This window comes from Sphingobacterium prati (genome assembly GCF_013167215.1).
GTDB classification, from domain to species: Bacteria; Bacteroidota; Bacteroidia; order Sphingobacteriales; family Sphingobacteriaceae; genus Sphingobacterium; species Sphingobacterium prati.
In genome coordinates this window covers 439,121-496,791 of record NZ_JABJWY010000038.1, presented here as the reverse complement: position 1 = coordinate 496,791, position 57,671 = coordinate 439,121, and the positions used below count along the sequence as shown (strand labels likewise).

Genomic DNA, 57,671 nt, shown 5'->3' with positions numbered 1-57,671 from the left:
ATTCATTTTGGTGTGAAACTCGCAGTTGATGATTCCATCACCGAGATCAATAATTGAAACACCCGTATTTTTCCAAATTGTTTTGCTTTCACGAATATGGTCCAGAACGATCATATCCTCTGTTCCAGGAATAGGTTTATAAGATTTGGTAGCGATATCATAATAATGACGGACACCATTTTCTATCTTATAGAACGATTCATGTCCTGAATCCAGCATTTCGTGGACCCAAAGTGCCACTTCACCATTCTGCCCCGGCAAACGTTTCTCTTCGGCTTTGATCTTAGCCAAGGTCTCACGCACCCCTAAAGCATCCCATACTTCAAATGGCCCGAGTTCCCAACCAAAACCAGCACGCATCGCATCATCAATACGGAAGAAATCATCTGTAATCTCAGGAACACGGCGTGAAACGTATTCAAACAAAGGATAGTGCATGGCACGGAAGAGCTCTGCGGCCTTGTCTGTTCCCTGTTCATAGACTTTCATCCGTTTACGGATATCTTCGACTGGCTTGGTCGCCTCCAAGGTTGTGGACTTAACTTTTTGTTGCGAGCCAAAGGTTAATGTTTTAAGATCCAAAGAAAGGATTTCAGAATTCCCATCAGTAGCTTTTACCTTTTCATAGAATCCTTTTTTTGTTTTTTCACCAAGCCATTTGTTTTCAACCATCTTACTGATAAAGGCCGGAAGCTGGAAGACACCTTTTGCCTCGTCTTCAGGTGCATTCTGCGTCAGGCCATTAGCGACATTAACCAACGTATCGAGACCTACAACATCCGCGGTACGGAAAGTAGCTGATTTTGGATGTCCCATTGCCGGGCCGGTAAATTTGTCCACCTCCTCAACGGTAAGACCTAAAGGTTCTACCAGATGAGTCACTGCAAGCATCGAGTAAACACCAATACGGTTACCGATAAAAGCAGGCGTGTCTTTACACAGGACAACTGTCTTACCAAGCATCTTATCACCAAAATGAAGGATAAAATCAACAACCTCCGGCTTAGTATGAGGTGTAGGAATTACTTCCAGCAATGGCAGATAGCGCGGCGGATTGAAAAAGTGTGTACCACAGAAATGATCTTTAAAATCTTCACTTCGACCCTCTGTCATGAGATGAATAGGAATACCAGAAGTATTGGAAGTAATCAATGTACCCGGTTTACGGAACTGTTCAACACGATCAAAAACAGACTTCTTAATATCTAAGCGCTCCACAACTACCTCAATAATCCAGTCTGCCTGCGCAATATCTTTGAGATTATCTTCAAAGTTGCCTGTTTTGATACGTTTTACAAATGATTTGCTGTAAATTGGAGATGGATTTGTCTTTAAGGCAGTCTCTAACGAACTATTGACAATCCGATCCCGAACCGTCTTATTCTCCAACGTTAGGCCTTTCGCTTGTTCTGCTGGCAACAGCTCACGAGGAACAATATCCAACAGCAAAACCTCGACACCAATGTTAGCAAAATGACAAGCAATTCGCGAACCCATAACACCCGAACCGAGAACTGCCACTTTTCTAATATTTCTGTTCATCATAACATATTTATCTTGTACATCCGTACATTTGGTTTAACTTCTACACGATTAATTCTTCCTTATAACTCGTAGCCAGCTCATTGAGCTTTGCCAAAGAAGCAATCAATTGATCACGTTCATTTTCCGAAAAATTATCAGCGAGATACTGATTAAAATTACGTACCACATCCTTGGCAATCCTTCTTTTCTCACGACCTAACTCCGTCAAATATACTTTCACAGAGCGTTTATCCGTTTCGCTCGTCTCGCGATAGATGAACCCCAAGGATTCCAAATTATTCAACACCCGGGACAAACTAGTTGTTTTAACCCCAGTCAAATTCGCAATCTGAGAAACAGGAGTACCTTCTTTGTGAATATTGATTAAAATATAACCTGCCGCCTGAGTGAAACCATACTGCGAAGCAATTTGATTATATTTATTGGCGATTGTCTGCCAGCCCGTTTTTAAAAAATAGTCGATTGTCTGATTTTGGTTCATAGCGTATTCACAAGCGATTTTATTATTATGCTTGCATAACAAATATAATAGTTAAGAATTAGAATAACAAGCTAGAAAATGTAATTTTTAATAATTAAGCCTTACTACAATCCCCTCCTTTGCTTTTCTTGCTTTCTTATGACCAAATCAAAATGTTGAAAACTTTTAGCGCCTGGAATACAGTCAAATAAATGAAATTACAAAACTTTTATTAACAGTTCATGTGTAATATTCAAAATTAATTGCGTTAAATTTGTCCTAAACAAATATCGACATCGTATGGCTTTAGTAAACATACCTCGCTTGGACTTGTTGCATTATACACAAGGAACCCAAGAACAACGAAATCAATTTATTCAAGATATTGGCAAAGCGTTTAATGAAACAGGCTTTGTAACGATTGCACATCATGGTTTATCGAAAGAATTAATTGAGGAATTATACCAGGTCGTTCCAGAATTCTTTGGTTTACCAACGGAGACCAAAGAAAAGTATGAATTCCCTGAGCTTGCAGGTCAACGTGGATACACCGCTAAGGGAAGAGAGAAAGCCAAAGATGCTAAGACACCAGATTTAAAAGAATTCTGGCAACGTGGTCAAACAATCGTTGGCGAAGAATACTCAAAAACTGACTTTCCCGATAATCCCGAAGTGAAAGAAATTCCTAGATTTAACAGTGTTACAGCTGAGGTTTATAAAAAACTAGAAGATACAGGTCGCGAACTGTTAAAAGCAATCGCTACCTACCTAGATCTCGAAGAGAACTATTTTGAGCAGTTTGTGATCAATGGTAATTCTATTTTGCGTGCAATTCACTATTTCCCGATTACGGATCCTGACGCGTTAGCTCCGGATGCTGTACGTGCCGGTGCTCATGAAGATATCAATTTGATTACGCTATTAATTGGTGCCAGTGCTGATGGACTGGAAGTATTGACAAAAGATGGTGAATGGTACCCGATCAAAGCAAAGGGCGAAGATATTGTCATCAACGTGGGTGATATGCTACAGCGTCTGACCAACAACAAACTGAAATCAACAACCCACCGTGTAGTCAATCCTCCGCGTGAAAAAATGGGTACTTCCCGTTTTTCGATCCCATTCTTCTTACATCCAAAATCTTCCATGAGTTTAGCTTCATTGGATTCATGTATTGATACAGCTCATCCAAAGGTCTACGAAGATTATACTGCCGGCCAGTACCTGGATGAAAGATTAAGGGAGATTGGCTTAAAAATGTAATACGAATGACTTCGTTTAAGCTTAAATAAAAACAGTCCGTTAGTTTATGAAAACTAACGGACTGTTTTTATTTAAGTCAAAACTAATTATTTCCACGAGCTATTCCAGAAGTCGTTAACGTGTATCTTATTGGTTCAATTAGAAGTTGTATCCAAATCCTACATTAAGATAGATATTATGCATACCAAAATCTATGGAGGTAAAATCTTTTTCCAAAATATTGTTAAAGCCATAAGTAAGGTCCGTCAATAGTTTGAAATGTCGATTCATTTTCCACTCCGTTCCAAGTTGTGCCCCCCAATGAAATTTTCGTATATTATCGGAGAAATCATAAGAAGCTTGACTACCTTCCTCAAACGTTATTTTTGTTCCTGTCGGTGTATTTTGTCTTAAATATCCATCGGATACATTCCCATCAAATGTATTGTCCAATAATGCCGAGAAATAAAGACCGCCGTATAAATTCCAATGATCCGACAATTTGTAAACAGCTAAGACAGGTAATGTGAGGTAGGTATTCTGTACATTAGTTTCTACTTTTCCGGTATAGTAACCTCTCACTTTTGAATTATCTTTCACAATTTCGGTCAGATAATTTTTCACACGGGCTTCGGTTTTCATCCCTTTTGCTTCAAAACGGATACCAGCGCGAATTCCCCACTGTTTGTTTTCCGGCAACCACTTTGTCGCATTTGCTTCAAGTCCGACCTGCAAGCCCGGATTGTAACTTTCAATTTTTCGTATCGTTTTAGGAAGCCCCAACGGACTACTACCACCGATACTGAATTGCGCTTGTACCGAGTAATCAATATCCGTATTAAAAAAATTCGGATTATGGTTTGACCTGCCACTTTGAGCCTGCGCATAACCCGTCGCTATCATGAAAACAGCTATTATATATCGTATTTTTTTCATTAAAATATTCCTTTGTTTTATGCTTATCAACAGAAGTCAGTCGCTTATTCTCTTGCGATTCACTTTCCCGCTACCAATACCCTTGTATTAAATTCACGTAGCTATCAATTTAAAACTGTTTCCATCAATCAGTCTATATTACTTTTCAAGTCTATAAACCCTGATTATTGGGCATCATTGACGACAAGCTCAACTTCATCAATAAGCAATGTACTACCCACCGCACCATTAAACTTATCTCCTTCTTTACTTGAACTAAAGACAATGGTATACATATATTCCTTATTGGGATCAAATGATTTACCATTGACAAAAGAAAATGGCAAGTTAAATGCTGTCCACTCATTGGTCTCTATCTGTTCTTTGGCTCCGACCCTTGCTATTGCGACAATACGCTTATCAACGAAACCATGGTCTCCTGATAAAAAGTCATCATTAGGAGGTAAAGCCTTTTCAAATAGTAGGGCATACCCATCCCAAGTATCTTTAGAGAGCGAAGATGGTTGATTGTTTACAACAAACTTTTCACCGGCTTTATACTTAAAAAAACCTTTTATAGCCAATGGTGCGGTTTTTTCCTCGTACAATGTTCCAAAGCGCGGGGATTTGATGGTAGGAAAAGTTGTTTGGAATGTACCTAGAAATAAATTACCTGCAGCTAATGGTGTACCAAAAATACCACCTAAGGAGCCTGTGCTCTTCGTGACAAGCCGCACACCATTACCAATATAGCCCGCGGTAATCTGTGATGTTGGATAAAAATTAGGAACCAATTGTTCCCCTTCCCCCACAAGCGTTGCCGCCAGAATATTATAGCCATCATTCGCAGTTGCCCAGCTGTATGTCTTCTGTCCAAGTTTTGTTAGCTCATAAAATTTATGATAATGTCCTTCTGGACTATCGGTATCGACCACTTCAGCATATTCAAACGCTGAATACAAATCTGCGCCTTCATCAATCACAAATGAGACAGTATAGGTTTTAGACCAAGCGCCATCCTCGGAAGTAACTGTATATTTCTGTGGTTCAGTGAAATCACGTTCTGTTCCACTTTTTGGCTCTATTGTCGCACCTGCTGTTAATACAAATTCAGGTGCCTGCACATAGCTTCCCGTAAAGCGTTTTAGCGAAAAAATAACGGTGTTATTATCAATTGAAGGTTTTCGCTTTAAAAATTGGTCACCCTGAACGATACTAGCCCCTTCAATATCCGCTTCGGCATTTAGCGCCTCCTCTTTTATGCAACTTCCCAAGCTGAAAAGGAGCATAAAACAAATTACCCAAGGGTAAATTCGTCTTTGTTCCATAAAAATAGTATTAGTGTAAATTAACCCAATGCTGGCAATTTTGCATTGAACTGAGCACAAAGCTACCGATCTAGCCTCCAAAAAAAGACATTTCGATCACCTTTTCTTTCTAGGCAACCAATTCTTTACATTGCAAAAGGCCGTTAAGCGTCTTTGATTTCCTGCTTGACTTTTGCCGGCAAACTCTCAACAATCAGATTATAACTATGTGTAATAAGTTCTTCCAATACCTTATCATCCAGCTCCCGATTTGCAATGACAGTATTCCAATGTTTTTTGTTCATGTGATAACCAGGCAATACCGTTTGATCATACCGCTCTCTGAGTTCAACAGCCTTCTCTGGATCACACTTCACATTGAATCGTAATTCATCAATCTGATCCAATCCCACTAATAGAAATATCTTGCCACCGACTTTAAAAACCAGTGTATCCGGACCAAAAGGAGTCTCCTCTGTAACATGCCCAATGGATAAACAATAATTTCTTAACTCTTCAATATTCATATTTCTCTAATTTAAGTCAGTTCGTTTATAGCCACCATTGATTATTATAAATTTGACAATAATCAATATAAATCTAACAAAAACAACAGCTTAGTTTGTACCTAAATTTGTAATAGATCACAAAACTAAGACAAAGGAGCTAAGATGCATAAGAAATAATATTAATTAATATATCAAATGAAAAAATCATATATCAAGATCGTGCTACTCACTTTAATATCGATAATCTCAATACAGTGCAAAAGTATGAACACGACAAGTCAAGAAAATATCGAGCAGGACAACATCGTTGAAGCCGTTGCCAGCAGCCAGATAGCTACAGTAGAAAAACTATTGGAAGCTGGAGCCGATGCCAATCAAAAAGGCAGCGATTCGAAACCACTGTTGTTAACAGCAACTGAAAGAAGAGATATAGCCATGGCAAAATTGCTCGTTCGGTATGGTGCCAACGTGAACCTTCAAGATAATAGCTTGAATAGCCCTTTTCTCTATGCTGGCGCGTCTGGCTACACGGATCTGGTCAAACTTTACCTTGATCATCATGCAGATTTCAAAATTTTCAACCGATACAATGGCACAGCACTCATTCCCGCCTGTGAACGCGGCCATGTAGAGACTGTAAGATTATTGGCCAATACAAAAGGATTTCCTATTGATCATATCAATAGATTGGGCTGGACAGCGTTATTAGAGGCAATTATACTGGGTGATGGCAGTCAAAAATACGTGGATATTATCCGGATACTACTCGATGCCAATAGTGATAAGAACATCGCGGATCATGAAGGTGTAACCCCAATAGAGCACGCAAAAAAGAGAGGATTTAATATGATTGTTGCATTATTGGAGGCAAAGGGCAAAAACACAACATAGTTCTACTGGCCAGCAATTCATCCGCAATAAACAAGGGAGAACCCAATCTTTCGAATCGAATTCTCCCTTTTTATTATAACGCATGCTGCGATGCACTGGTTTCAGTGTGCCAACGCTGACTATTTTCTATCGCTGTAAAAGTGCCTGAATCTCTTTTTGAATCTCAGTTCCTTTATCCGCGTTATACCACTTTTGAATCTCTTCTTTAATCTCCGAAAAATCTTTTCCTTGTTCTTTCAAGCTCAAAAATAAGTCTTGGCAATCTTTGGGTCGCGGGCCCCAGACAGCTAAATCAGCACCATCCTGATCTCGGATCACCAAAATCGGAATAGATTTCCCGCCATTTGTTAAATAAGAATCTATTAAAAATGGTGCGCTATCACGCAATTGGATATCTACAGTAATATTGGGGTTTTGGGCCGCCATCTTAGCTAACATCGGTACAGAATGTGCAGCGTCGCCACACCAAGGCTCAGTAATAATGATCCATTGTTGTCTTTCCGAAATCGTGTCAATAAATTGCACAAAAGCTTCATTTGGTTCAAAGCGTTTTAGCCAACGGCCCATCCTTGTCCAGTTCATTTTAGTATATTGATAGTATTCATCGTCCTGATAAGTTGGGTGATTTTCAGGATGATTCAAAATATCTTCGAATTGTTGCAAATAATTTTCAAACGTCATAACATCAATTTTGTGCAAAGGTAATTTTTAGATCCAACTTTGTCAAAATTCTATATACCAAAGATTTTACAATCACACGCGAGATTTCACACTTATTAACATTTAACTCAATTATCTTTGGCAGATATAACCAGTAAATGAAAAGATTAATTCAATTATTTCCATTATTTCTATTTTTTTTTACGATTAGCACGGCCTATTCCCAATCAAGTTTAAAAGGGAAAATTTTAGATAAAGCTGACAATAAGCCATTGACCAATGCCTCCGTGATCTTACTAAATAGGGACTCTGTCCTGCGCTATTACAACAGGGCCAACGAAGAAGGAAAGTTTCAGATCAAAAATATAAAACCGGGAAGTTATATCCTTTTAGCTACTTACCCCAAGTTTGAACTTTATAGCGATACCATCGACATCAACGATAAGGATGTTGATCTCAGTGATATCAAAATCAATTCGCAAAAAAATGTACTGGAAGAGGTTATCGTATCCCGCAGGTTACCGATCACAATCAAGGGCGACACGATAGAATATGATGCAGCGAGTTTTGAAACCGAAAAAAACGCCAAACTCGAAGATCTTTTGCGCCGATTGCCTGGTTTCACTGTTTCAGGTGATGGGAATATCTCCGCTCAGGGCAAGGCTGTTCAGAAAGTCTTTATTGATGGTGAAGAGTTTTTCGGTTATGACCCCAAAATTGCCATCCGCAATGTCCGGGCTGATGCCGTAGATAAAGTACAGCTGTATGAGAAAAAATCGGAAGAAGCTGAACTCTCGGGCATAGACGATGGTGTCCGTATTCAGACCGTTAATGTCGTTCTAAAAGAAAAGGCCAGAAAAGGTATTTTCGGAAGTGTAGAGGCCCTGGGAGGAACCAAAGAACTTTATGCCGGAAACTTGTTTGCCGCAAAATTCAACCAAACGGAGCGGATCGGCATAACCGCGAATCATAACAATATGGGCAGTTCCAATGGCCGTGAAGGATCGTTGCGGATGAACAATCAGATCACCGGGGAACCACTGAATACGTCTTTAGGCGCCAACTACGAAAACCAGTTCTTTAAAAAAGCATTAAAAGTTAACGCCAATTACAACTATAACAACAGCAGTAATAAAAATCGTTCAGAAGATTACAACAAAAATATCCTTCCTGACGAATCCGTATTAGAGCGAAAAAGCAAAAGTAACAACAAAAGCAGCGCAAGAAGTAACGGCGTCAGATCCAATCTATCCATGCGGCTGGATTCAACCCAAAATATGGAACTACAGACCAATGGCAATTGGTCAACTAATTTCAACCTGAATCATACTGAAAGTGCGACCAGTGATGGTACAGGAACTGCGGTCAGCTCCTTTAACGAGGATAATGAATCAAATACTTCGAGCAAAAGCAATAATTTCCGACTGAACTACCGGAAGCGGTTAAAAGCAGGGAGCTCGTTAAACCTGATGGTCGGCAATAACTTTAATGAATCCAGTTCGGAGAGCAAAGTAAATTCAAAGACCTATATATTTAAAAGCAATGACAGTACCATTATTGATCAAACCAGAATTGGCGAAAATAAAAGCAACAACTTTTCTTCCTCGCTGAATTTCAACAACCGGATCAATGACGCCATGAATTTAGCGCTGGGCTATAGCTTCAATCACTCCAAGAGCACAAATGAACAGCGCTCAAGAGATAATGCCACGGGTAAAGTGGACACCTTATATTCCAAAGATCAGATCGACAACAATACAAACCAGGGAATCAATGTCCATTTGTCTTATCGAAAGGATAAATTTGAGGTCAATCTCTCCAACCGCACATTCTATAAAAACCAAAAATTAAATGATAGCTTTCGGAATGTGGATCTTTCCCGAAATTTCTGGGATAACAATTTAAATTTTGATGCAAATTATCGGCTTTCAAATAGCAAAAATATCCGACTGGCCTATCAAAGTTCGAATATTATTCCTTCGTTTGATCAATTGCAACCACTACAGCCTCAAACGAATCCATTGTTTCAACAGATCGGTAACCCCAACCTCAAACGTGCTGTTAACAATAACATTTCCGCAAACTATAATGCGTTCAGCCTATTAAAAGGCACCAATATTAACATTAACGGAAACTTCTCTTTTGTCAATAACCCAATTGTTAACAAAATAACAGTGCTCGAAAATTCGGCCCAGATCAGTAGTTATGAAAATTTATCCGGCAAATCGAACTGGAATGGCGGATTGAATATCAATCATATGCAGCCAGTAGCCAACCGTCGGATTAATTTCAATAAGAGCGCAAATGTACGCTACAGCAATAGCTATAGCTTCACAAAATTTGAAAGTGAGCAGTCTCAGGGTGAGTTCCGTCTAAACAATTCGAAAAACACTTCGTTCAACCTCGGCTCAAGTTTGAATGAACAAGACTCAGAAGGCTTTGATTTTGATATCTCCCTGAATGCGGGTATCAACGCACAGCAAAACTCAATCAATACGCAGTATAACTCGACCAACTTTGAAGGCGGTGCTTCAGGATATATTAAATATTTTCTACCGAAGAAATTCAACATCATGACAAACATTTACTATAGTTATACCGGCCCCACCAAGCTCTACAAAAAATCAATTAATCAATTTTATACCAATTTAGAACTGGAGAAAAAGGTGTTAAAAGATGAAAGTCTGACCATCAGCCTAAAGGCTTTTGATCTTTTCAATACATTTAACAACACCCGTCGGAATGGCAGTGACACCAACTATTCGGAGTCTATCCAACAGGTATTAACACAGTATTTTCTAGTCGGTGTCAAATGGGATTTCAATAAATATTTAGGAAAAAGCAATGATTAAAACATATCTGATTCTCACTATACTTTGCCTCATGGGCTTATCTCTTCAGGCACAATATGCCTATTTTGGTAACCGGGGAACCATCAGCTTCGACAAAGTCACTTATACCAAAGCCCGGATGCGGCAAATATCCAATGACATGAGTTCAAAAATGATGGATCGCGGCATGGGTTTTATGGAACATTTGGATAAGATGCCCGACTCACACACAGATAAATTGAATTTATATTTCGATGAGAATGCGACAGTCCTTATGCCGGAGGAAAGCCCGGCTACAGCGAAGTCGAACGAGGGCGGTAAAATGCGGACAGCTACAATGAGCTCAGGTGCTGGAAGAGGCGGTAGAAATCAGGGTGGAAATCGCGGTAGTGGCGGAAACCCACGCGGTATGTTCAGAGGGAGTGCCAGCAAAAACGGCAAAGTACTTTTTCAGGATCTAAAAGCCATGACAGCTGATATCCAATTGGATATCGATGAGAAATATTTGCTCGCCGAAACCTTGGATAGCATCACCTGGCGTTTTACAGAAGAATTTCGTACGATTGCAGGAGTCAATTGCCGAAGGGTAAATGGAGCGACCAAAGACTCGCTGTATTTAATCGCTTATTACACAGAGGAAATACCAGTTTCTGGCGGGCCAGCCTTGAGCCACGGCCTCCCAGGAATGATATTGGGTTTGGTCATCCCCGAGATGCACATCCAATATTGGGCAACTCATATCGCCTACAGCAATCATCTTGTTCCTACAGAATGGCGGGACAAAAAATCAAAGCAGATGAAATTGGAGGAATTTTCAGCGCTATTTGGCAGATATATGCCACGGAATCGCCAAAACGAGTCAGCAAAAAAAAGGATCTTGGAGCAACTTGTCTATTGAAAATGTCAGTTTGGCAGTACCTAAGGACAAATTGATGACAAATAGTGATTTTTTTACAAAACATTCGGATTGGCATAAGGGTTGATAATAGAGTGTTAGAATTTATTAAGTAAAAAATTAAAATACAAGATATGTCTAAAATTATAGGAATTGACTTAGGTACTACAAACTCATGTGTTGCCGTAATGGAAGGTAACGAGCCTGTAGTAATTACGAACAACGAAGGTAAACGTACCACTCCTTCCATTGTAGCTTTTGTAGAAGGTGGCGAACGTAAAGTGGGTGACCCAGCTAAGCGTCAAGCAATTACTAATCCGCATAAAACGATTTATTCTATTAAACGTTTTATGGGGCTTTCATATGATGAGGCCGTAAAAGAAGCTGAACATGTACCTTATAACATCGTTAAGGGTGATAACAATACACCTCGCGTAGAAATTGACGATCGTAAATATACGCCACAGGAGATCTCTGCAATGATTCTTCAAAAAATGAAGAAAACAGCTGAGGATTTCTTAGGCCAAGAAGTAACTGAAGCTGTCATCACGGTGCCTGCATATTTTAACGATGCACAACGTCAAGCAACAAAAGAAGCTGGTGAAATCGCTGGTTTATCTGTTAAACGTATCATCAACGAACCTACAGCCGCAGCTTTAGCTTATGGTTTGGATAAAGCGCACAAAGACATGAAGATCGTTGTGTTTGACTGTGGTGGTGGTACACATGACGTTTCCGTATTGGAATTAGGTGATGGTGTATTCGAAGTTAAATCTACTGATGGTGACACACACTTAGGTGGTGATGACTTCGATAACGTAATCATCAACTGGTTGAATGAAGAATTCAAAAGCGAAAACAATGGCTTTGACTTGAAAAAGGACCCAATGGCATTGCAACGTTTGAAAGAAGCTGCTGAAAAAGCTAAAATTGAATTGTCAAGTGCAACCTCAACAGAGATCAACTTACCATACATCACGGCAGATGCTACTGGTCCAAAACACTTAGTTCGTAGCTTATCACGCGCTAAATTTGAGGCTTTAGCAGCTGACTTGATCAAGAGAACAATTGCTCCTTGTGAATCTGCATTGAAAAATGCTGGTTTCAGCAAATCAGATATCGACGAGATCATCTTAGTAGGTGGTTCTACGCGTATCCCTGCAATCGTTGACGCTGTAAAAGCATTCTTTGGAAAAGAACCTTCTAAAGGTGTTAACCCTGACGAAGTTGTTGCTTTAGGTGCGGCAATCCAAGGCGGTGTATTGACTGGTGAGGTAAAAGATGTCTTATTATTAGATGTAACTCCACTTTCATTGGGTATCGAAACAATGGGTGGTGTCATGACGAAATTGATCGAAGCGAATACAACGATTCCGACTAAAAAATCGGAAACATTCTCTACGGCTTCTGACAACCAACCATCAGTAGAAATCCACATCTTACAAGGTGAACGTCCAATGGCAGCTCAAAACCGTACAATCGGCCGCTTCCATTTGAACGATATTCCACCTGCACCTCGTGGAGTACCTCAAATTGAAGTTACCTTTGACATTGACGCCAACGGTATCATTAAAGTATCAGCAAAAGATAAAGCAACTGGTAAAGAGCAAAACATCCGTATTGAAGCATCTTCAGGTTTGTCTGATGACGAAATCAAACGCATGAAAGAAGAAGCTGAAGCAAATGCTGATGCTGATAAAAAAATGAAAGAAGAAGCTGACAAAGTAAATGCAGCTGATGCCTTAATCTTCTCAACTGAGAAACAATTGAAAGAATATGGCGACAAGATTTCAGCAGATAAGAAAGCTCCTATCGAAGCCGGCTTAACAAAATTAAAAGCGGCTTACGAAGCGAAAAACTTCGCTGATATCGATGCGGCTTCTGAAGAATTGCAAAACGCTTGGAATGCGGCTTCTGAAGAGATGTACGCGGCTTCGCAAGGTGGTGCACAACAACCTCAAGGAGATGCTGGTCAAGCACAAGGTGGAAGTCAAGGTGGTGATGACGTAACTGACGTAGATTACGAAGAAGTGAAATAATCACTCCTCCTTATAAACAAAAAAGCTCGGGGCATATACCCCGAGCTTTTTTGTTTATGGGAACATCTCCGCTAGAAAAGCGAAAGAGCTTTTTATCTATATTGCACAGAATTCAATAAGCCACAGCTATTTGCGATAATGGCTCAATATACCCTTGTCCAATGTTGCCCAAACTCCAGCTGGCATATCTGCCTTCTTCAATGCATTGTTTGTCCAAGTATTACAAGAGTAGAACATGCTATAAGACCCTTTTGCTTCATAAAAGGCATCTGCATCATCGTATTGCGCATCTGTTTCGACCAAGATCGGCTTCCCTTCACGCAGGTCCAAAGAATCATAGATATACTTCACCAGTGCACGATATTGCTCTTCATTTATTTTATATTCAAAACACAAATCGTCTTCTTCAATAGTGTTATAATAGGTCACATGCATAGCAGACTCTCCCAGTCCAAAAGCAGCCACAAAAGCCGTTGATGCCTTGAGGTCTTTCCACTCTGGCGTATCCAAGTAAAAGCCCTTATCGCCCCAACCTATACCCATATAGCGATAATTAGCCTTTTTTCCAACTGTATTAGCATACGGAAAGAGGACAGACCAATCCATCTCTTTCACAACGACCGGCAAAACAATGTCCGTATGTACACCATTGGATTTGACAAAGACTTGTATTGTTCGGTTTTCCGGAGCCTCTTTACGGGATGCGGAGAGTCTTGAAAGACTATATTCCGCAACAATATATAAAATGCAAAAGCTTATAATTCCTAAAATAATATATCCTAACACCTGAAGTATTTTTTTCATTTATATAATTTACTTTTTATCACAGTCGGACATAATGGTTAACTAATTGCTGCTGCCAATGCCTTCATTTCCTAGAACAGTACTGTTTCCATTGCTGTTATTTGTCACAATAAAAAACCTGTATTGTCAAACAATACAGGTTCAATATAAGCTATTTTCGTTAGCTCTTAAAATAACTTTTCAGGATAAATACCATCGACAACCAATTTAGAAATTGATTCCTGAACAATAGGCTTATCTTCTTTATAAGTTACGCCAAACCATTTTGATGAGGTCGGGATTACTTTAAAATCCGCCAATTTATGTTTCACCATATAATCCGGAACAGAAGGAATAAAAAATTCTGCTTTCAAATTTTCTTTATTTTCTTCAACAAAGGCAGGGAACATCGCTTGCGCAACTTCGAATATTTTTGGTGTAAAGCCCCAAAAATTCATCGAAACACGTGTCTGCGGATCTAAATCATATTCAACGCCATTTTCTTCATAAACAATTTTGCGATCATCGCCCTCACCTTTGTAATAGATGTTCGTACGTTCGGTAACACTTTCCATATGTCCAGAAGCACTGACTTCACAGACACCGCGTGATACATAGCCGTAATCAGACATTGTATTACCCACTTGGAAGCCCATCAATGACATCTGCTGGTCTGATACCTCAGTCGTTAAAAACTTTGCCATTTTGTCAAACGAATCTGAACCATAAAAATCGTCCGCATTAATGACACAAAATGGTTCATTTACTTTATCTTTAGCACTCATCACAGCATGTGCTGTCCCCCAAGGTTTCGTTCTTTCAATGACATGATTTACACCAAATTTCGTTAAATCAAAATCTTGAAAAGCGTAGTCTACTTCTATTTTACCTTCCAACTTTTTATCAAAAACTTCTTTCATTTTCTCCAGGAATTCTTCCCGGATAATGAATACAACTTTTCCAAATCCTGCACGAATGGCATCATAGATTGAATAGTCAATAATTGTCTCGCCGTGTGGGCCAAAACCATCTACTTGTTTTAAAGAACCATACCGGCTAGCCATTCCTGCTGCCAAAATCAAAAGGGTTGGTTTACTCATATTTAAATTGCGTTAATAGAACTTTCTTTTCGTCCCCAAACTTAGCTAAATTTGCCCTTAAAAGCAAATTTAGCTAAGTGCTGATCCGTTTCTAAAAATAGCGTATCGGAATGAAAAATATCAATAAATCGTATTATTTCTTTTTTAAAAATGCGTTCAATAATCCTGTTGCCAATTTACCCAAAAGCTTGACTCCTTCCCGTGCAAGTGTCGTGGTCGCGGTGCGCTGCGCGGCCTCCAATGGCGTTTGCCTTCTCGACGTCGGCCTATCGTTTTTCGCGGCTTCCTTCTCCGCCGCAGCACGCTCTTCTTCCTGTTGCACCACCTGCATTTTCTCATCGATCATCTCAGCAGCGGAACGATTTTCCTGTCTTTCCTGATACTTTGCCTTTAGGTCGGACTGATTAATAATCTGATTGACTGTCGCATCGTCTGCTGGCCCCATTATCGCGCGGGCAGGTACAAGATGGGTCGCTACAACCTCAGTAGGAATACCTTTATCATTCAATACAGTAATCAGGGCCTGACCAGTACCCAGTGAAGTTAACACCTGATCAATCTCATAGAAGTCTGATTTTGGATAAGTTCTTACTGTCTTTTTCAAATTTTCGGCATCATTGGGTGTAAAGGCTCGCAATGCATGTTGTACGCGGTTCCCCAATTGCGCTAATACAGATTCAGGAACATCTGTCGGAGATTGTGTACAGAAAAACACACCGATTCCTTTGGAACGAATAAGGCGGATAATCTGATCTACCTGTGTTAGAAAGGCTTTGGAAGCTCCATTAAAAAGAAGATGTGCCTCATCAAAGAAAAAAACCAATTTAGGTTTGTCCAAATCCCCTACTTCGGGCATATTTTTAAACAATTGGGCAAGTAAGCTCAATAAAAATGTAGAATAAAGGACTGGCTGATCTTGTACATCCGAAATGTTCAGTAAACTGATAATGCCTTTGCCGTCGATTTTCTGGAATAGATCGTTGATATCAAACTCCTTCTCACCAAAGATATGGGCTAGCCCCTGTTGTTCCAAAGCGACGATCTTACGTAAGATCGTTCCTGAACTTGCCGAGCTGATCTTACCATAATCATTTTTGATCTCCTCACTTCCAGGACCGTCAGAAAGATAGGTTAATAACTTTTTGGCATCCGCAAAGTCTATCAATGGCATTTGATGATCCTGTGCATACTTAAACATAGCGGCCAAAACACCGGTCTGCGTTTCGTTCAACTCTAAGATTCTCCCCAATAAGACAGGTCCAAAATCGTCTATTGTAATCCGCATTGGAATTCCTTTATTACCCGAAAGCGAATATAATTCGACAGGAAAACTTGCCGGCTCAAAGGGGATCCCAACCGCATTACCACGATCCAATAATGCCTGATTAGTAACACCTGGAACAGCCAGACCAGAAAGATCGCCTTTTACATCCAGCATAAATACGGGTACTGCGGCATCTGATAGTTGCTCGGCAATCAATTGCAGTGTCCGCGTTTTACCTGTTCCCGTCGCACCAGCAATCAATCCATGACGATTCATCATTTTAAGCGCTAGGTTGACTTTCGCCTCCGCTAAAATTTCCCCATTCAATATACCTGCTCCCAAATAGATAAAAGCACCCTTAGGGTTATAAGAAGTTTGAACCTTCTCGATAAATTGTTCTTTGTTTGCCATAGATAAGGCTTAATATTTATAATTCATAAACACTATTTGAAAACTTTCCAAAAAATAATCTTTTCGTCACAATTTCATGCCAAATTTCATTTTTTACGCACTTTTAATTTGAAATTAACATAGAATTGCTATTTTTACAACGTAAACGATAAGATTAAAGGTACTAAAAAATGTTAAATAAGAGATTTAGATTTGTGGCAGCATTCTTATGTGCGATCATCTTTTTCACAAAGATGGCCATCTCTATTTCGCCTATTTTCTCGAATAGTTTAGACCAAAATACTATTCTGCAAATTGTTTTACAAATTGAAATCGAGAACAATAACGGCGCGAGCACTGACACGCTTGAGACTGCCTCAAAATTTTTCAATACAAAGACAAACGAACCCATTGTATTCGAATCCATCATTGTTGAGAACCAAGGAAAACAAAAGAATTATCTAAAAAACGAGAAAAGCATTTTAGCTTTCCATCCTACGGTTCCAACGCCGCCTCCTAACTGTTAATACATACGTCCTCTTGGGATGTACTTCATTATCCCATACTGGAATCCAGTATGCGGCTTCTTATTGATTTTTTCCTGAAAATGCCAATGTGCAGAAGCATCGTGAGCCTTCAAATAAGTACTCATAAGCATTGCTGTAGGCAGATTCAAGAAGATTTATTATACAGATAAACACAAATTTTATGTTTGGAACTCGTACGTCGGCTTTTCTGAAACTTTCGAAAAGAGACTTAAAATATGATTTCCCTGCTAGTGTTGTGGTGTTTTTGGTGGCACTTCCATTATGTTTGGGAATTGCAATGGCCTCAGGTGCGCCATTGTTTGCAGGATTATTGACTGGTGTAATTGGTGGAATCGTTGTTGCTTCAATCAGTAAATCACCACTCAGTGTAAGTGGGCCGGCCGCAGGTCTCACAGTTATTGTTCTAGGCGCCATTCAGAGCCTAGGTGCTTACGAAACGTTTCTTCTTGCGGTTGTCATCGCAGGGGTGGTACAAGTGATTTTAGGCGTTCTCAAGGCGGGCATGATCGGAAATTATTTCCCTTCTGCCGTTATTGTCGGTATGTTGGCCGCTATCGGTATTACCATTATCATGAAACAAATTCCATTGGCTCTTGGACTGGTCGAATCGCACGCCTTTGAACTGGACAATGGCCATGGTATCGGTGCATATTTCGACACACTCGCGTCAGCGATCAACTTTGGTGCATTCATCATCTGTATGCTATCATTAGCGATCCTGATCTTTTGGCCAGCAATCCCTAAATTAAATAAGGTACCAGCGCCATTGGTTGTGGTTATCGTCGGCGTAGCTTTGGCCTACCTATTTAATGGAACTTCATTCCAGCTACTTGACAAACAGTTTGTCCTTGTACCTATTGTAGGATCGTTTGCCGAGTTTACTGGTCTATTTACTTTTCCAGATTTTACACAGATCGTCAATAAAGAGGTATGGATAGTCGCATTTACGATTGCCATTATTGCTAGTCTTGAGACTCTATTGAGTATTGAAGCTGTGGACAAGATAGATCCATATAAACGCAATACGCCAACTAACCGCGAACTGATTGCGCAGGGAATCGGAAATATGACAAGCGGACTTTTGGGTGGTTTACCACTCACCTCAGTTATTGTACGCTCATCAGCAAATGTCAACGCAGGCGGAAAGACAAGGCAATCTGCCATTATGCATGGCATGTGGTTGATCGTTGCCATATTGGCTATCCCTACTTTATTAAATATGATCCCTTTGGCATGCTTGGCAGCAATTCTACTGCATACGGGTTATAAACTAGCTAAACCAGCCTTATTTACATCCATGTATCGTAAAGGATTGGACCAATTTATCCCCTTCTTTGTCACTATTATTGCCGTGGTATTTACAGATCTATTAATGGGTGTTGGGATTGGCATCGTGGTGGCTACATGCTATATTTTACGGGCAAATATGAAAAATGCCTTTAAATATAACATCGAAAAAGATAACGAAGAGGATAAGGCAGTTATCACATTAGCAGAGGAAGTATCATTTCTGAATAAGGTTCCTATCCAACAAAAATTGTATAGTTTACCAAAATCCGTCAGTAAGATCCGTATCGATGGGTCCTTCAGCAAGTTTATCGACAAAGATGTGATTGAAGTCATTAAGGACTTTGAACAAAACGCCAAAAGTAAAGGCAAGGAAATCGAGCTTCTACAAGTCGTATATAAAAAATAAAGTTGTTTTAAGTAAACAATAAATTTAGAAATTTGTAACACAATAAAATTGAAAAAAAGCGCCTTTTGGCGGAAAAAGATATTAAAAAGTATATGGAAAATAAAGATTTAAAAGCAGGATTTGACAATATTATAAAAGGAAACCAAGAGTGGATGGACTTTGTTAAAAATGACACAACAGGCCGCTTTCAACAACTTGCAAAAGGTCAAAATCCCGAAATTCTTTGGATTGGTTGTGCAGACAGCCGTGTACCGGCCAATGAATTGACTGGTACAAAACCTGGGGAGGTCTTTGTACACCGTAACATCGCCAATATGGTTATCCATTCAGACATGAGCCTATTGAGTGTACTGGATTACGCAGTCAATGTATTAAAAGTAAAACAGGTTATCGTAGCCGGACATTATGGCTGTGGTGGTGTGGCAGCATCGTTAAGTCGCAATCAGTATGGTATTATTGATAACTGGCTGGGGCATATCAAGGATGTATACCGATTGCATAGCGACGAGATTGACGGCATTGAAGATGCCGAAAAGAAGACAGACCGTTTAGTTGAACTTAATGTCAAAGAACAAGTCTTTAATCTTTGTTCCACTTCCATAATCCAAAATGCTTGGAAAAATGGTCAGCCACTTGCTGTACATGGTATGGTAATCAATATCGGAACAGGCCAATTAATTGATCAAAATTGTACATTTACAAGCAATGAATCCCTTGGAAAGGTATTCGCTTACAAATAGTAGAATCGGTGAAAGGGACGAAAATTTCGTCCCTTTTTTATTTCAGGTCAGCGCTACCCCTGCTGGCACAATAGGAATGTAAATTCTTCGATCGGTTAGCTACTCATGCTATGCCGAATATCTATCATATCCTACCTAATATCTCGCTTCTAATATTTAACTTTGTACTATGAGTGAAGAAAAATCATTAAATTTTATCGAGGAAATTGTCGAAGAAGATCTTCGTACAGGAAAACATGGCGGACGTGTATTGACACGTTTTCCTCCTGAACCAAATGGTTACCTCCACATTGGTCACGCCAAATCCATCTGTTTGAATTTTGGATTGGCACAGCAGTATAACGGCCAGACTAATCTACGTTTTGATGACACTAATCCTGTCACTGAGGACACCGAGTATGTTGAAAGCATCAAAAAAGATATTCAATGGCTAGGATTCCAGTGGGCGGAAGAATTATATACTTCAGATTATTTTGAAACACTTTACGGCTACGCTGTTGAGCTCATAAAAAAAGGGCTCGCTTACGTGGACGATAGCACCGCCGAAGAAATTGCGGCGGCAAAAGGTACTCCGACAGAACCGGGGATTCCAACGCCTTACCGCGACCGGTCTATAACAGAAAATCTGGACTTATTCGCAGATATGCGGACAGGAAAATATAAAGATGGTGAGAAAGTACTCCGTGCAAAAATAGATTTGGCTAGTCCAAATATGCACCTACGCGATCCATTATTGTACCGCATCAAACATGCCCACCATCATCGGACGGGTAATCAATGGTGCATCTACCCAATGTATGATTTTGCTCATGGTCAATCTGATTCTATTGAGAAAATCACACATTCGATCTGTACACTTGAATTTATTCCACATCGTCCACTTTACGATTGGTGTATTGAAAAGCTGGAAATTTTCCCGTCCAAACAATATGAATTTGCACGCTTAAACATGACATATACGGTTATGAGTAAGCGCAAGTTACTTCAGCTGGTCAATGATAAGTTTGTTGAGAGCTGGGACGACCCTCGTATGCCTACAATCTCAGGTTTGAGAAGGAGGGGATACACTCCGGCGAGTATTCGTAACTTCTGCGATAAGATCGGCGTTCAAAAGCGTGAAAACATGATTGACGTTAGTCTGTTGGAGTTCTGTATCCGAGAGGATCTCAACAAAACTGCCTGGCGTAGAATGGCGGTCCTTGATCCGATCAAATTAGTGATCACAAACTATGCGGAAGGTCAAATTGAAGATCTGGTCGGTGAGAATAATCCCGAAGTTGAAGGCGGAGAAGGTACTCGTATCATCCCTTTTTCCAACGAATTGTGGATTGAACGTGAAGATTTTATGGAAGACGCCCCAAAAAAATTCTTCCGCCTGGGTCCTGGACTCTCAGTCCGCCTAAAACACGCCTATATCGTTACTTGCAACGACTTCATCAAAGATGAAAATGGAAAAATAACAGAAGTGCATTGTACCTATGTTCCTAATTCCAAATCAGGTGAAGATACATCGGGATTAAAAGTAAAAGGAACGATCCATTGGATTTCCGTTCCTCATGCCAAGGAAGCTGAGGTAAGATTATACGATAGACTGTTTAATGATGAAAATCCTGCAGCAGCTGAGAACTTCAAAGAATCGATCAACCCGGCAAGTTTACACGTGATAGAACGAGCCTATATCGAACCTGACTTGGCAAATGCCACTCCTGGTAAAGGATATCAATTTATACGTTTGGGTTATTTTACCTTAGACACACATTCGACTTCAGAACATCTGGTCTTTAACCGTACAGTTACGTTGAAAGATTCATGGGGAAAAGAAGTAAAGAAAAATGGTTAAGGAAACCATCATATAAAAGCAAAAGGTCGGAATAGTTTCTGACCTTTTGCTTTTTATATCGTAAAATAAAGACCCATTTTGGCTTTACCCTCCCTTTATAAACATAGACAAACAACATCGGTTTGTCCACATTCTGGGAAACAGCAAAATAATAAAGGTACATCTTTTCTACCACCCTATAAATCATTTCATTCAATTTTTAACCTGATTATCGTCATTTATCCAAAGCTGTAAAACAAATACTTTTACAGCAAACAAATACCCTTAACGATATGAAAAAGTTATTATTTTTTGCTCTTGCACTTACATTAGGTACCTTAAATTTACAGGCACAAACCAATCCCAACCAACGTTGGCAGGTCCGACTCAGAGGAGTAACCGTAGTACCTACGGAATCGGCCGATATCAGTACCATTGGTGGTGATATTGATATTAATACGAAATTTATTCCGGAACTGGACTTCACTTACTTTTTTACAAAGCATATTGCCGCTGAACTAATCTTAGGAACAACGAAGCACAAGGTGAATACCGTTGGATCCGACTTAAGCGCTATTGGTGGAAACAGCTCAACAAATGTAGATTTGGGCAGTGTATGGCTCCTGCCTCCGACCTTGACAGCACAATATCATTTTCTTCCAGAAGGTAATATCAAACCCTATGTGGGAGCAGGGATAAATTATACAATTTTCTATAGTGTAAATGAAGGTCCTACTGTCAAGAACGTAAAGTATGACAATGCATTTGGGTTTGCGACACAACTTGGTATTGATTTCAAACTGTCAGAAAAATACTTCCTGAATTTAGATGCGAAGTATATCCTCTTAAAGACGGATGTGAATGTGGATGCTTCCAATTTGGCCCCCAACTTATCAATACCGGCAAAAGTTGATATCAACCCCTTTCTTTTGGGGGTCGGGTTCGGCATGAAATTCTAGTTGTTTAGATCCCCCGTACAAAAAGGAGGCAACTTTTGTCACAAAAAAGGTGCCTCTAAGTATTACCCCCAAATTAATATTCACTATATTAACTCACTCCTCTAATAGCAGTTTCATAACACAAATTATTCTATACCATACCATTTCTGGTACTGTTTTCGAAGCCCTTCTAAACGTTCCAGCCGCTTGCCATCATTCGCCGCTAATAAAATAGTTTGGTAACGGTCAACAGAGTCCAGAGCCGTCTGTATATCGTTCCATTCAAAGCTCAGATATTTCTTATCTAGTACCAACTGATGTAAATATTCCATATTTTGAGCAACATAATTCAAATTTCGATCTACGACATCTCCTGCTAGCTGACTTTGCCCAGAGCGATATAGACTGTCAATGACATCCGCATAATTAATTGCATCAGACATTGCATAAACACGATTTGGCAATTGGTCATATGCTTTTCTCGCGACTTCCCCAGCTTGCTTAACTTTTCCATTTTCTAGCAGCAAACGGGCTGTCTTTCCAAAAATATCCCGGGCATACATACTGGAAAAGCGAAACGAGTCGGTATCTAAATAAGTTGCATCCTTGATATTTCCCCAATTATATTTACGCATAATATTATCATATAAGGCCTCAACGTTGACCAAAGCCGCTATCTCCCCAGCCGCTTGTTGTTCATTGGTGGAAGCGACTGGCATCAGCCTTGAAGCGAATCCTTCATTGACAAGATACTTATCCAATCCCAACTTAATATCACTAGGAAGCATATTCGAAAAATAAATGGGTCGATCCCAATGATTGTTTTCAAGAAGAGACAGCAAAGTCAGATCCGCACGTGTCAAATGATCCCCAGGTATTTCCCATTCCATCGTGGGGACAATTGCATGCTGAAAATAAGCCGGTACAGCCTTCTTTTTTAAGATTTCGTCTTTGTCAATGGTCAGTTTGACCTTCTTTGATGGAAAATAATTCTCCAGATTACCCGAGTTCAACTGCACTTTGTAATCTGGGTTATCGGAAGTAACAAACTGCAACAATTGCTGAACATCCACTGCTTCATTCAACTCCCTGTCTATAAATGGAATATAATCACGAATACCCTTTTTTGTTTTTTCGGCAGGGATAACAATCGGTAATCCTGCTGCCTGATAAGTTGGTTTCTTTGCCTGCTGCATATACCAGTCTCCGGTCAAGTAGCTCAATACAACAATCCGCACATCCGGACGGACACCTTCTACCTCCTGCAAATACCATAGTGGGAATGTATCATGATCGCCGTAGGTAAACAAAATGGCATTTGGGGCACAGGTTTCAAGATAATTACGAGCGATATCCCGCGCCAGGGATTTCTCCGAACGATTATGATCATCCCAGTTTTGATGCACCAGAATAATCGGTCCCCCCAACAGTGCGAAAGATAATCCTGTGGCCAAGGCATAACGGGAATGAAAAAAACGTTTAAAAAAACGCACCAATGCAATTGCACCTAGCCCAATCCAGATGGCAAAAGCATAAAACGATCCGGCATACGCATAATCACGTTCACGAGGTTGTAATGGTGTTTGGTTGAGATACACGACAATCGCTACACCCGTGAAAACAAATAACAACGTCAATACTAAGGTGTTTGGCTTACTTTTCTTGTATAACCAAACCGCCCCTGCTATCCCCAGTAATAAGGGCAAGAAAAAGTACGTATTTCGACTAGGATCATTTTTTTGGGAATCCGGAAGCTTATCTTGTCCCCCAAGACGCCAGTTATCCAAGGTTTTCATTCCGGAAATCCAGTTCCCCTCACTATATGTTCCATAACCTTGCTTATCGTTCTGTCTACCTACAAAATTCCACAGGAAGTAACGCGCATACATTTCGCCCAATTGAAAATGAAAGAAAAACTTAAAATTATCGGAAAACTGTGGTCTTTCACCCTCTTTCAACTTGAGATAACTTCTATAATAGGCTTGATGATTTGCATCCTGACTATAAATACGTGGGAAAAATGTTTCACGATCAAACTCATACTTATCAACCTGTGTAAACGAAGTATAATTGGATTCATCTTTCCGGTAACCGGTTTTACTTTCTATGTCCACAGCTTTGGAATCGAAATAAGGTCCTTTCACCAGAGGCTCCCGTGTATATTGTTCCCGTCCTAAATAGCCCAGAAAAGAAAATACATTATCGGGTGAATTATTATTTAAGGATGGATTTGCTTTTCCCCGAATCAATACCATGGTATAAGAGCTATAACCAAACAGAATAAAACAAAACATCAATAAGGCCGTATTTAACGTATACTTTCGGTTTCTATGCGAATAAAAGAGACCATATACGAGGGCAGCACCGACGAGCACGCATAAAAAGAGAATTCCCGAACCAAATCCCAATCCGAGCGAATTCACAAACAACAGATCTATTTTGGAAGCAAAACCCACCAACCATTGGATAACCCCCCAAAGAATCCCTGCCAAGACCAACAAGCCCAATAGAAATGCCGTTAGAATACCTTTTAGATTGATATGCGAAGTCCTTTTAAAATAGACCACCATGCCGATGGCTGGAATCGCTAGAAGATTCAATAGGTGGACACCGATCGAAAGCCCCATGACGAACGCAATAAAAATCAGCCAACGGTCACTCCCTCCCTGATCTGCACGTGCTTCCCACTTAAAAATTGCCCAGAAAACCACAGCCGTACAAAGCGAGGACATGGCATACACTTCGGACTCTACAGCAGAATACCAGAACGTATCACTGAAACTGAAAGCCATTGCCCCCACTGCACCTGCCGTGAACAGCTGTAAGTAGTAAGAAAAAGTAGGTTGCTGTGGCTTTTTTAAAATCTTCTTGGCTATAGCTGTTATTGTCCAAAACAAAAACGTCACAGTCAGACCGCTACAGACTGCCGAACCAATATTCATCCAATAAGCTATCTGACCTGTGTTTCCGAGAGCCAAGTTAGCGAAAACATTCTGGATAAGCAGGAATAAGGGAGCGCCAGGCTGATGGGCAACCTCAAGTTTGTAGGCACAGGCTATAAATTCACCACAGTCCCACCAGCTTACGGTCTTTTCGACAGTTGCGATGTAAACAAGGGTAGCAACGAGCCCACAGGCCAAACCAAATAGGGTATTTAATTTATTGTACGTCATAAGGCCAATTGGTCTATCTTTTAGTACTTTAAATTAAACAGTTATCTCGATTTAAATAGGTTAATTAACACAATTTAACATCATAATTGAACTAAAAATACTTTTTTTAAGCAGTTGCTTCTATATCGAAAAGAGAAATACAGTTTTTTAAAAGGGAAGTAATGTCATCCTACGACCGGCATATACACGACGGGCAACGATTGGATGGACAGGAATTCTTTCACATAGGTATGGCCGTATTACCACTATAGGTTCAAAAGAAGCGAGGGACTCTTCCCTCGCTCTATTTATATTGTTAGGCTAATTTTTCGACGATTTTTTTCGTTGGCCCAGGATTACTCATGGTATAAAAATGTAGTACCGGTGCTCCAAATCTGATTAGCTCCTTACATTGTTGAACAAGCCATTCTTCACCTACTTGCCGCACATCAGCATTGGTTTTACATGCTGCTACAGCGTCACTTAATTCCTCCGGAATATCCAAGTGGAAAATTCTTGGCAATGTGACCAACTGTTTTTTTGTCGTCAATGGCTTGAGACCTGGGATAATAGGGACATGGATTCCACTGTCCCGACATTTGGTCACAAATTCCTTATATTTCTCGACGTTAAAAAACATCTGAGTAACAATAAATTCTGCACCCATATCGACTTTCTGCTTCAGGTATTTGAAGTCGGTATTGAAATTAGGAGATTCAAAATGCTTCTCAGGATATCCGGCAACGCCGATACAAAAGTCGGTTTTTTCAGATGTAATAATATCTTCGTGAAGATACTTCCCCTTATTCATATCAGCAACCTGTTCCAATAAATCTGTTGCAAACGCATGCCCGCCATCAGTTGGGATAAAATCGGCATCTCCTTTGCGCGCATCGCCCCGTAAGACCAATACATTATCGATACCGAGGAAGTTTAAATCAATCAAAGCATTTTCAGTTTCCTCTTTTGTAAAGCCACCACATATCAGATGAGGGACCGCATCCACTTTATATTTATTCATGATAGCAGCACATATCGCCACTGTTCCTGGCCGCTTGCGATAGGATACGCGCTCTAACAGTCCGCTAGCATGTTCTTTATAGATGTAATCTTCACGATGATAGGTTACATCTATAAACGGTGGTTTAAATTCCATCAGTTCATCCATTGTTTTAAAAATACTTTGGATGCCTTGTCCCTTTGCAGGAGGCAATAACTCAAAAGAAAACAATGTTTTTCCTTTAGCATTCTGGATATGGTCGGTAATCTTCATTAAAAAACTGTTTTAAGTTTGGGTTGGCTTACATCGAAACGCACAAATCGAGGATATGTCTATCTGTATGTAACTTATCTTTCCCACATGGAGCAGGGTAGAATTTAGCACCTTGAACAATACAGGTTGCTAAGGCTTCATTGGGTCTAGTCCCTCGGCCTTTCTCTATAAGCGTTGCTAATATCGTTTTAAAAAACCAAACAACAAAAATATTTTTTCGAAAATCTATAAATTATAGCAATAGTTGTCTTTATTCCAGGTTACCATGCCAAATTATACCAAATCCAATAATGAGTTACGAAAATTCTTCATTTCGGTATTGGGCAAATGGGCAAAATTGAAGAGAGAAAAGTCTCCTTTCACTTGCACAAAATCTTTTTACCTGAATAATATCCAAGACGACTTTTCCTATTCTTTATAAAGATCGACCAGCCCTTCGGGTAACGCGACTTCAATAACCTCTTCTTCACCATCAATTCCTAAGATTAAATCATCCGATAATGGAAACATCAACTCTTTGCCGCCCATATCAACTGTAGCCACGAATTGCTGTGGAAATTCTTGTACATCAGTAATTTCCCCTAATTCACCATGATTTTCATCAATCACCAAAAAGCCGACTAAATCTGTATATCTAAAATCATCTGGATCCCGTTCTGGCATCTTATCATTGGCTAGATATACCTTTTTGCGGACAAGTACCTGTGCCTTGTCGATGTGATCGACATCTTCAAATGTCACATAGGCCGTACTATTTTTCTGTAGTTTTATAGCATCGATAAAATAAGGCACAAGTTTTTTGTTGACCTCCAAAAAAACGACATCCATATCCAGGCTTTCGTAATCTTCGAATTCGAAAAACAGCTGCATTTCGCCTTTAAGACCTCTCGTTTTGCTGATATAGCCTATATAAAAACTTTGATCGATAGTCATTTGGTAATATTGAGATATTAGTATTGAGATACTTTTCTTATCAGCTTCCGCTTAATACTCAGCATCTATTTAATTTTCAACTCTTTGCATGAAGGGATGATGGGATGGCCTGCTTCCGATTTTAGCGTAGACCAATCAGCTTCACATTTTAACACATAAATTGTTTTATTAAAAAAAGCCGGCTCAAGATTGAGTCGGCTTTCTCGAATACTTTATGAAAGAATTAACCTTCAGTTTCTTCTGATGCAGGAGCTTCAGTCTCTTCAGCAGCAGGTTCTTCTGCTACAGGAGCATTTTTAGCAGCTACAGCAGCAGCTTTTTCTTCTTTTTTCTTCGCTTCAGCAGCTAAAGCAGCTTTTTTCGCATCAGCTTGAGATTGAGCTAAACCATCTTTTTTACCAGAGATTCTAGCTTCTTGAGCGTCAGTCCAAGCAGTGAATTTAGCTTCAGCAGCAGCTTCGTCAAAAGCACCTTTTTTCACACCACCTTGTAAGTGTTTTTTGTAAAGAACACCTTTGTAAGAAAGGATAGCGCGAGCTGTGTCAGTAGGTTGAGCACCTTTATTCATCCAATCCAAAGCTTTTTCAAAATCCAAAACGATTGTTGCAGGATTTGTGTTTGGGTTGTAAGAACCAATACGTTCGATGAATTTACCATCACGTGGAGCGCGAGAATCCGCTACGACTACGTGGTAAAAAGGACGTCCTTTTTTACCATGTCTTTGCAATCTGATTTTAGTTGCCATTTTTTAATTTTATTTTATGTATTCAACATATCCCCCGAGCTTCATACTAGAGGGGATGCAAAGATAGTTATTTTTTTCTATTCATAAATATAATTTAATAAAACTTCGCTGAAAATGACATCTTTAACTCCTTCAAAATCCCCTTTAACAACGTAATTTATTGCCGTAGGTTTGCCACTAGCGTCCAAGGTAATTTTTACAGCTGTTTTCTTTGCCCAATCTGGCTGTATTTCTTGATTGCTCTTTCCCTGGACCAAATACACTCTTCAGACGATTCTGTTCATCCCAATGATAGCTTAAACGCACAATCTTCTCCCGTTCAATTCCGTTCCTTTTATCCTGGAGCGCAATACGCGAATAATCTACACGCCCATTTACACCGTAATGGAACTGTTGTTCATTCACTTTTGTTATCCGCCCTTGGGCATCATATTCAAGCAGATAACTAGTTTCGGCGCCATTTGAAGCTGATAAGGTTGAAATAATCTTCGGCATTTTTGCCAATTCACATTTTACTTTCTACCTTCATTCCATGAAATCTGTTGCGCCATTAAAAATACTGAAAGCTTCGGCCGGTTCGGGGAAGACATTTAGCCTAACACTGCACTATCTAACCTTATTGCTATCCAATGAAAATAGCTACAAGGAGATACTGGCCGTAACATTTACCAACAAGGCTACCGCCGAAATGAAAGAGCGCATACTATCAGTACTCCACGGTCTAGCTATTGGGGATTCCAGTCCAAAAATCGAAGATTTTAGAAAATTATTGCTGCAACAACAGCTCGATTGGACGTCCAATCTGATTCAAGAAAAATCACATCGTGTGTACCGTCGGATCTTACACGATTATAGCCATTTTACCATCAGTACAATTGATGGCTTTTCCCAAAAAGTCATCCGAGCATTCACTTATGAACTCAATTTGGATGCGGCTTACAAGATTGAAATGAATGTCAATAAAGTAAAAAATGATTTGACCGTCATGCTCAATCAGCTGCTGGACGAACGCCCTGATCTGCTTGACTGGATCATCGCCTATGCTGAGAAAAAAATAGCCAAAAATGAAAACTGGAACTATCGACAACAATTGATGGGCCTCGCCAACCTTATTTTCTCTGAAAATTTTCAGGAATTTGACAGTTATATTAATTCAGCCAATCCCAGAGAGGTATTTAATCTGCTGAATCAGGAGATCGAGCAAAAAATAAATGCCTTTACGGAAGCACTTTCCCTGACCATCGAAACTTTTAGTGAAGCATTCAAGAAGTTCAACATTGCCGAACATGAGCTCAAGGGAAAATCCCGCAACAAGATTATTTCCGCCAGCAAAACCAGCAAAAAGACGGACAAGTTAAGTTCTTCCGATATAGCCAAAATACTGGACAAATATGTACAATTAATAAACAATGAAGACGCATTTACCGACTGCGATAAGAATATACGCTATGATCTTCTTTCGGCACTAACGCCCATCCTTCTATCTTTTCAGACGCTACAGGAGAATCTACCAGCCTATATCGCTTATCAGGCGGTCCAAAACAACCTCTATTACTTACGTTTGCTCAAAGAAATGAGCGACTTGCTTACCCAATGGCGTAAGGAAAACGGTGCTCAGTTAATCTCCGATTCCCAGATCTTACTAAATAAACTCGGGATTGATGAGAATAGTGATCCGACATTCATCTGGGAAAAAATAGGCAATCGCTTCAATTATTTTTTATTCGACGAATTTCAGGACACTTCGCGGATACAATGGAAAAACTATAGCCCACTCCTGATCAATGCGCTGGCAGATGCCGAAGGAACACTAAGCGAACATTTGATTGTCGGGGATGTCAAGCAAAGCATATACCGTTGGCGGAACGGAGATTGGCGCATATTGCTCCAACAAGTCGAACAACAAATTGGCCATGCATTCCATCTGGATCAAACAGCTAAAACGACCTTTATCGAAAATGGAAGCCTTGACACTAATTATCGAAGTCTCCCAAATATCATCCAGCTAAATAACTATCTTTTTAGCAGTATCCCGGAACATTTACAAAGAGTTCTCAATGAAAAGGTAGATGAAAACTTAGATGAAGATGGAAAACGTTGGTGGACTGCTTCCGGCAATAATACGATGCTTATAAAAGCTTATGAGAACAGTCAACAGGAGGTCCCCGCACATAAAAAGGATAATCCCAATAAATTAGGCTCGATTGAGATTTCGTACATCCCAGTTTCAGATGGACGCTATCGAAGGAACCAGGTCATTGAGGAATCGCTCTTAAGGTTATGCGGAAAGATAGGCGAATGGTTTCGTACAGGCCGATATCATGCCAAACAAATCGGTATCCTTGTGCGTAGTAATGCGCAGGCTAAATTAGTCATCCAAAAACTAATGGATTTCAAAAAAGAGCAAAATCTTAGTTTTGAGGTTATCTCTGGAGATGCGCTATCATTGGCGAGCAACGATGCCGTACTCTTGCTAATAGAAACACTAAAAGCACTCGTATACAATTCGGATAAACATAACATCCATAAGGCAAAAATGGTCTATCTCTATCAGACCATACAGAAAAATATAGTTAGTCAAAATGCTTGGTTAAAATTTGCTTCGAACGACATTCATGCGCTGAAAGAATCTCTTCCCCAAGCTTTGATCGACTCCTGGGAGATCTGGCAGAAACAGCCATTAGTTCATTTGATCGAAAAACTCATCGAGATCTATGACTTCACAACAGAACACAACATTCATCTGCCTTACCTGCTGGCTTTCAAAGATATGATTTCGGCTTTTTCGACCAACGGTGAACGTGGAATAATTCAGTTCCTGGAATTTTGGGAAGAAGATGGCAATCGGGCTGTATTGCCCTCCAACGGCGAAATCAATGCGATTGAGGTAACGACAATTCATAAATCAAAGGGTCTTGCCTATGATGTTGTCATGCTCCCCTTCTGTTCATGGGATCTAGATGGCATGATCAATGGTGATTTCTGGATCGACACCTACGATACCCCGTTCGCCCAATTGGGAAAAATTCCCATAAAATATACAACGACAGTTGGAAAATCAGTATTCTTCAAACAATATTTTGAAGAAATGCTGTTCAATTACATGGATGCATTGAATACATTCTATGTGGCTACAACACGTGCTATCGAACACCTCTATATCACAGCTCCTTCATTTAAAGAGTCGATCGACAAAAAAACCGGCGAAATTACAGGCTATGGTGTCAAGAATGAATATATAAGTGATATACTTTATCAGGTCTTAGATTCTCCTGCTGCTCCATTTATACTTGAAAACACCCGCATCCAGATCGATCAGACCATCGAACGAAAAGATCAGCAAATCCAAACGGACAATATCATTTCGCTTAGCCATTACCCGATTTCTAAGGAGCTGGAGATGGCCTTAGAGAAGGCAAGCACACGCACGATCAACGATATTATGATGCTGGAAAAAGCAGCACAATATGGAATCTTGGCTCATGAAATCATGTCTCAGATCGCTAACGAAAAAGATATTGCCAGGTTAGTACATCAGCTGATTCACGAAGGCATACTTACAAAAGAAGAGGAGCCTTTCCTGATGCAGGAAATCAATCAGATCTGGAATCATCCTATCATCAATCAGTGGCTTACGGGGAAGTATAAAATCTGGAATGAAGCCAGTATCATTACTGCTAAAGGCGAAACCATCCGTCCCGATAAGGTATTTACCTCTCAAGAAGAGACAATTGTACTGGATTTCAAATTTACACAAACCGATTACATCGGGCATAAATATCAGGTCGACAATTACAAAAAAAACTTACAGAACCTAGGCTATAATAATGTTAGGGCCTACCTTTATTATGCCAAGTCAAATCAATTAATCGAAGTAAAATAAAGAATCACGATGCAGACAGCTTTTTTAAAATTAGTAGCAGCAGATATTCAACAACGTTTTGGTAACGATTTGAGTGAGATTGCCATCGTGTTTAACAATAAACGTCCGATTACATATCTCAAAAAACATCTTGCGGATGTCTATGGACAGGCAATCTGGTCACCCCAATTTTTCACTATACAGGAATTCTTTAAATTATCAACCAGCGATGCCGAGGCCAGCACTCTCGGGCAATTTTTTCAGCTCTTTCAGCTCCATAATGAACTTCTGGCCGCAGAGGGTAAGGATCCTGAAACGTTAGAAGAGTTTTACCCTGTTGCCGAGATTATATTAAGTGACTTCGGACAATTGGATTATGATCTGGTTCCCATCAATCAGATCTACATGGAACTTTATGATAACACCAAAATTGATATAGCTTTCCAGCATCTCACCCAAGAACAGCAAGGATTTATCCGCCAATTCTGGCAATCCTTTTCCATCGCTGGCCATAGCGGGGTCCAGGAGCGCTTTTTACAGTTATGGAAGAGACTTCCGATATTATACACGAGATTTAAAGAAACGCTTAAAGCCGCGGGCCAAACTAATTATCCAACGATTTATCGTGATCTGGTTGAAGGCAGAGCTACCTATCCAAATTTTACTTCATCCTTTCAACAAATTCTATTCGTAGGTTTCAATGCTTTAAATAGAGCAGAAGCTAAATTATTCCGACAGTGGCAGGAAGAAGGACGGGCTCTATTTTACTTCGATGCAGATGCCTATTACCTGGAGGACAACATGCAGGAAGCGGGGCTGTTTATCCGCCGCAATATTTTTCAGACTGGGCTTGTAAACGCGCTTGGCGATAGCCCTAATATTATCGGTAACAGGACATCAACGGTCAACCTATATGCGAGTACAGGAAAAATAAGCCAGACAAAATTACTTTACGACATTCTGGAAAGGCAGAATACGACAGATCAAACGTCAGCGATTTTATTAGCGGATGAGAACCTATTGGTTCCTTTGTTGCAAAGTCTTCCTGACGTTAACCCCAATATCACGACTGGATATCCCTTGACCCAATCCCCAATTTATGGCCTATTGGACCTGTGGATGGAGGTGCATTTGGAAATATCACAGTTAAAGAAACGCAAGCTATCCTACCAGACTATTGAGACCTTCATCAATCATCCCCTGACACAGGTCTCCCTAGAAGACAAACTGCAAATTCAGAAAGAGATTGCTGATAAACAATTATTTGAAATCGCATTAGAAGCGCTGCATTTCAAAAGTTCCCTGCCTCAATTTTTCGTTCCGATTGAGCATGCTGCTCAATTAATACCTTCGCTCATCATCATCGTTGAGGACTTATTGCACAGCATCTCCTCGCATGAACGTATCCGTCAGATTGACAACAATCTGCTGGTAGAAACCAAGAAAACACTCAACCAATTGTTACTGGGATTTGAGACCGTTGCTCCATTGAGCATCAGCTTTCAGATCGGATTGATCAAGAAAGCCATATCGCCGATCAATTCGGCGATAGAAGGAAATCCACTAGAAGGGATCCAGATTATGGGACTTTTGGAAAGTCGCTGTTTAAATTTTGATAACGTGTATATTCTTGGGGCAAACGAAGGCATCTTACCCAAAACATCCAATTCCCCAACCTTTATTCCCAATAGTCTCCGGAGAGCTTACGGACTTCCAATATTGGAAAATCAAGATGCACTATCCGCATACTTGTTTTATAGACATTTTCAATACAGTGAGGGGATTCATATTTTTTACAATGGACTGGTGGACGAAAGTTCGACAGGAGAAGAAAGTCGCTTCATCAAACAGCTGGAGTTTGAAAGCAAATTTATTTTTGAACGGAAAATTCAGCAACAAACAATCCAGTTTGCCGACAAAAGTACGGAAATTATTATCGAAAAGCAGGGCGAAGTCTGGACCAAGATGTATCAGGACTTTATTGTCGATCAAAAAAGAATATCAGCAACGGCACTGACGACTTATCTGCAATCTCCGTTGCAATTCTTCCTCAAACATATTGCAAATATCAAAGAGCCGCCCGCTATTTCACAGGAATTTGAAATGAACAAACTGGGAACGGTTATTCACAATGTTATGGAAAAGATTTTTCTGCCATTCAAAGGACAGCACAACTTTACACCAACAAATATCCTGCAGCAGCAATTCAATCAGATCGAATCCTACATTATCCGGGAAATAGGTTTTCAATATCAGGTGGAATTAAACTCCATGGGCGATTTAAATAGTCTCCAACGCATCATGTTGAAGATCGCCTGTGAATATGTCAAAATGTACCTTGAATATGATATAGCCAACTATAAAGCTTTTCGGATCATAGAGCTGGAAAACGATACCGATTATACGCTTCCATTTACCATTGAAATTAATGGTAAAGAAGAGCAAGTTACTTTATACGGCATTATTGACCGTGTTGACGAAGTCATCACGCACGACGATCGGATCATCAGTCGGATTGTCGATTATAAAACAGGAGGTGATTCTGTTATCTTTAAAGAAATGGATCAGGTTTTTGCACCCAATACAGAGAATAAAGCACTGATACAAACACTTTTCTATGCCTATGTATTTGAGCAAAAGACTGGACGAAAACAGCTGGAACCACATCTCTATGTTGCTCGTAAAATGCGTGAGGAAGGAACGCTGTTTAATGGAAAAGAAGGGATATTAACCGCGGACTTTTTGGCCTTCCAGAAAGAGAATTTTGTTAAATTTTTAAGGAATATACTGCGTGAAATTTTCAATCAAGAAGTTTCCTTTAGACATAATCCTGATGCAACCATTTATCCTAGTGACCCTTATACCCTGTTTTATAGAGAAGCTAGCAAATGGACGGAAAATGACGAGTCAGTATAAGGAAAGGCCTTCATCCCATTAGCTCAAGTGCTAAAAAAATAAGGGGACATTCATGGAATGTCCCCTTATTTTTAGCGTTTATTTTTTTTAATCGCATTATTCGCGCGTCGCTTGGCCGTATTTATCTTGTAATGAAACCAATGATTCTTAAAGATCTTGCGCATTGTATTATCAAAATGTCTTGTTATAAAAAGGTTACGTGCCCCCTTCAATTTTTCACTAATCGAATTCGCCAGCGCCCTTACTGAGATAGAATATCCTTCCGTCTCATATTGTATGTAGTGCCACCAGCCGGCAGGCATATAGAGTGTTTCCCCAGGGTGGATTACCGCTTCGTACCCCTCCAGATATTCTATTCCTGGAAATTCCTCTACGTTACTATACTTTGGATTAGCGATGCTATGGAAGTTGTACGGTAACTTATACATCAGATCAGATTGATCATTTGGAAAAAGCCAAATACGCTTAAGTCCCTGAAATTGTGAAATGAATACATGAGACATATCGATATCAAAATGATTCCGTGTACTTGAGCCTTCGCCACCAAAAAACATAAATGGTAACCACTGCAACACTTTCCCTCCTGTCACATCATTATAGATGACATCCTGCTTTAATTCAGGGCGTATCTTGAGCAGATTGAACAGAAATAACCGCAACTCGGTAGGTTCTTTGGTAATGAGATCCAAATATTCCGCAAATGTCATTTGCCCCACAGGAGCACTGGCAGCACGATCCATAGAATCTTCTTCTTTTCCATAGACATCGATCTTAATATCTCCGGCTATTTCCTTAAAGTAATCATAACTCCATTTCTTCCATGCAGGACTATCAGCACTAATAAAATCTGTTATAATCACCGGAAACCCAGGTTTCAGATATTTTTTCAAAAAGTCTTCTGATCGAATGCCCGAAATTTTATCAACTTGCTTTAACTTCACGACTGACTAATTTTGCTTAATTACAAACATAAAAAATATTTCTACCAAATTTTAAAAATAACGCTTATACCTTATTTTAATTAGAACAAATTACCCCAATACAATTTAATAGAAATATAATTAAAATCTAATGACAACTGTCACTTTCATTACATTTACCCTACAACAATCCGCCCCTTTATTAAAGAGCTTCATTTTTACAACTGGACAAAAATCATCTTTGGCACTTATGCAGTTATCCGCAAATGATATCCCTTCTTTCAAATCCTCATCACGTTTCGCTTACAATAATAGTATAAAAACTAGGAGAATCCTTTATTGCATTTGTATTATATGGTAAGCCTGTATAAACAACGATACACGAACAATATCCATAAAACACATCCAACAAAAAAAGGGTTAAAAACCCTTTATATTATTGACCTAAGATAGGTATTATTTATTCACTTTTTTAATGTATTCTTCTACCGCCATCGTCATGCTAGGTGCCTTTGGTGTAGGTGCAGGAATATCCAATATCAATCCATGCTCCAAAAGAGCCTGTTGTGTCGAAGCACCAAACGCGGCAATTCGGGTATTGTTTTGCTTAAAATCAGGGAAGTTATCATATAACGACTGGACACTGGACGGACTAAAAAACACGATGACATCATAAAATACATCCTTCAGATCGCTCAGGTCACTTACCACGGTTCTAAAAAGAACTGCGGGGGTAAACTTATAACCATTCTGCAGCAACCAATTCCTTGTTTCTTCATTGGCAACATCCGAGCAAGGAAAAAGGAAGTTTTCTGCCTTATGTTTTTTAAGCACTTCCTCTAAATCTTTAGCGGTTTGTTTACCAAAGAAAATTTTTCGTTTTCTGTATTGAATATATTTTTGAAGATAAAGAGCAATTGTCTCTGAAATACAGAAATATTTCATTTCCGCAGACACTTCAAATCGCATCTCCTCGCATATCCTAAAATAATGATCTACAGCATTTCTACTTGTAAATATTACCGCAGTGTGATCCGCTAAATTAACTTTATCCCTACGCACATCTTTGGCAGGAACTCCTTCTACGTGTATAAAACCTCGAAAGTCTAATTTTAACCCGTATTTTTTTGCTAAATCATAATAAGGGGACTTATCGTTTTCAGGTTTTGGTAAAGTCACCAGTACACTTTTTACCTTCTTTGCTCTTTCTACGTCTGAAGTTTGCATATTAACCAGTTTTAGCTCAATAATCTTAACAGTATTAATATTGGTGCTATTTCTAGGCAACAAAGGTACAAAATTAAATAGGAAATTGAAAATTTATACATTGACATAATATGAGCCGCTGTCTTGAGAAATCGATATAAGAATAACAACGCCGCTCCGATAATGGCCAAATGTAAAACGACACCAACAGTCGTTAACGGTACGAGGCTCAATATTAATAACACCGGGAGCATCAGAAATAATGTATTAAAATAAATCAGATATAACACGGTCACATATTCTTTGACAAGTTTCCTAATTTCAAAAACGAAAGACAGAAACCGGATAAAACCGATTTTAAAAGCAAATAGCCCACCAACCATTCCAACGGTTTTAATATAATTGGGGAAGGTAATAAAATAAAAGCGGTTTAATTCATATGCATAAAATAGGCTGACAAATAACGCCATTGCGCCTGAAAACAATATAAATAGGAAAATGAACGGCCAGGAGGTTAAGATCGTATCTTCCTTACTAACGGACAAAAGCACCCGGTCATCAAAATAGCCTTGAAAAACCAATTTGATATCGGACGGAAAAAAGACGCGAATTAAACCAACGCCAAATATTAAAAAGAGTACCGTAAATAATATCCAATTCTCTCGATGCGGCTTAGGACTGCCGTATTGCCGCTCCAAACCCGTATTACGCTGTTTTCCTTTAAAATATTGCTTTACATCATAGTCGTATATGTTGTGAAGAACTAATCCCTCCGCTTCTACTGTAGCAATACGATATTGTTTTTGAAGTTTGGGGTTCAACGATGCTAATACCTGCTGGTTTGGCGAGGGTACAGAATCGCTCAAAACATGTATACTATCAGATACGGACACGCTGTTTCGGGCAACCTGTCGCACTGTCCGGCGCTGTGCATTCAATTGTACTACCGAAAACACAAAGAGGATTACAAATACAATATAATATCTAAAGATGTTAACTTTCATTGAAATAAATTGTCCCTATCGGCCATCCAGAAATCACAAGCCGCTTGATTCGAAACTCTTTTTTATGGTCGTAAAGTTAGGATAAAAAGTTATATTGCATTCAAAAAATCTTATAGAACATGCCAAAAGAAATAATACGCTGCCAATGGTGCGGATCCGACGAACAGTATGTCGACTATCACGATAAAGAATGGGGGCGGCAGGTAAAAGATGATAAAACCTTATTCGAATTTTTGGTCCTGGAATCCGCACAAGCTGGTTTGAGTTGGATTACTATCCTCCGCCGAAGATCGGCCTATAAAGAAGCTTTTGCTAATTTTGACGTTGATCAAGTAGCCAACTATACAGCCGATGATGTAGCGCTGCTTTTAAAAGACTCCGCGATTATTAAACATCGGAATAAAATCGAATCGACCATTTCGAATGCGATACTATTTAAAAAAGTCCAATCTGAATATGGTAGTTTTTTCAATTACCTGTATACATTTTTGCCGGAGCAACAACCCATAATCAACCATTGGGCGAGTTTACAGTACGTTCCAGCAACAACCGCGATTTCTGATCAAATAGCAAAGGACATGAAAAAAAGAGGATTTAAATTTTTTGGTTCTACCATTTGCTACGCTTATATGCAAGCGGTAGGTATGGTCAATGACCATATTGAAACTTGCTCTTTTAAATATTAGTACAGATCAACAACTGCAAGGCCCACATCATGACGCTATGTAGGGCCTTGCCCATAGAACACGATCTGTCCCCATTACAAGCGCTCAACGATCTCGACACTTGAGTCATTTTTTAATAAAAACCCTAGTTAAGCCCTGAATTCACAGAAATTTCAAAACGAATAATCGATGTGCAGATCTAAACAGGGACATTCTTATAAATATCGGGAAGATTTCGGCATAGGCCATTATAATCCATTCCATAGCCTACCACAAACTCTTTGCTAATCTCAAAACCGACATACATCAGTTCTTCAAAATGATATTGTAATGCTTCAGGCTTTACCAGCAGGGCGCAAGCGATAACACTAGCCGGATTCAACCGCTTTACGGCATCCAAAGTGTGTTTCAACGAGTGACCGGAATCTACAATATCTTCCACAATAATGACATCACGTCCTTCCAGATCAATACCCAATCCCAAAAGTTCGTTTAATTCAGTTTGCCCTGTACCAATGTAGGAAGCTAATTTGATAAAGGACATCTCACAGGGAACGTCTATTTGTTTGAGCAAATCTGCCATAAACATAAAACATCCATTTAAAACACCTATAAAAACAGGCTGCTTATGCTCATAGCGCAGGCTGATATCTATGCCCATCAAGCGCACCCTTTTTTGAATCTGTTCATCTTCAAAAAGTGGTTCAAAAAGCAATCCGTCAATTTCTATCTTTTTCATCTATTTAATTATTTTCCATCCGTCAATTTCCGCTTTATGGCGCTCATACAGCCATCGGCAGTTTCGATCGTGATGAAGCTATCCGATTTACCAATTCTTTGTATGACCGAATAAAATCATCATGGTTGCATCTCACTATGTTATCGTCAAACCCCGTCTTTGTATTATTTCCGGGCACTTGCCATCCAGACCACGAACTAATCCAGGTCACTTCTGCTATTTTTTCGAACGCTGGGTCGTCTCGTCTTCCGTTTTTTCTTTTTCTTCTTTATTCCTACCGAGGATTTTATCGAATATAGATCTTTTATGCTTCTGCGGTTCTACCGTTTCCTCATCCTGTTTATCCGTATCAGACATTTTTTTAATGGTTTTGGGAACAGTCAACCCCTCGATATTATCAGTGGACGGGCTACCTTCCAGATCGTCGAACAGCAACGGATCATCGCCCATATCCAAGGTATCTATCGAATCCACAACAGCAGGTCTGGCTGCACGTAGATGCGGTTGCAATACCACTTCGTAAAAACCATAGGCGGATGTGGTTGAATCAACACCGATTTGGCCTGTCTTGGTCATAATATGGCCATAGATATTAAAATACCGCAGCATATTTCCTTTAAGATGCCCCGTCCAATCAAAAAAGTTCAGTCCTTTCTTCGGACGTGGTACGATACTCGATAAAAATATACTTTCCCCAAGCCCCAGTTGCGCCGGTGTTTTTCCAAAATAATAACGGGCAGCCTCTGTGATCCCATATACATTATTGCCCCATTCGATGACATTGAGATAAACCTCATACATGCGCTTTTTACTGACTTGCTGCGAACGCTCCATCAACCAGACTAATAAAATTTCCTCCAATTTGCGGACCACCGTTTTGTTTCTGTTCAGAAATACATTTTTCACCAATTGCATGGATATCGTACTTGCGCCTCGCTTGAAGCCTTTTTCTTTGATATTTGTAACGATGGAGAGCTTAAAAGCTTTCTCCTCAAAGCCTTTATGCTTAAAGAAAAATGGATCTTCGGTATTGATCAAACTAATCTGCATATAACGGGAGATCTGGTCTAATGGTGTAAAATTTGGATTTTGTGGTCCTACGACAATCTCGCGCATGGGCTTGCCATCCTCATAAGCGGTATAAGTAAAGGGTGTATTTAACATCCCAATATTAGCTTCACCCCATTTAACGACCTGCAGATCTTTATCATCCATTCTAGAAGAGAAAAGAAGCTTATCCGGCCTTTTTAACTCCAGAGCGAAATTTAAATCATATTGAATATGGCCTTCAACCTGAATGCCATCCAAACCAGGAAATAATCCAACCGGCATAGCATCAAAAAAATCCTGCGCTTTTATTTTATCGGTGTGCACAGCTAAGAAAATCTCCTTTTCAGGTTTATGAACATATTTTATGTAAGGGGAAAAAACAAAATCTTTTACTTGTACCGTACTTTCCTTACTTACTTCAATAGAAGAAGCTCCAATATTGAGTGCCCCCTGCATCGTCGCTTCCGGGAAAATAACATCTTTGCTGGAAATTCGCCAGTGGTTTACTTTCAGATTTTTAAATCCCCATTGTCCATGCAATTCCAACAATTCCTTATTGCGCCGATTGGCTTTATCCAATCGAAAGGATATGTCATCGAAGCTAACTGCCAGACCAAATTTACGCTGTAATAAAGGCAGATTTACTTCCTTTTTATCCGAAAAAAGACGTAGATCACATTCCTGATTGTCTGAATCTATTGTCCCTGTTAGGTTCCAAGCAGCCTCATGATCGTTCAACAAAAATTTGGATTCCATATCACCACCATCAATGACAGCCGAAGGAATAACAATACGCTGTGCCGTGCTGTCATCTTTGTAGGAAAGCTCAAGATTTTTCAGATCCAGATCGTTCGGGATCTTAAAAAATACATTTTTCAGCAAGCGATCCGCCAAGGCGGCTAAATTCTGTTTCGGATTATCATTCTCGATCGTATCCTTCTTTTGTTTCTTAAACAAAAAATCATAGTTGCTAATCGAATCTTTCTTGACCAGTGATACGGTAGCATTATCCAGAATAACCGCCCCGAGTTTTACGTCACCGAATAAAAGTGGCCAGAGTTTAACAGATACGGTCAAGTCATTAATTTGTGCAAGTGGTTCCCTATTTTTAGGTAGTAACTGTATATTTTTAAACTGCACTGCATTAATTCCCTGAAAAGCATAATATTGAATTTTTAAATCCATATCATACTTTTCCAGCAGTTTAGCTTTTGCCTTATTGATCGCTCCCATGAGCATTCCGTCTCTCTTTTGATAAGCATAAGTACCTAACGCGATTACCAAAATTAAGAAAACAGCCAAAGTAATATAAAGCCATCGCCACTTGCGGGACTTCAGAGATGTTATAAATCGATTGGACATAATTACAATTTCATGCAAATCCATGCATATCAATAGTCAAACTTAGATAAATTTGCCTTTATATACAATTCTAATTACACGCCCCGGTTGACGCACTTCCACCATAATACCAGTCACACTGCGTATCGATGGTGAGTCTCATTACTGGGTACAGCAGAAAACATCAAAAACAGGGTCGGCGACATGTTGTCCACTGCAATAGATTATTTTTTGATGTCATTCGGAGCCATAGGAATGTCCTAAATCCGCTATAAAAGAAAGATACATGATCTCCATTCTATTAAAAACAAACAAATGACAGGAAATTGGTCGGCAATGAGTAGTTTTGTATTCCATGATTTCAAATGAATACTAGATGGTTACCAAAGAACAAATATTAAATGCATTATCGTATGTTGAAGAGCCCGATCTAAAAAAGGATCTTGTAACATTGAATATGATTCAAAATATTCAGATCGAAGACCAAAAAATTGCTTTCGATGTTGTATTGACCACACCAGCCTGTCCACTAAAAGACCATATTGAGCATGCCTGTCGCAATGCTATAGCACATTTTATTGACAAAAATCTCGAAGTTCAGATCAACATGACTTCCAATGTGATCGGTAAACAAGGGGCTCAGGTTTCGGGGATTAAAAATATCATTCTGGTGTCTTCGGGTAAAGGTGGTGTCGGGAAATCTACCGTCGCAGCAAACCTGGCTTTGGCACTTCATGCCAAAGGTGCAAAAACAGGCCTTTTGGACGCCGATATTTACGGTCCCTCGCTACCAATTATGTTTGGATTAGAGGGCGCGAAACCTGGATCAGTTGAAATGCCGGATGGTCAGGTGAAAATTCAGCCTCTTGAAAAATTTGGTCTAAAATTACTTTCAATTGGTTTTTTTACGGATCCCAACCAACCCATTCCATGGCGTGGACCGATGACCACCTCTGCTATCAAACAGCTATTCAACGACGCCAATTGGGGCGAATTGGATTATCTCGTTGTTGACATGCCTCCAGGAACCGGAGATATCCATATCACAGTATCGCAAACTTTCCCAATAGCTGGGGCAGTCATCGTCACTACGCCGCAACATGTAGCCCTGGCGGATGCCGTCAAAGGAATTGGGATGTTTTTAATGGATAGTATCAATATCCCACTTTTAGGCGTTGTCGAAAATATGGCTTACTTCACTCCAGCAGAACTGCCAGACAACAAATATTATATCTTTGGCAAAGATGGAGGAAAACGTTTAGCTGAAGAATATCAGGTACCCTTCCTTGGCGAGATACCTTTACTAAAAGGTATTTCCGATGCTGGGGATAATGGTTTTCCCGTTGCAATAGATCAGGAAGACCCCGTAACAAAATCATTTCTAACGATTGCAGAGAAAGTTGCTCAGCAGCTTTCCATCATTCAAAGCAAGTCCTAAGCACTTCATTTGGAGGACGCAGGCAACATAGCGCTGCAGATGACTGTCTCCAAATAAAATGTTCATATCTCTAATAAAAAAGGCTTTCAGTTAATGAAAGCCTTTTTTATTAGAGATATGTGGCTCGTTACACGTCCAGTTCCAATAAAACTGGACAATGGTCCGAATGAACTGCATTCGATAAAATCTGTGAAGATTTGATCTGTGACGCTAACGGTTTTGATACCATATTATAATCGATACGCCAGCCCAGATTTCGGGCGCGGGCACCGGCACGATAACTCCACCAAGTATAGTTATGCGGTTCTGGGTTCAAGTGACGGAAAGAATCAATGTATCCCGAATGAATGAAATTTTCCATCCATTCGCGTTCTTCAGGCAAAAATCCGGAAGAGTTCGCATTTGATTTCGGATTATGAATATCAATTGCACGATGACAGATATTGTAATCTCCACAGACGACCAAATTCGGACGCTCTACCAGCAGCTTGTCACTATACAATTGAAAATCATCCAAAAAACGATATTTAAAGTCCTGTCTTACACCCCCTGTTGTTCCAGAGGGAAAATAAGTGCTCATCACCGAAACTTTATCAAAATCGGCCCGAATGATCCTTCCCTCAAAATCATAGTCTTCGTGACCACATCCATACTCGACATGTGCAGGCGTAATTTTGGTAAAAATAGCGACCCCACTATACCCCTTTTTTTGAGCTGGATACCAGTAATGTTCATATCCCATCTCTTCCAAGAGAACGATTTCCGGAATTTGATCTTGAGTAGCTTTAATCTCCTGAAGACAGATGACATCAGCATCCACATTTTTTAGCCAGCCCAACCAATCTTTCTTTAAAGCAGCTCGCAAACCGTTCACATTATAGGTTACTATTTTCATTGTATAGATATGAGTATTAAGATATTAGATCTGAGACGTTAACCCCTATAGCCTAAGATTTTACAACGTCTTGCTATTTTTTTATTTTTGACTGATCCAGTTCCTTCATACGCTGAGACGATAAATTTAAATCTTTCTGACAGCGAGATCCATTAATGGTAATTTTAATAATCTTTGGAAGAAAATAAATCACTTATCTTGGTAAAGAAGCCAGTCTGCGGCTGTAAACCTTTCAGCTCGCGCTCCAGATTAAGTGCCTCGCGTCTGGTCAGTAGATGCATAGTCATTTTCTGGTCCACTTCCGGTCGGTCATTCTTATCGGTTTTAACTGCCGCAATCTGGTCAATTACCTCTATTCCTTTTACTAATTCACCAAATACAGTATAATTCCAGTCCAAATGTGGAGCACCACCAATTGTGGTATAAGCCTGCCGCTGGGTTTCAGAAAATTTCTTTCCATTCATCCGTGTCTGTTCAAGACGATTGAGATCTTCAGGAGTAAATACCTTACCTTGAACAAGGTAAAACTGCGATCCTGAAGATGCCTTCGCTGGATTGTTGTCCCGAGCAGCACCGATAGCACCTTTCTTATGAAACAGTCCATCCTCTATTTCAGCAGGGATCGTATAGCCAGGTCCTCCATTACCTAATTGAGCCCCACCAACAGCATTCTTTGAGTCAGGGTCACCACCTTGAATCATAAAGTTTTGAATCACCCGATGAAAGAATGTGCCATCATAGTATTTCGTTTTTGCCAGCTTCACAAAATTGTCCCGATGTTTTGGTGTTTCATTATATAACCGCAGCACACAGGTTCCTTTATCTGTAATAATCTGAACATACTTATATTCCGGTCTGGCAGCAAATGCCATGACCTGCAAAAAGCAAAATATTGCTACTAAACAAACTTTTAAAAATCTCATGCGTTAGATGACGTTTAATTCTTCAAAATAATCAATAATCAAGGACTTCATGATAAGCTCTTGTTCCAATAACGTATAATTAGGAATAGGCTTGATCAATTCCCAATGTGGCCAGCCTTCTTCGTCCAATCCCTTTAGGCTATAAAAACCCATGGCACTGAATAGGCGGCATGTTGCAATATGCATCAATTCCTCTTTTTGCCGTTTCGAGAAGGTCTGCGGACCTTTCCCCAATTCCTGTACACCGATTAGGAATAAGCATACCTTGATGTCAGGCTTTTCCATATCAAATAAAGAAGCAATTTCGCCCTGTAGTATGCTCCACTTCTTATTTACTTCTGCTGCTTTCATTTTTTTCCTTTATACGAACTAAGACAACGGCTTGATAGACTAATTTCATTGTCTTGTGATAAAACATTATTCATCGCTATTTTTCACCCATGATTTATGCATAGTGACATGTTAAATTGTTTCCTATTCTCTCTCGGTGTTGTAAGCCAATGAAAATCAGGAATTACTCCATGATTTTGCTGTAAAATTATAAACATTTACGACGACAAAGATACTTTTTCGATCACCTCCGTACAGCGCTTGTCAATCATCTGAAATACCGGGTCGAACAAATTATCATCAAAATACGGATCAGGTACAACATCATTATCTAAAAATAATTGTACTTTCTCCAGATCATTTTTGTCTTCAGCCAGTGCGCACACATCTTCAAAATTCTGTCGATCCATTACAAAAATAAGGTCATATTCATTAAAAAAGGCAGGTCGAAAATGCCTTGCCCTTTGGCCGGAGATATCAACACCATACTTCTTTGCAATTGCAATTGCCCTTCGGTCGGGTGCCTCACCAATATGCCAATCACCTGTACCAGCAGATTCTACAACCCAGTTTAATTGTTTATCTTTTATTTTTTGCTTTAATATACCATGTGCCAATGGCGAACGACAGATATTTCCCAAACAAACCATTAAAATTTTCATCTAAATATTTTTTTTATGCTATGAAATAGAATACGAATATTAAACTTTCATGAGCCTATGTTTTTATAATAACTAAATCATAAACTATATTGCTGTTACATTACTAACAGGATCAGTTTATCATACTTTATTGCACAAAATAACTAAACTTAAACTATTAAAGAAACAATCCGGATGAAATCGTACTTTCCTGTGACGACCTCAACACCTTGATCATGTTTTGGCAACAGGGGTAAAATTCAATTTCATGGCTCTAAGGTATCAAACATAGGCATTTAAAATACGCTAGGCCCTTTCGCTTGGCCCTTAAATAAAAAAGGTGGCCTAACCTTACGGCTAGAACCACCTAAACTATATTAATCAACCAATTCTTAATTCAATTTTTAATATTCCACTGGGAAGCTTAGCTGAACAGCGCCTCCTTGTGGAGATACACCTTTTAAGCGAACGATATTGCGTTGCGTTGCTCCCAATGCAGATTCGATATCATCAACACTGTTCACGGCTTTTCCATTAACCTCAGTGATCACTAAACCCCTTTCGACACCAAAATAATCAAATATACCACCACGGTTTACCTGTGTCACCACGACGCCAGAGTTTACACCCAGTTCTTTCTTTTTCGCTGCAGAAGCAGGAATAAAGCTAGCACCCAATTTGTTATAAATTTCGGTTGCACTTTTTGACGCTTTTCCGCTGGCGCTAGATGCTGATTTCAAAGACTCTTCACCTTTCAATGTCAGTGTAACCTGTTTTTCTTTACCATCACGTTTGTAGGTAATATTCACTTTATCCCCTGGGCGTAGACGGCCGATCGTCTCACTTAATACAGGCGATCCTGTAATGGTCTTACCATTGATTTTAGTCAAGATATCACCTTTTTTGATCCCTGCAGCTGCCGCAGCTCCACCAGCTACCGCATCTTCCACATATAAACCATTGACATCGGTGATCCCTTTTTCTTTGGCCAGTTCTGAGGTTATCGGCACATAACTAACACCAATATAGCCGCGTTTTACATTACCAAATTCTACAAAATCATCTACAATCTTTTTCACTAAATTGACAGGAATAGCAAAACCATAACCTGCATACACACCTGTTGGTGACGCAATAGCAGAGTTGATACCGATTAATTCACCGGAGGCATTGGTTAATGCGCCACCGCTATTCCCTTTATTGATCACCGCATCAGTTTGGATAAAAGACTCGATGGCAGAGCTTGCAAGTGGTTGCTCTGTAACACCCCCAAAAGGATTGCCACGTTGTTGCTGTCCCTCTCTTAAGATACCAATATCGCGACCTGTTGCGCTGACAATACCAGCTGTTACGGTTGATTGAAGCCCAAGTGGATAACCAAAGGCCAATACCCATTCGCCTACGCTGACATTGTCCGAGTTACCCAACTTTACAACAGGAAGACCTTTTCCTGCTACTTTTAATAAAGCGATATCCGTATTTGGGTCACGACCGATCAACTTCGCTTCATAAGTGCGTTTGTCTGTTAGCACCACCTCGATCTTATCAGCATCCTCTACGACGTGGTTATTGGTAACAATATACCCATCGTCAGAGATAATGACCCCAGATCCTGACGCTTGCACAGGTTGCGCCTGCATCTGACGGCGTCCCCCACCCTGTGGCATACCGAAGAATTCCTCAAACATGTCGAATGGAGAACCTTGTGATTGTTGCGAACCCTTTCGACTATATGTTGTCTTAATATGTACGACACCTGGAGCTACCGCCGCAGATGCTTGTGTAAAATCAGGATTGCCTGTTGAAGACATGACTCCTGTAGGGTTATTGGCAAAATAAACTTTCTGTTTGTCCTCAAAAGACATACTATCAAGTTTCTTATTTTCAATAAGCTTGTAACCACCTAATGCTACTGCTCCACCGAAAACAGCTGTTAATAGCGTTAAACCGACCTTATTCATAAACTTATTTCTATTTTAAATTGTCTTAATATAAGCTGATAATTTTTGCTCTTAAAATTACCGATTTTATTCGGATATGTTCAAATGTAATACCATTTCGAGGCCTTCGGAAAATCCGACACGTTAAAAAATGTTAATTGCTAGACAAATGCAATAATTTTAACAAATCTTAACTTCCTGCCGTTTTTTTGTAACAAAAAAACGTATTTTTGTTACTTCAAATCAATAGAATGGCATCGAAAATAAGATTTTCAAAATATCAGGGAGCGGGCAATGATTTCATCCTAGTCGATAATCGCGACAATTCATTTGACCGGGCGGACGAAGCACTGGTGAAAAGCCTCTGTGACCGCAGGTTTGGGATAGGCGCGGATGGCCTCATGCTGCTTCAAAACAAAGAAAATTACGATTTTGAGATGATTTACTATAATGCTGATGGTCGAGAGGGGAGTATGTGTGGCAATGGCGGACGTTGTATTGTGGCCTTTGCACATGATTTAGGAATTATCACTGACAAGACTGACTTTCTGGCAGTAGACGGTACACACCATGCTTTCCTTTCCGCTGAACTTGTCAACCTGCAAATGATCGACGTCCATGAATTTGGACGGGATGGCGATGCTTACATCCTGCACACCGGGTCACCCCATTACGTTAGTTTCGTTACAAACCTTAAAGAAAAAAATGTTTTTCAGGATGGTTACTCAATTCGCAACAACGCTACCTATGCCAACGACGGCATCAATGTCAATTTTATAGAGAAAGAGGAAAATGGTTATTTCTTACGCACATTTGAGCGTGGTGTAGAAGACGAAACTTATGCCTGTGGTACTGGCGCTACTGCTGCAGCAATGGCCGTGGCCTTACAGATGAACCTTGAAGGTGATATCGTCATCCCAATTCGCGTATTAGGTGGACAATTGTACATCTCTTTTCATAAGAAAGAAAATAGCTTTACAAATGTTTTTCTCAAAGGCCCTGCTCAATTCGTTTTTGAGGGCAACTGCTAGTATTTGGAAAGACATAGTGCTATCGCCATTCAGTATAGTCTTGATACGAGGCCAATTTATTACCTAAAATATTACAGGCAGTTTCTGTAATCTATATTTTTTTAAATTTCATTCGGCAAATTACGTTTAATGGTATATTTTATTGTATATTAGATACCTTTATTTACAAGGTCCGCTATTTTTAATGCAACAGTCAAAGTCATTTCCAGTATATAAAATCGTTTATTCTATTTGTGAGCATCCTTATCTCGGCTATCTCATTGAGCCACATATGGTCAAACTCAATCCCAATGGGACTTACTCACTACGATATCAACGTATATTTAGCAATACCGTAGATGCCTATGCAGCAGAATTGGACGAGGTAGATTACAAGCTAATCCGATTGCTCGACGACATTGAACAGACCAACCTCATTAAGAAATATTATAAAAAAGCAATCAGGCCCGTAGACTTCTTCTCTAAAGTCTTTGACAAAAAACTCTATGATTTATTGCGGCCAAAGATTGATGAAAAGATGATTCAATGCTTTGAGGCGATAGGCGATAAACCACTGTTTATGATGAGTAAAGATGGTTATCCAGCAGACCAAGAAATTAAATTGGCAACGTCGGCGGCCTCTATCCTCTTCCATTTTCGCCGTAATGAGGAAGAGACACGTTACTTCCCAACAATAAAGTACGAAAATCAACGCTTGGAATTTATGTTTAAGAATGCCATTGTTTTGACTAACGCCCAAGCCTGGCTTCTTTTAAATAATACCTTATACTTTTTCGACCAAGCACTTGAAGGAAAAAAACTTAGCCCCTTTCTCAATAAGCGATACATTTCGGTCGGAAGAAGTACGGAAAAAAAATATTTTGAAACCTTCGTTTGCGGACTGATTGAACGCTACCATGTCTATGCAGAGGGTTTTGAAATCCAGACACATCAGCATCAGGCAATCCCCTTACTCCATTTAATCTACGTGGAAGATGGCCCTTCACAATTACAATTGCAATTCAATTATGGCCCCCATACGTTTACGGCAGGAGCTGAAAATAAAGTGACCGTCCGAATGGAATATAACGAGAAAGAGGACTTATATATCTTCCATCGGGTCAAACGCTCTTTACAATGGGAAGAACAGCAGCTGGAAAATCTAAAAGCGTTGGCTCTGGAAGATCTGGACCGCCAGCTTGGATTGCTTGCGCCAACTATGCAATCCGAAAAACGGATTTCGGTATTTGACTGGATAAATAATCATCAGGAGCAAATAAAAGCCCTTGGATTTCAAATCATACAAAACAGCGAACAAAAACGCTTTTTCATTGGACATACCTCCTTGGACATCGCCATAGATGAGGATAATGACTGGTTCGATATCAGTGCTATTGCGAAATTTGGCCCCTACGAAATTCCTTTTATTCAGTTAAGAAACCATATTCTAAACAATATCAAAGAATTTACTTTACCAAATGGTGAAATCGCCATGATCCCAGAGGAATGGTTTGCTCAATACAACCATTTATTCCAGTTCTCTGCCGATAGACATGAGCTTAAATTAAATAAGGTACATATCGGTCTACTCTTTGAGATCAGTGAACATACCAAATTGGTTTTCAACCGTAAATTACAAAATCTCGCTACTTTCGAAGAAATTGCTGATATCCCAGAACCTAAACATTTTAAAGGAAACCTGCGGCCTTATCAGAAAGCAGGATACAATTGGTTCAATTTTCTAAAACAATATAAATTTGGCGGCTGCCTTGCAGATGATATGGGACTGGGTAAGACCATTCAGACCTTAGCCTTATTACAACAGCAAAAAGAGCAAATTATCGATCCGCAGGAAGTACACACCTCACTCTTGGTATTGCCAACATCGCTTGTTTATAACTGGCAGAAAGAAGCACATCAATTTGCCCCCCAACTGAAGATCCATTTGCATACGGGAAACAATCGCATAAAAGATGTTTCACTGTTCACCAAATATGATCTCGTTATTACAACTTACGGCATTGCTCGCATTGATGAAGATATATTAAGTGGATTTTATTTTAATTACATCATTTTAGATGAAAGCCAAAACATCAAAAATCCAACATCAAAATCGTTCAAGGCCATAAAGAGTTTAAAGAGTAAAAATAAACTCGCCTTAAGTGGCACGCCCGTTGAAAACTCTGTTTCTGATCTTTGGGCACAAATGCATTTTACCAATCCAGGTTTGTTGGGAAGTTACACTTATTTTCAAAAAGAATTTGTACAGCCCATCGAAAAGAAAAAAGATGAAGAAAAAGCGCAACGTCTCCAGGCGATTGTCAAACCTTTCATTTTAAGGCGCACAAAAGATCAAGTCGCGACAGAGCTACCACCCAAAACAGAGCAGGTTCTTTATTGCGAAATGACTGATAAACAGTCAGAACTTTATGAAAAAGTGAAGTCGGAATATCGTAATGCGATTCTTGATGGCCAAATGGACAACAAACCGAAATCGACTCAGATTGCTTTGTTACAGGGACTGACCAAACTCCGTCAACTTGCCAATCACCCCAGAATGGTCGACGAGGATTTTATAGGTGATTCGGGGAAATTCGACGCTGTTATTGAAACACTTGAAATGGTCATGCAACGCGGAAACAAAGTCCTTATTTTTTCCCAGTTCGTCAAACAGCTTAATATCTTCAGACAATATTTTGATAAGAAAGGAACAAACTATGCCTACCTGGATGGTGGGACTAAAAATCGGGACGAAGCTGTCAGTCAGTTCCGTAAAAACAATAACACCAAATTGTTCTTAATATCGATCAAAGCTGGTGGTGTGGGACTCAACCTAATTGAAGCAGATTACGTTTTTATATTAGATCCATGGTGGAATCCTGCGGTAGAACAACAAGCTGTAGACCGTTCACATCGCATTGGACAAACGCGAAATGTATTTATCTATAAATTCATCAGCAAAGACACCGTCGAAGAGAAAATATTGGCACTGCAGAACAGGAAGAAATCTATTGCACAAACTCTTATTACAACTGAAGAAAGCTTTATAAAATCCCTTTCTCAGGAAGACCTACATGAACTTTTGGCGTAATTCAGTCCAATCAATTTTTGTATTCATTGATTTTCGACATATAAACCGAAGGCCGGATACCCGTAACACGTGTAAAGATATTACTGAAAGACGACAGTTCATTGTAACCAACCCGCATTGCAATTTCTAAAATGGAATAGGTATTTTCAGCCATCAGTTCCAAGGCCTTCGCAATGCGTATGGCTCTCAAAAAACGGATATAGCTAATACCCATATCCTCCTTAAAAAGCCGTGAAAGGGACCGGCTACTCATCCCAAACTGTGTTGCTACCTGCTCGATTGTAAAGGCCTGATCAATATTCGTATTTAAATACCTGGCAATACGCTGAAGCTTTTCGCTTTTCGGGTAAGGATGCTGCATCGGGAAAGCATCGATCGGCGGGCTCATCTCAGGGATAATAGCCATCATCGCACGTAATAAACAATATTTTGAATAGCTGTTCTTTTTATTAATTCGCCCTTCCCAATCCTGGGCAAATAAGAACATCTCCCGCATCAGGTCGTTGCTCAAAAATATATTGGGATTTAAAAGAACAGAGTGAGCCACTTTCTGTTCTTTAAAATAAAAGCTATACAGATGAATGCGGGAACTGGAACTTTCCAGATGATAAGTAGTATTTGCTGGAATCCACATGTAAAAACGCCCCGGCAAATACCAATGCTGCGTAGCGGTAAAGACATGGATAATTCCACCATCAGCATAAAGTAACCGTGCTTTCCGATGTATATATTCACGGGGATCAATCCGATCTACATATGTATGGCATACATAAAAGTCGTCCTGATCGTCATCGATAGCTGCTAGTTGTTCCAGTTCCATGATTTAAAATTACATTTTTTTCACAACATGGCGCAATTGAACAAAAATCCGTCCGACTATACAAAATTAAATCCCTCCTACAGCAGTATCTTTGTGCACAGTTTCATTCCTTGCTCACAGTTGTATCCTATGCAGCGCATCCGTGCGGCCTCAATTCAAGAACAATTTGCCATTCAATTTTGAAATTGCTGTTTGAAATATGGGACGGAAATCATCCAAACCGCACCGGTAGGCCAACTGGAGAGTAGCTGAAAAAGCAATAAAATATTCATAAAGACAAATGGGTAAAAAAGAAAATAAAGACAGAACACAAGGATTTAATAAAGTTTTAGTTGTATTCGCAGCGACCTTGCTGCTTGTCGGAATCGGGATTTTGGGTAAACATCTACTATTTACCAGCCAGCATATCACGACAAACGATGCACAAATTGATCAGTATGTGACACCAGTTGCAAGTCGAATATCCGGCTTTGTAAAGGAAGTTAGATTTGAAGAAAATCAATATGTACATCGTGGTGACACCTTATTGCTCATCGATGCCAGCGAGTATCAGACCAAAGTAGACATGGCTAACGCCGAACTTCGAAGTAGCCAACAGAATGCCGAAGTGGTTACCAAAAACGCAAATGTTACCGCCAATAGCATTTCTATCCAAAAGGCAAGATTAGAAGCAGCTAAAGTGACTGTATGGCAAACTGAACAGGATTACACAAGATTTAAAAATTTGTTTGAGGCAGATGCTGCAACCAAACAACAATACGATAACGCCAAGGCTGCATATGATATTTCTTTAGCGCAGCTCCATACCATACAGGAAGAATACAACGCTGCACAACTGAATACAAACAAAGAAAAAGCCAACGAGCTACCTGCCAGAGCCAATATCGATATTAAAAAAGCAGCAAAAAATAATGCTGAAATATTTCTTTCATACACTGTGGTGACTGCACCTTATGATGGTTTTGTCGGCAAAAGAAGTATCCAACCGGGACAATTTGTTAAAGAAGGACAAACGCTAGTTAACGTAGTCAGCGAAGAGAAATGGATTAACGCCAACTTTAGAGAGACACAATTGGAACACCTGATCGAAGGCACTGAGGTCAGCATCCAGGTAGATGCTTTTCCGAAATTACAGCTGAAAGGAAAAATTCATTCCTTTTCTCCGGCTTCAGGGTCCAAATTTTCGGTAATACCTCAAGACAATGCAACCGGAAATTTCGTTAAAATAGAGCAACGTATACCCATCAAAATTGTTTTTTCTCCAAAACAGGATTTAACAAAACTACGTGCAGGAATGAACGTTGTGGTTCATGCCGCCCACCAATCTTAAGCATTCATGAGTTCAAATACATCTTTATATTATAAGTGGGTACCCGAATGGATTAAACTTCCCTTGATGATCTTGGCCATGTTTCCTCATCTGATGTTGATGTCTTTATTTCATTCGAATACCACTTTTACCGCCTCTGCGTTAGGGATCGAAATAGAAGATATACAGTATTTTCTGTCGTTGACGTATGGTGCAATTGTTGTCGCACTTTTGATATTCCAACGGTTATTTGCCTTCTTTCGGGTAAGGACGTACATACTATTGACCTGTACAGTATCCATCCTCATTCTATTGGCCATTTCCCTGACCAGAGATCCATTCGTCATTGCTATCCTAAGAGTAATCGAGGGGGTCTTCTGTGTACTCGAAGGCGCCTGTTTTCTTCCCTTGTTGATGATGCAAATCAGGCATTCCAAAAGCCGGACCATTGCCTATTTCTTTTTATATACTTTTATGTTGACTGGCGGGACGATAACGACCTCACTTCTAAAAGAAAGTATTATGGATTACGGTTGGGAAGATATGATCCATGTTGTGCTCTATTGGCATTTGATGGTTATCGCAATCGCATTGACAATCCTAAATAACAACAGATTAAGCAAAAAATTCCCTCTTTATCAATTGGATCTAGCCAGCTGCCTCTTCCTCTTACTTTCGTTAAGCTGTGGTGCATATGTATTGATTTACGGTCGTAAATATTATTGGTTCGAACATAGCGCAATCACCATTAATTCGGCACTTTTTCTTATTTTCGGTGCACTCTTTGTCATCAAACAATATCTCGTAAAACGACCGCTATTTCATTTCGAAATTTTAAACTATAAGAATGTCATTCTTGGTGTTATTTTATTCTTCCTATTTTATATCATTCGCAGTAGCCTCAACAATGTATACACGGTCATGGCCAATGTTTGGAAGTGGCCCTGGCATTACATCGTCGACATCCAATATATTAATGTGCTAGGTACCGTCTTGGGAGTTGCTAGCTCAGGAATACTCCTATTGCGGGATGTATCACCGAAATACATTTTCGGCCTGGGCTTTCTGTTATTGACTATATCCTGCTTTTTGTTTGTTCCTACCTTTTATCCCGACAGCAGTATTGGGGTAATAGACTTACCGTTATTTATCCAGGGAATTGGGCAAGGCTGGCTCTTTACTCCACTTGTTATTTATATTCTAACGGGTGTTGCACCACATCATTCAGGCAATGCAGGTTTAATGGGCACTACCGTTAGATTCTGGAGCACAAATGTTGGTTTCGCTCTGTTTCAGAACATCAGCTATTCTTTAAATCAAAAACACTTTATACAACTCCAGCAAAACTTAAATACAAGCAATCCAATCGTGATCTCCTACTGGAATTCATTATTAGGAAAACACTTAGGCACATCCAGCGACCAGCTGGCATCTAATCTGGCTAATAAAGGTTTTCAGGCTACAATAAGTCAGCAAGCATCCTTGATCAGTAATATGGAAATCTTTGCCTATCTAGGCATATTGGGGACAGCAATTACCTTGATCATTTTTCTATTTGCCCCCGCAAAAGCATTCTTCATGCGGTTAAGAATGCCATACCTTTAAAAATAAAAAAAGCTGTTGCATTTTGACAACAGCTTTTTTATGATATTTCTTTCAGTATTTAAGCCTCAAATTCTTGAAGTGCCTTTTTTACACGCGCAATAACTTCTTCTTGGCCGAGTAATTCAACAATTTGAAATACATCAGGACCAAATTTACCGCCTACTAGCATAATGCGGAATGGCATCATCAATTCGCCCATCTTCATACCTGAGTTTTGAATTGCCTCCTTAAAGAATGCCTCCAGTTCAGATGCTTTCCAATCCGCAAAGCCTTCAAATGATGTGATGATATTTTCAAAAAATGCTGTTTTCTCTGCAGACCATTTTGCTTTCACGGCATTCAGATCGTATTCAACAGGCCGCGCAAAAAAGAAAGAAGCCTGGCTCCAGAAATCTTCAACAAACGTCAACCGTTCTTTGACAGCTGCCAATACACGGTTTATATAACCTTCTGCTGCTTCTATTTGATGATGAGACAGCACCTCCTTGATCTGAGGCAATAAAGAATCGCTCGAAGAACGTTTAATCCATTCATGATTGAACCATTTCGCCTTCTCAAAATCAAATTTTGCGCCGGCTTTGCTAATGCGATCGACACTGAATTTCTGAATTAACTCCTCCAAAGAGAATAGCTCCTGTTCTGTACCATCATTCCAGCCCAAAACGCCAAGCATATTGATAAATGCCTCAGGTAAGAACCCCATTTCACGAAACCCTTTTGTTGTATCACCTGTCTTGGCATCCGTCCAGTTCATTGCATAAACAGGGAATCCTAAACGGTCACCATCACGCTTGCTTAATTTTCCATTCCCATCGGGCTTGAGAATTAAAGGGAGATGTGCCCATTGTGGCATGCTATCAGCCCAGCCCAAGTATTCCCACAATAAGATATGAATTGGTGCCGAGGGCAACCACTCTTCACCACGAAAGACGTGGGATATCTCCATCGCTTTATCATCCACAACAACCGCTAGATGATAAGTAGGCATTCCATCGGCTTTAAGCAACACCTTATCATCGACCAGATTGGTATCAAAAGCGACCTTCCCACGGATCATATCGGAGAATAACACCGTTTCCTCTGTCGGGATCTTTATTCGGATGGTATGCGGTGTTCCCGCATCCAGTAATTGTTGGGTTTCAGACTCACTCAGGCTCAAAGAATTACGCAATTGCAGTCTATTTTCATGGCTATAACGAAAGTTTGGTTGCAATTTACGCTGCTCGTCCAATTCCTCCGCTGTGTCGAATGCATAATAGGCATATCCATTTTCAATCAATTGTTCTGCATA

The 57,671-nt window shown here is 39.8% G+C and carries 44 protein-coding genes and 1 riboswitch (2 of these 45 running past the window's edge); of the genes, 18 read left to right on the top strand and 26 right to left on the bottom strand.

The window, feature by feature from the left end:
• Positions 1–1,545: the 5' portion of a 3-hydroxyacyl-CoA dehydrogenase/enoyl-CoA hydratase family protein gene (locus HPC41_RS21545; protein WP_172396151.1), read on the bottom strand. Its footprint begins 885 nt before the window's first position; 1,545 of the gene's 2,430 nt are visible here — the first part of the coding sequence; the start codon lies at positions 1,543–1,545; its stop codon lies off the left edge, out of view.
• A 40-nt stretch (positions 1,546–1,585) separates the two neighbouring features.
• On the bottom strand, positions 1,586–2,026 hold the full coding sequence (locus HPC41_RS21540; RefSeq protein WP_172396150.1) for a MarR family winged helix-turn-helix transcriptional regulator: 441 nt from the start codon (positions 2,024–2,026) through the stop codon (positions 1,586–1,588).
• A gap of 279 nt (positions 2,027–2,305) precedes the next feature.
• Here HPC41_RS21540 and HPC41_RS21535 point away from each other — a divergent pair, with 279 nt between their 5' ends.
• The gene (locus HPC41_RS21535) at positions 2,306–3,268 is read left to right on the top strand and encodes an isopenicillin N synthase family dioxygenase (RefSeq protein ID WP_172396149.1); all 963 of its coding nucleotides are present in this window, start codon (positions 2,306–2,308) and stop codon (positions 3,266–3,268) included.
• Positions 3,269–3,406: 138 nt separating this feature from the next.
• Here the strand turns inward: HPC41_RS21535 and HPC41_RS21530 are convergent, their stop codons facing one another.
• From HPC41_RS21530 to HPC41_RS21520, 3 genes are all read right to left on the bottom strand, one after another.
• The gene (locus HPC41_RS21530) at positions 3,407–4,183 is read right to left on the bottom strand and encodes a porin family protein (protein ID WP_172396148.1); all 777 of its coding nucleotides are present in this window, start codon (positions 4,181–4,183) and stop codon (positions 3,407–3,409) included.
• A gap of 164 nt (positions 4,184–4,347) precedes the next feature.
• Positions 4,348–5,490 carry a PCMD domain-containing protein gene (locus HPC41_RS21525; RefSeq protein ID WP_172396147.1) on the bottom strand — a complete coding sequence of 381 codons (1,143 nt, stop codon included), beginning with the start codon at positions 5,488–5,490 and terminating at the stop codon, positions 4,348–4,350.
• Between the two features lie 143 nt (positions 5,491–5,633).
• Positions 5,634–5,996, bottom strand: a complete 363-nt coding sequence (locus tag HPC41_RS21520) for an MmcQ/YjbR family DNA-binding protein (RefSeq protein ID WP_172396146.1) — start codon at positions 5,994–5,996, stop codon at positions 5,634–5,636.
• Between the two features lie 246 nt (positions 5,997–6,242).
• On the opposite strand from HPC41_RS21520, the gene HPC41_RS21515 reads away from it, so the two are divergent.
• The gene (locus HPC41_RS21515; protein WP_172396145.1) at positions 6,243–6,869 is read left to right on the top strand and encodes an ankyrin repeat domain-containing protein; all 627 of its coding nucleotides are present in this window, start codon (positions 6,243–6,245) and stop codon (positions 6,867–6,869) included.
• A gap of 126 nt (positions 6,870–6,995) precedes the next feature.
• On the opposite strand, the gene HPC41_RS21510 is transcribed toward HPC41_RS21515, so the two are convergent.
• Complete coding sequence (locus HPC41_RS21510; RefSeq protein ID WP_172396144.1) at positions 6,996–7,550, bottom strand: thioredoxin family protein; 555 nt, start codon at positions 7,548–7,550, stop codon at positions 6,996–6,998.
• Between the two features lie 137 nt (positions 7,551–7,687).
• On the opposite strand from HPC41_RS21510, the gene HPC41_RS21505 reads away from it, so the two are divergent.
• From HPC41_RS21505 to dnaK, 3 genes are all read left to right on the top strand, one after another.
• Entirely contained in the window at positions 7,688–10,381 is a 2,694-nt protein-coding gene (locus tag HPC41_RS21505) for a TonB-dependent receptor (RefSeq protein WP_172396143.1), read from the top strand.
• 31 nt (positions 10,382–10,412) lie between these two features.
• Positions 10,413–11,258, top strand: a complete 846-nt coding sequence (locus HPC41_RS21500) for a GLPGLI family protein (RefSeq protein WP_216660847.1) — start codon at positions 10,413–10,415, stop codon at positions 11,256–11,258.
• A 131-nt stretch (positions 11,259–11,389) separates the two neighbouring features.
• A complete protein-coding gene (gene dnaK / locus HPC41_RS21495) occupies positions 11,390–13,294 on the top strand; it encodes a molecular chaperone DnaK (RefSeq protein WP_172396141.1) in 1,905 nt (634 codons plus the stop codon).
• A 126-nt stretch (positions 13,295–13,420) separates the two neighbouring features.
• On the opposite strand, the gene HPC41_RS21490 is transcribed toward dnaK, so the two are convergent.
• The 3 genes from HPC41_RS21490 to HPC41_RS21480 form a co-directional block, all read right to left on the bottom strand.
• Positions 13,421–14,098, bottom strand: coding sequence for a TIGR02117 family protein (locus tag HPC41_RS21490; protein WP_172396140.1), 678 nt, complete (start codon positions 14,096–14,098; stop codon positions 13,421–13,423).
• A gap of 167 nt (positions 14,099–14,265) precedes the next feature.
• Positions 14,266–15,177: a sugar phosphate nucleotidyltransferase gene (locus tag HPC41_RS21485; protein WP_172396139.1), complete on the bottom strand. Its 912-nt coding sequence runs from the start codon at positions 15,175–15,177 to the stop codon at positions 14,266–14,268.
• 133 nt (positions 15,178–15,310) lie between these two features.
• Complete coding sequence (locus HPC41_RS21480; RefSeq protein ID WP_172396138.1) at positions 15,311–16,852, bottom strand: helicase HerA-like domain-containing protein; 1,542 nt, start codon at positions 16,850–16,852, stop codon at positions 15,311–15,313.
• A gap of 170 nt (positions 16,853–17,022) precedes the next feature.
• Between HPC41_RS21480 and HPC41_RS21475 the strand changes: the two genes are divergently transcribed.
• The 5 genes from HPC41_RS21475 to HPC41_RS21455 all read left to right on the top strand — a co-directional run bounded on the left by HPC41_RS21475 (position 17,023) and on the right by HPC41_RS21455 (position 22,593).
• Positions 17,023–17,358 (top strand): hypothetical protein, encoded by a 336-nt coding sequence (locus HPC41_RS21475; protein WP_246250939.1) that lies wholly within the window; start codon positions 17,023–17,025, stop codon positions 17,356–17,358.
• Positions 17,359–17,539: 181 nt separating this feature from the next.
• Entirely contained in the window at positions 17,540–19,075 is a 1,536-nt protein-coding gene (locus HPC41_RS21470) for a SulP family inorganic anion transporter (RefSeq protein WP_172396137.1), read from the top strand.
• A 92-nt stretch (positions 19,076–19,167) separates the two neighbouring features.
• A complete protein-coding gene (locus HPC41_RS21465) occupies positions 19,168–19,815 on the top strand; it encodes a carbonic anhydrase (RefSeq protein ID WP_172396136.1) in 648 nt (215 codons plus the stop codon).
• Between the two features lie 169 nt (positions 19,816–19,984).
• Positions 19,985–21,655: a glutamine--tRNA ligase/YqeY domain fusion protein gene (locus tag HPC41_RS21460; protein WP_172396135.1), complete on the top strand. Its 1,671-nt coding sequence runs from the start codon at positions 19,985–19,987 to the stop codon at positions 21,653–21,655.
• Positions 21,656–21,927: 272 nt separating this feature from the next.
• Complete coding sequence (locus HPC41_RS21455) at positions 21,928–22,593, top strand: OmpW/AlkL family protein (RefSeq protein WP_172396134.1); 666 nt, start codon at positions 21,928–21,930, stop codon at positions 22,591–22,593.
• Positions 22,594–22,718: 125 nt separating this feature from the next.
• Here HPC41_RS21455 and HPC41_RS21450 read toward each other — a convergent pair whose 3' ends face one another.
• The 5 genes from HPC41_RS21450 to HPC41_RS21430 all read right to left on the bottom strand — a co-directional run bounded on the left by HPC41_RS21450 (position 22,719) and on the right by HPC41_RS21430 (position 29,170).
• Positions 22,719–25,745 (bottom strand): glycosyltransferase family 117 protein, encoded by a 3,027-nt coding sequence (locus HPC41_RS21450; RefSeq protein ID WP_172396133.1) that lies wholly within the window; start codon positions 25,743–25,745, stop codon positions 22,719–22,721.
• A 295-nt stretch (positions 25,746–26,040) separates the two neighbouring features.
• Positions 26,041–26,997 carry a methylenetetrahydrofolate reductase gene (locus HPC41_RS21445; RefSeq protein WP_172396132.1) on the bottom strand — a complete coding sequence of 319 codons (957 nt, stop codon included), beginning with the start codon at positions 26,995–26,997 and terminating at the stop codon, positions 26,041–26,043.
• 71 nt (positions 26,998–27,068) lie between these two features.
• Positions 27,069–27,171: riboswitch (SAM riboswitch) on the bottom strand.
• 234 nt (positions 27,172–27,405) lie between these two features.
• The gene (rimM, locus tag HPC41_RS21440; RefSeq protein ID WP_172396131.1) at positions 27,406–27,930 is read right to left on the bottom strand and encodes a ribosome maturation factor RimM; all 525 of its coding nucleotides are present in this window, start codon (positions 27,928–27,930) and stop codon (positions 27,406–27,408) included.
• Between the two features lie 223 nt (positions 27,931–28,153).
• Positions 28,154–28,675, bottom strand: a complete 522-nt coding sequence (locus HPC41_RS21435; protein WP_172396130.1) for a 30S ribosomal protein S16 — start codon at positions 28,673–28,675, stop codon at positions 28,154–28,156.
• A 177-nt stretch (positions 28,676–28,852) separates the two neighbouring features.
• Positions 28,853–29,170 carry a hypothetical protein gene (locus tag HPC41_RS21430; protein WP_172396129.1) on the bottom strand — a complete coding sequence of 106 codons (318 nt, stop codon included), beginning with the start codon at positions 29,168–29,170 and terminating at the stop codon, positions 28,853–28,855.
• Between the two features lie 37 nt (positions 29,171–29,207).
• Here HPC41_RS21430 and HPC41_RS21425 point away from each other — a divergent pair, with 37 nt between their 5' ends.
• The gene (locus HPC41_RS21425) at positions 29,208–32,558 is read left to right on the top strand and encodes a UvrD-helicase domain-containing protein (RefSeq protein ID WP_172396128.1); all 3,351 of its coding nucleotides are present in this window, start codon (positions 29,208–29,210) and stop codon (positions 32,556–32,558) included.
• A 9-nt stretch (positions 32,559–32,567) separates the two neighbouring features.
• A complete protein-coding gene (locus tag HPC41_RS21420; protein WP_172396127.1) occupies positions 32,568–35,453 on the top strand; it encodes a PD-(D/E)XK nuclease family protein in 2,886 nt (961 codons plus the stop codon).
• A gap of 71 nt (positions 35,454–35,524) precedes the next feature.
• On the opposite strand, the gene HPC41_RS21415 is transcribed toward HPC41_RS21420, so the two are convergent.
• From HPC41_RS21415 to HPC41_RS21405, 3 genes are all read right to left on the bottom strand, one after another.
• Entirely contained in the window at positions 35,525–36,394 is an 870-nt protein-coding gene (locus tag HPC41_RS21415; RefSeq protein ID WP_172396126.1) for a cupin-like domain-containing protein, read from the bottom strand.
• Positions 36,395–36,829: 435 nt separating this feature from the next.
• Positions 36,830–37,600 carry a uroporphyrinogen-III synthase gene (locus tag HPC41_RS21410; protein WP_172396125.1) on the bottom strand — a complete coding sequence of 257 codons (771 nt, stop codon included), beginning with the start codon at positions 37,598–37,600 and terminating at the stop codon, positions 36,830–36,832.
• 11 nt (positions 37,601–37,611) lie between these two features.
• Complete coding sequence (locus HPC41_RS21405; protein WP_172396124.1) at positions 37,612–38,583, bottom strand: DUF4271 domain-containing protein; 972 nt, start codon at positions 38,581–38,583, stop codon at positions 37,612–37,614.
• A gap of 119 nt (positions 38,584–38,702) precedes the next feature.
• On the opposite strand from HPC41_RS21405, the gene HPC41_RS21400 reads away from it, so the two are divergent.
• Entirely contained in the window at positions 38,703–39,269 is a 567-nt protein-coding gene (locus tag HPC41_RS21400; protein ID WP_172396123.1) for a DNA-3-methyladenine glycosylase I, read from the top strand.
• Positions 39,270–39,447: 178 nt separating this feature from the next.
• On the opposite strand, the gene HPC41_RS21395 is transcribed toward HPC41_RS21400, so the two are convergent.
• Together HPC41_RS21395 and HPC41_RS21390 are read right to left on the bottom strand one after the other, a co-directional pair.
• Positions 39,448–39,987, bottom strand: coding sequence for a phosphoribosyltransferase (locus HPC41_RS21395; RefSeq protein ID WP_172396122.1), 540 nt, complete (start codon positions 39,985–39,987; stop codon positions 39,448–39,450).
• 216 nt (positions 39,988–40,203) lie between these two features.
• A complete protein-coding gene (locus tag HPC41_RS21390; RefSeq protein ID WP_172396121.1) occupies positions 40,204–42,399 on the bottom strand; it encodes a transglycosylase domain-containing protein in 2,196 nt (731 codons plus the stop codon).
• Between the two features lie 355 nt (positions 42,400–42,754).
• On the opposite strand from HPC41_RS21390, the gene HPC41_RS21385 reads away from it, so the two are divergent.
• Positions 42,755–43,816 carry an Mrp/NBP35 family ATP-binding protein gene (locus HPC41_RS21385; protein ID WP_172396120.1) on the top strand — a complete coding sequence of 354 codons (1,062 nt, stop codon included), beginning with the start codon at positions 42,755–42,757 and terminating at the stop codon, positions 43,814–43,816.
• A 127-nt stretch (positions 43,817–43,943) separates the two neighbouring features.
• Here the strand turns inward: HPC41_RS21385 and HPC41_RS21380 are convergent, their stop codons facing one another.
• The 5 genes from HPC41_RS21380 to HPC41_RS21360 form a co-directional block, all read right to left on the bottom strand.
• The gene (locus tag HPC41_RS21380) at positions 43,944–44,711 is read right to left on the bottom strand and encodes an exodeoxyribonuclease III (protein WP_172396119.1); all 768 of its coding nucleotides are present in this window, start codon (positions 44,709–44,711) and stop codon (positions 43,944–43,946) included.
• A gap of 164 nt (positions 44,712–44,875) precedes the next feature.
• Positions 44,876–45,634: a peptidylprolyl isomerase gene (locus HPC41_RS21375; RefSeq protein ID WP_172396118.1), complete on the bottom strand. Its 759-nt coding sequence runs from the start codon at positions 45,632–45,634 to the stop codon at positions 44,876–44,878.
• Positions 45,635–45,637: 3 nt separating this feature from the next.
• Positions 45,638–45,985 carry a hypothetical protein gene (locus tag HPC41_RS21370; RefSeq protein WP_172396117.1) on the bottom strand — a complete coding sequence of 116 codons (348 nt, stop codon included), beginning with the start codon at positions 45,983–45,985 and terminating at the stop codon, positions 45,638–45,640.
• A gap of 197 nt (positions 45,986–46,182) precedes the next feature.
• Positions 46,183–46,626 carry a low molecular weight protein-tyrosine-phosphatase gene (locus tag HPC41_RS21365; RefSeq protein ID WP_172396116.1) on the bottom strand — a complete coding sequence of 148 codons (444 nt, stop codon included), beginning with the start codon at positions 46,624–46,626 and terminating at the stop codon, positions 46,183–46,185.
• A gap of 383 nt (positions 46,627–47,009) precedes the next feature.
• Entirely contained in the window at positions 47,010–48,566 is a 1,557-nt protein-coding gene (locus HPC41_RS21360; protein ID WP_172396115.1) for a Do family serine endopeptidase, read from the bottom strand.
• A gap of 230 nt (positions 48,567–48,796) precedes the next feature.
• Here HPC41_RS21360 and dapF point away from each other — a divergent pair, with 230 nt between their 5' ends.
• Both dapF and HPC41_RS21350 read left to right on the top strand, forming a co-directional pair.
• Entirely contained in the window at positions 48,797–49,576 is a 780-nt protein-coding gene (dapF, locus tag HPC41_RS21355; RefSeq protein ID WP_172396114.1) for a diaminopimelate epimerase, read from the top strand.
• A 184-nt stretch (positions 49,577–49,760) separates the two neighbouring features.
• The gene (locus HPC41_RS21350; RefSeq protein ID WP_172396113.1) at positions 49,761–52,646 is read left to right on the top strand and encodes a DEAD/DEAH box helicase; all 2,886 of its coding nucleotides are present in this window, start codon (positions 49,761–49,763) and stop codon (positions 52,644–52,646) included.
• Positions 52,647–52,656: 10 nt separating this feature from the next.
• Here HPC41_RS21350 and HPC41_RS21345 read toward each other — a convergent pair whose 3' ends face one another.
• Positions 52,657–53,466, bottom strand: a complete 810-nt coding sequence (locus HPC41_RS21345; protein ID WP_172396112.1) for a helix-turn-helix domain-containing protein — start codon at positions 53,464–53,466, stop codon at positions 52,657–52,659.
• 280 nt (positions 53,467–53,746) lie between these two features.
• Between HPC41_RS21345 and HPC41_RS21340 the strand changes: the two genes are divergently transcribed.
• Both HPC41_RS21340 and HPC41_RS21335 read left to right on the top strand, forming a co-directional pair.
• Positions 53,747–54,796 (top strand): HlyD family secretion protein, encoded by a 1,050-nt coding sequence (locus tag HPC41_RS21340; protein WP_172396111.1) that lies wholly within the window; start codon positions 53,747–53,749, stop codon positions 54,794–54,796.
• 6 nt (positions 54,797–54,802) lie between these two features.
• Complete coding sequence (locus HPC41_RS21335) at positions 54,803–56,380, top strand: MFS transporter (protein WP_172396110.1); 1,578 nt, start codon at positions 54,803–54,805, stop codon at positions 56,378–56,380.
• A 58-nt stretch (positions 56,381–56,438) separates the two neighbouring features.
• Here HPC41_RS21335 and gltX read toward each other — a convergent pair whose 3' ends face one another.
• Positions 56,439–57,671: the 3' portion of a glutamate--tRNA ligase gene (gene gltX, locus HPC41_RS21330; RefSeq protein ID WP_172396109.1), read on the bottom strand. The gene runs 288 nt beyond the window's last position; 1,233 of the gene's 1,521 nt are visible here — the last part of the coding sequence; its start codon lies beyond the right edge, outside the window — the gene reads right to left on this strand; the stop codon is at positions 56,439–56,441.

Coding starts and splice junctions, on each gene's coding strand:
- HPC41_RS21540 (WP_172396150.1), bottom strand. CDS start 2,026: ATGAACCAAAATCAGACAATCGACTATTTTTTAAAAACGGGCTGGCAG.
- HPC41_RS21535 (WP_172396149.1), top strand. CDS start 2,306: ATGGCTTTAGTAAACATACCTCGCTTGGACTTGTTGCATTATACACAA.
- HPC41_RS21530 (WP_172396148.1), bottom strand. CDS start 4,183: ATGAAAAAAATACGATATATAATAGCTGTTTTCATGATAGCGACGGGT.
- HPC41_RS21525 (WP_172396147.1), bottom strand. CDS start 5,490: ATGGAACAAAGACGAATTTACCCTTGGGTAATTTGTTTTATGCTCCTT.
- HPC41_RS21520 (WP_172396146.1), bottom strand. CDS start 5,996: ATGAATATTGAAGAGTTAAGAAATTATTGTTTATCCATTGGGCATGTT.
- HPC41_RS21515 (WP_172396145.1), top strand. CDS start 6,243: ATGAACACGACAAGTCAAGAAAATATCGAGCAGGACAACATCGTTGAA.
- HPC41_RS21510 (WP_172396144.1), bottom strand. CDS start 7,550: ATGACGTTTGAAAATTATTTGCAACAATTCGAAGATATTTTGAATCAT.
- HPC41_RS21505 (WP_172396143.1), top strand. CDS start 7,688: ATGAAAAGATTAATTCAATTATTTCCATTATTTCTATTTTTTTTTACG.
- HPC41_RS21500 (WP_216660847.1), top strand. CDS start 10,413: ATGGGCTTATCTCTTCAGGCACAATATGCCTATTTTGGTAACCGGGGA.
- dnaK (WP_172396141.1), top strand. CDS start 11,390: ATGTCTAAAATTATAGGAATTGACTTAGGTACTACAAACTCATGTGTT.
- HPC41_RS21490 (WP_172396140.1), bottom strand. CDS start 14,098: ATGAAAAAAATACTTCAGGTGTTAGGATATATTATTTTAGGAATTATA.
- HPC41_RS21485 (WP_172396139.1), bottom strand. CDS start 15,177: ATGAGTAAACCAACCCTTTTGATTTTGGCAGCAGGAATGGCTAGCCGG.
- HPC41_RS21480 (WP_172396138.1), bottom strand. CDS start 16,852: ATGGCAAACAAAGAACAATTTATCGAGAAGGTTCAAACTTCTTATAAC.
- HPC41_RS21475 (WP_246250939.1), top strand. CDS start 17,023: ATGTTAAATAAGAGATTTAGATTTGTGGCAGCATTCTTATGTGCGATC.
- HPC41_RS21470 (WP_172396137.1), top strand. CDS start 17,540: ATGTTTGGAACTCGTACGTCGGCTTTTCTGAAACTTTCGAAAAGAGAC.
- HPC41_RS21465 (WP_172396136.1), top strand. CDS start 19,168: ATGGAAAATAAAGATTTAAAAGCAGGATTTGACAATATTATAAAAGGA.
- HPC41_RS21460 (WP_172396135.1), top strand. CDS start 19,985: ATGAGTGAAGAAAAATCATTAAATTTTATCGAGGAAATTGTCGAAGAA.
- HPC41_RS21455 (WP_172396134.1), top strand. CDS start 21,928: ATGAAAAAGTTATTATTTTTTGCTCTTGCACTTACATTAGGTACCTTA.
- HPC41_RS21450 (WP_172396133.1), bottom strand. CDS start 25,745: ATGACGTACAATAAATTAAATACCCTATTTGGTTTGGCCTGTGGGCTC.
- HPC41_RS21445 (WP_172396132.1), bottom strand. CDS start 26,997: ATGAAGATTACCGACCATATCCAGAATGCTAAAGGAAAAACATTGTTT.
- rimM (WP_172396131.1), bottom strand. CDS start 27,930: ATGACTATCGATCAAAGTTTTTATATAGGCTATATCAGCAAAACGAGA.
- HPC41_RS21435 (WP_172396130.1), bottom strand. CDS start 28,675: ATGGCAACTAAAATCAGATTGCAAAGACATGGTAAAAAAGGACGTCCT.
- HPC41_RS21430 (WP_172396129.1), bottom strand. CDS start 29,170: ATGCCGAAGATTATTTCAACCTTATCAGCTTCAAATGGCGCCGAAACT.
- HPC41_RS21425 (WP_172396128.1), top strand. CDS start 29,208: ATGAAATCTGTTGCGCCATTAAAAATACTGAAAGCTTCGGCCGGTTCG.
- HPC41_RS21420 (WP_172396127.1), top strand. CDS start 32,568: ATGCAGACAGCTTTTTTAAAATTAGTAGCAGCAGATATTCAACAACGT.
- HPC41_RS21410 (WP_172396125.1), bottom strand. CDS start 37,600: ATGCAAACTTCAGACGTAGAAAGAGCAAAGAAGGTAAAAAGTGTACTG.
- HPC41_RS21405 (WP_172396124.1), bottom strand. CDS start 38,583: ATGAAAGTTAACATCTTTAGATATTATATTGTATTTGTAATCCTCTTT.
- HPC41_RS21400 (WP_172396123.1), top strand. CDS start 38,703: ATGCCAAAAGAAATAATACGCTGCCAATGGTGCGGATCCGACGAACAG.
- HPC41_RS21395 (WP_172396122.1), bottom strand. CDS start 39,987: ATGAAAAAGATAGAAATTGACGGATTGCTTTTTGAACCACTTTTTGAA.
- HPC41_RS21390 (WP_172396121.1), bottom strand. CDS start 42,399: ATGTCCAATCGATTTATAACATCTCTGAAGTCCCGCAAGTGGCGATGG.
- HPC41_RS21385 (WP_172396120.1), top strand. CDS start 42,755: ATGGTTACCAAAGAACAAATATTAAATGCATTATCGTATGTTGAAGAG.
- HPC41_RS21380 (WP_172396119.1), bottom strand. CDS start 44,711: ATGAAAATAGTAACCTATAATGTGAACGGTTTGCGAGCTGCTTTAAAG.
- HPC41_RS21375 (WP_172396118.1), bottom strand. CDS start 45,634: ATGAGATTTTTAAAAGTTTGTTTAGTAGCAATATTTTGCTTTTTGCAG.
- HPC41_RS21370 (WP_172396117.1), bottom strand. CDS start 45,985: ATGAAAGCAGCAGAAGTAAATAAGAAGTGGAGCATACTACAGGGCGAA.
- HPC41_RS21365 (WP_172396116.1), bottom strand. CDS start 46,626: ATGAAAATTTTAATGGTTTGTTTGGGAAATATCTGTCGTTCGCCATTG.
- HPC41_RS21360 (WP_172396115.1), bottom strand. CDS start 48,566: ATGAATAAGGTCGGTTTAACGCTATTAACAGCTGTTTTCGGTGGAGCA.
- dapF (WP_172396114.1), top strand. CDS start 48,797: ATGGCATCGAAAATAAGATTTTCAAAATATCAGGGAGCGGGCAATGAT.
- HPC41_RS21350 (WP_172396113.1), top strand. CDS start 49,761: ATGCAACAGTCAAAGTCATTTCCAGTATATAAAATCGTTTATTCTATT.
- HPC41_RS21345 (WP_172396112.1), bottom strand. CDS start 53,466: ATGGAACTGGAACAACTAGCAGCTATCGATGACGATCAGGACGACTTT.
- HPC41_RS21340 (WP_172396111.1), top strand. CDS start 53,747: ATGGGTAAAAAAGAAAATAAAGACAGAACACAAGGATTTAATAAAGTT.
- HPC41_RS21335 (WP_172396110.1), top strand. CDS start 54,803: ATGAGTTCAAATACATCTTTATATTATAAGTGGGTACCCGAATGGATT.